Genomic DNA, 54,334 nt, shown 5'->3' with positions numbered 1-54,334 from the left:
GTTGTCGGCGTCGAACATGCCGGGCTGGTCGGCGACTACCTCGGCGTTTGCGGGCAGGGCTTCGGTGAAGCCGCCGACGAGCAGGTCTGAGGCGGCGCCGGGCGCTCCCGAGATGACACCGACTTGCACGTCCCGGCCCGCCGCGTCGTCGGCGACCCACTGGGCGTCCAGCTGCCCGACGGCCTCCAGATCGACGATGACCGCGCCCAGGATGTCATCCGGGTTCGTACTCACGGAGGTCAGGAAGACGGGGATGTCCGCGCTCCTGGCTTTCTCGATGTCGTGCTTCAGTGCATCCGTGTCCACGGTCTGCAGGATGATCGCGTCGACCTCTCGCTTGATCATCTCCTCGATGTTGGCCAGCTCGGTGGCGGCGTCCTGATTGGAGTTGGCGGTGACCAGCCTCGCGAAGTTGTTCTTGGCGGTGACCTCCACGGACCGCTGGAGGCAGGTGTGGAACTGGCTGTCGCCGCCATTAACGAATCCGAGGGTGAGCGGGCCGTCGTCCGCGGAATCGGAGTCGTCCGGGTACAGGCCGCAACCGCTGAGCAGCAGGCCGATGCCGAGGAGCAGAACTCGCGTGGCTCTTCGGCGGCGCGAGGGCGTAGGCATGGCTGGGCCGCCTTTCCTGGGCGATATGGAGGAGCGTCCATGTGGGTCCGTTCACGCCCGCGTTCCGGAAGCGGTGTACGCGCGCGGTGGCCGCGGCTGCTGCAGCAACGCGACGGCGCAGACGGTATAGCCGTATGAAGGGTATGCACCCTCCCGAAAACGCAAGGTAATCGTGCACGGTTCCACCTGGCGCGTGACAGCTCCCAGACGTTCACGGGCAGTCCAGGAGTCGCCGACGGCCGAGTCGACGGGATTGCCGGCATGTGAACGGCGCTCGTCACCTCCCGCCATTGAGAGGTGGCGGGATGCGGCTGCCGCCGGCGAACGGAGACGTCAGCCGATGGGAGATCACGCTCGGTCGCGGTCCGGGCTCAGTCTCGGCCCATCTGGTCCTCGTCCGACAGATGCTCCACCGTTCTGCCGGTCTCGGTGAACGTCCGGGTCACGTGGCCCGAGGAGTACACCCACAGGATGCGCAGGGGCGTCTCGCCGACGTTGCGGAACAGGTGGGGGATCGGGGCGGGGATGTACGTCGTGTCGAACCGCTCCAGCCGCGTCACCTCGCCATCGACCCACACCTCCGCCTCGCCGTCGAGGACCGTCACGTGCTCGTCGCAGTTGTGCGAGTGCATCGGCGCCCCGGAGCCCACCGGATACACGCTCATGCCGCTGGTGATGCGGTTCTCCCCGCCCGCGGACGGCGTGGTGATCAACGGCGTCGTCACGACCGAGCCGCCCCGGTCGAGCAGGGGCACGGACGCGGCCTTGATGATGGTGGTCATCCGGGGTTTCCTCTCCGTTGCGACGTGTTGCGTCGAGCGACGTTAGGTCTCGCCGTCGTGAAGCGGTGCCCTCTGGCGTGCAGGTTTACGTTGCACTCCGGGAGGGGTGAGCATCTTCCGCCCGGCTGTACCGTCACCTGTCACCGCACGGCTTTCGACCCGTTGCGGCAACGCGCCGGAAAGAAAAGGCAGGTATCGGCCAGATGAGGCTCCCCGTTCTCACCGAAGAGGAAATGGACCAGCGGCAGCAGGAGCTGGCCGCCCGTATCGCCGGCCGCCGTGGCGCGGTCCGCGGCCCCTTCCGGGTGTGGCTGCACAGCGCGGAGATGTGCGAGCGGGCCGAGTCCCTCGGCGCCTTCGCCCGCTTCGACTGCAGCCTGCCGAAGCACCTGCGAGAGCTGACGCTCCTGATAGCGGCCCGCAACTGGGACGCCCAGTACTCGTGGAACGCGCACGTGCACCAGGCGATCGAGGCCGGGATCCCGGAGGCCGCCGTCAAGGCCATAGCGGAGAAGCGCGAGGCGGTCTTCGACAACGAGGCCGACCAGGCGTTCTACCGGTTCTGCCGGGAGATCTTGGAGGAGCACTTCGTCTCGGACGAGACCTTCGCCGCCGCGCTGGAGCACTTCGGGCCCAAGGGGCTGGTGGACGCTATCGGCGCGCTCGGCAACTTCACCATGCTCGGCATGTGTCTGAACACCTTCCAGGTGGACCTCCAGGCCGACAAGAAGCCCCCGTTTCCGGACGTCCGCGGCTACGGCCGTGTCGCCACCGACGCCGACGGGGCACGACCGTGAGCAGCCTGACGGACCCGGGTGCCGAGGGAGGCACGACGGTGAGTCCCCGGACCCCGACGGCGCCGGCCGGGGCGACGCCCGAGGCCGTGGTCCGCGTACGCGGTGTCACCAAGAGCTTCGGCGGGGCGGCCGCGCTGCAAGGCGTCGACCTCGACCTGTACCCCGGTGAAATCCATGCCCTGATGGGCATGAACGGAGCCGGCAAGTCCACGCTGGTGCAGGTCCTGTGCGGCGTCCATCAGCCCGACGGAGGCAGCATCGAGGTCGGCGGGCATCGGCACCCTGGGCTGACCGTGCGCAAGGCCCGCAGGCTCGGCATCTCCTCGGTACCGCAGCGTCGCGAACTGGCCATGGGCCTCACCGTCGCCGAGAACGTCATGCTGGGTGACCTGCCGACCCGCGGTGGCGCCGTGAGCTGGAAGGCGGTCCGCTCCGAGGCCCACGGCGCACTGAGCGGGCTCGGTATCTGCATCGACGTGGACCGGATCGCGGGCTCGCTCACGGTCGCCGAGCAGACCATGGTCGAGGTGGCCCGCGAGGTCCGCCGGGGCGGGAAGGTGCTGATTCTCGACGAGCCGACGGCCTGTCTGAGCGCCAAGGACGCTGGCCAGGTCCGCGCCCTGGTGCGGACCCTGCGGGACGACGGCGTCGCCGTCGTCTACATCTCGCACTACATCGACGAGGTCATGTCCATCGCCGACCGGGTCACGGTCCTGCGCGACGGCGGCCTGGTGCGCAGCGCACCGGCCACCGACCTGGACCCCGCCTCCCTGGTGCGGAACATGGTCGGCCGGGACGTTGTCTCCACCCGCCCCGAACGGCCCGCCCCCAAGAGCGACCACGGGCTCGTCGTCCGCGGACTGAGCCAGGGCCGCGCCATCCGCGACTTCACCGTCGAGGTGCGCAAGGGCGAGATCGTCGCCGTGCTCGGACCCGCCGGCGACGCACAGTCCCGGCTGTTCGACCTGCTGTCGGGACGGCGGCGCCCCGACGCCGGAGAGGTCCACGTCGACGGCAGGCGCGTGCCCTTCGGGCGCATCCCCGCCTCCCTCGCCAGCGGCCTGCGCTGCGTCACCGGGGACCGCCGCTCGCTCGGCCTCGTCCAGGGCATGACCGTGGACGAGAACCTGATGTTGGCCGGCGACCGCTTCGCCCGGCGCCGGCTGCACCGCGCCGCCCACCTCGCCCGCCGCGCCGCGCCCGTGCGCGACACCTACGGCGTCGTCGCCCTCACCGGCAACCCGCCCGTCGGCTCGCTGTCCGGCGGCAACCAGCAGAAGGTCCTCCTCGGCAAGTGGCTGGAGACCGAACCCGTCGCTTGCTTCCTGGAGGACCCGACCAACGGTGTGGACGTCGCCGCCATGGCCGACATCCACACCCTGGTCGACGACCTCGCCGCACGGGGCGTGGCCGTCCTGCTGGCCTCCTCGTCCGCCGAGGAGGTCATGCGTCTGGCCGACCGGGTCGTCGTCGTGAGCGCCGGCCGCACCGTCGCCGAACACGACATCAAAGCCATCACCCGCGACGAGCTCGTCGCGACCGCACTCGGAGGTCAACCGCAGTGAGTCTCAAGACCCCCTCCGCCTCTCCGGACCTTGCGGCCGGCCCGCCCGAGCGCACCGGCGCCTCCCGGCTGGGGTCCCGGAAACTGCTGAACGTCCCGCACGGCGGACTGATCCTCGTACTGATCCTGGTCTGCGTGTTCACCGCCGTGCAGGCGGACACGTTCACCACCTCGCAGAACCTGCTCAACGTGCTGCGCCAGGTCAGCGTGAACGCCGTCATAGCGGCCGGACTGACCCTGCTGATGACCGCCGGCGGCATGGACTTCTCCATGGGCAGCAACGCGGCCGTCACCCTGTGCGTGGGTGCCCAACTGGTCGACGGCGGCTGGTCCACGCCCGCCGTGGTGATCATCTGCCTCGCACTGGCCACCCTGATAGGCCTGGTCAACGGGCTGGTGGTGACCTACACCAGGGTCGCCCCGTTCGTCGCCACGCTCGCCTCGGCGATGCTTCTCGACGGCGTCGCGCTGCTCGTCCTCGACGGCATGAGCGTCACCATCGGCGACAAGATGTCCTCCCTCGGCAACGACGAGATCGTCGGCGTGCCCTATCTGACGATCGTCGCGGTGCTGATCCTCGCGCTGATCGGCGTCACCATGCGCTTCACCACCTTCGGCCGCGACGCCTTCGCCATGGGCGGCAACGAGCACGTCGCCCGGCTCAGCGGCATCAATGTGAACGGCCGCAAACTCGCCCTGTACGCGCTCGCCGGCGTGCTGGCGGGCCTGGCCGGCCTGATGCTGCTCTCCCGGTTGGGCGCCGCCGCCCCCAACACGGCCGGCCTGCAGACTCAGCTGACCGCCGTCGCCGCCGTGGTCATCGGCGGCACGTCCCTGGCCGGCGGCCACGGCACCATCGTCGGCACGGTCTTCGGCGTCGTCCTGCTGGGCGTGGTCGGCAATGCCCTGAACCTGCTCCAGGTCAACAGCAACTACCAGCTCGTCGTCACCGGCGGCGTGCTGCTGGTCGCGGCGGTCATCAACGAGTTCCAGTGCAAGTCCTCACCAGGTCATTAGCGGGAGCTGCGCACGTTGGCTGCCATTGCGCATCCCCCTCTCGGCGCGTCCCCTACGCAAGCACCTTCTCTTCGACGATGCAGGAAAGGCCCAACCCCATGAAGCCCATTGCCCGCTCCCGTAACTGCGCCGCCGCAGTCTCCCTGACCGGCGTCGCAGCCCTGATCCTCGCCGGATGCGGATCGGGAGGCGACAGCGGAGGCGCCTCCGACGGCTCCGTCTCCCTCGGGTTCGTCAATGGCTCCAACACCCACTTCCACACCTGTCTGCTCAAGGCGGTCGAGCAGGAGGCCGAGGCGCAGGACGCCAAGGTGTACTCGGCCAACTCCAAGCAGGACGCCGGCACCGAACTGTCCAACATCGAGGACATGATCGCCCGCAATGTGGACGCCCTGATCGTCCAGACGGTCAACGTGGACGCCCTCGAGGGTGACATCGCCAAGGCGAAGAGCGCGGGTATCCCGATCTACCTCACCTCCGTGTCCACCTCCGACATGTCCGACGTGCTCGGCGCAGCGGTGGTCGACCTGAAGAAGGTCGGCGCCCTGGACGCCGGGTGGATCGGCAAGGACGCCGCTGGTAAGGACGTGACGGTCGGCGTGGTCGCCGGAGCCCCGGGCGCCGCCTCCGACCTGCTGGTGGGCGGCTTCAAGGACGCGCTGCCGAAGAACGCGAAGGTGGTCGCCAACCAGCCCGGTATGTTCAATCCGGCCAAGGCGCAGGACGTCGCCGAGAACATGATTCAGTCCCACGCTGACCTGGACTACGCCTTCGTCGCCAACGAGGAGATGGCCTTCGCCGTCCGCAAGGCGTTCGACGCGGCCGGCGCCAAGAACGTCAAGATCGTTTCTGTGAACGGCACGGAGGAGGGTATCGCCGCGGTGAAGGACGGCCGTCTCGCCGGGACCGTGGCGAACTCGGCGATGACCATCGGCCAGACCGCGGTCAAGAACACGGTGGGCTTGCTCGACAAGGAAGAAGGTGTTGACAAGATCTCCGACATTCCTCTTGTCTTGGTCACCAAGGACAACCTGAGCGAGGCTCCCCAGTACTGCCCGAAGTAGGGCCCCCACCGGGAACCGGCGCCCGTCTCACCCGTGTCTGAGCCGCACCATCCCGCCGTACCGCCGGCCCGACCCCGCACCTCCACTGCCGGGACGGGCCCGTGTCCCACGGCGGGCCCTTGCTCCCCGTCCCGACGCCGGTTGGGCGGGAAGCGGCCTTGGGAGGAAGAACATGGACCGCCTGCTCCTCATGCACAGCTTCGTCACCGTCGCCCAGGTCGGCAGTTTCAGCGGGGCCGCCAAGAAGCTGGGATCATCGGGTTCCCTGGTGTCCCGGCATGTCGCCGAACTGGAACGCCAGATCGGCGTCCGCCTGGTGAACCGCACCGCCCGCTCGGTGAGTCTGACCGAACCCGGCCAGCGGTACGCGGACTTCGCCGCCCGCATCCTGGACGAGATCGAGGCCGAGGACGCCGGCATCGCCCAGCTCCACGACCGCGCCGAAGGCACGCTCAGCGTCATCTGCCCCAAATGGATAGGCAGCCTCGACCTCGGCGACGCCATCGCCGCCTTTTCCGCGGCCCATCCCAAAATCCAGATCCGTTTCGAACTGGGCGGCATGTCCGACCGCACCTACGACTTCCTGGACAGCGGATTCGACGTCGCCTTCCATACGCGCGATCTGCGCGACTCCAGCGTCCGGCTGAAGAAGATCTCCTCCCTGCCGTTCGTCCTGTGCGCATCGGAGGACTACATCAAGCGGCACGGCCTCCTCTCGCACCCCAATGATCTTGCCGCCCACGACTGCCTGGTACACGTCAACGACCCGGTCTGGCGCATCGGCCACGGACACGCGAGCACCCTGCACAAGATCCGCAACATCGCCTTCTCGTCGAACTCCTACATTGCCCTGCAGAAGGCGGCCGTACATGGCCGCGGTATCGCGTTGCTGCCCCAGCGGCCGGTCCACGACGACCTCGCCTCGGGGGCCCTGCAGGTGCTGCTTCCCGAGCTGGCGGTGCCCGACCGTCCCTTGTACGCGATTTACGGCCCCGGCCAGGACACCCCGCGCAAGGTGAGCGTGTTCCTGGACTTCCTCGCCGACTGGTTCTCCCAGAATCCGATTCCCGCCATGCGCGCGTAAGCGAGCGACGCGGGCGCAAGAAACGATTGCGCACTGGGGAAGCTCGGGCCATTGAGGCGCGGGCTCTCTCAAACCTACGCTCACCAGCCGAGACGGAAACGAGGAATCCATGGGAATCCAGAGAATCGAATCGGTCACCTACAGCATCGACGACCTCGACGAATGCGTCCGGTTCTTCGAGGACTTCGGGCTGTTCCTGGTGGAGCGGACCGACGAGCACGCGGTGTTCGAGACCCTCACCGGACAGACCCTCCACCTCGACACCGACCCCGGTCCGCTGCTGCCGGCCCCCGTGGAGAGCGGCCCCACGCTGCGAGAGGTCGTGTGGGGCGCCGACACCCGGGAGGAGTTGGCCCGCCTGGCGGCCGCGGTCAACCGGGACCACGAGGTCCGGACGAGCGCCGACGGAGTCCACCACACGGTCGACCGCAGCGGCTTCGGGGTGGGTCTCACCCTCGCCCGGCCGAAGAAGGTGACCGTCGAACCCCGCCGTGCCAACACGCTGGGCAGCGTGAACCGCTGGAACGAGGCGCTGGAACCGATCATCCGCGCCCATCCGCTGCGCATGTGCCACGTGGCGCTCAACATCGCCAAGGAGGGCAAGGACGAGGCCGTCGCCTTCTACACCGACCTTCTCGGTTTCCGCCCGACCGACGTGGTCGAGCCCATGGGCGTCTTCATGCAGGCCCCCGGTGACGACGACCAGCACACCATGCTGCTGTGCCACCGCCCCGACCGCGTGAGCATGAACCACATCGCCTACGAGGTGCCTGGCTTCGACGATGTGATCGAGGGCGGCAACTTCATGATCGAGCGGGGCTGGCGGGAAGCCCGCAAGCTGGGCCGCCACACCGTCGGCTCCAATGTCTTCCGCTTCCTGCACGCCCCCTGCGGCGGCCGGGTCGAGTACGCCGCCGACATGGACCGGGTCGACGACACCTACGAGACCCGCGTGCACGCCACCACCCCGCCCCATCACATCTGGGCCCTTCGCACCAACCGCGACCAGGACGCCCCCACTTCCTGACTTCCCGGACCACCACCCCGCCGGCCTGAGAGGGCACCCATCCATGACCACCGACCACGGTTACCCCACCGTCCGCATGTACATCGCGGGCGAGTGGTGCCAGGGCGGCACCGGACGTACCGCCCCGATCGTGAACCCCGCCACCGAGAAGGTGATCGGAGACGTCCCCCTGGCCACCACGGCCGACCTGGACCGCGCCCTCGACGCCGCCGCGGAGGGCTTCAAGGTGTGGCGCGCGATGCCCGTCGCCGAGCGCACCCGCATCCTGCACGCCGCCGCCGCCCTGATCAGCGAGCGCGCCGCCGAGATCGGCCGCGTCTCCACCCAGGAGCAGGGCAAGCCGCTCAGGGAGTCGACCGGCGAGGCTCGCCGCACCGCCGAGACCCTGCGCTGGCACGCCGACGACGCCCTTCGCGCCTACGGCCGCATCATCCCCTCGGCCCCCGGCACCGTGCTGACCGTACGGCGCCAACCCATCGGGCCCGTCGCCGCCTTCGTTCCCTGGAACTTCCCGGTGGGCGGCCCCAACCGGAAGATCTCCTCGGCGCTGTCGGCAGGCTGCTCCATCGTCATCAAGGGCTCGGAGGAGACCCCCGCCACGGCGATGGAACTGGTCCGCTGCTACGCCGACGCCGGACTTCCGGCCGGTGTCCTCAACCTTGTCTTCGGCGAACCCGCCGAGGTCTCCGGGCACCTGATCGACTCTCCGGTCGTCCGCCTGGTCGCCTTCACCGGCTCCGTCCCGGTCGGCAAGCTGCTCGCCGCCAAGGCCGGCGAGGTCATGAAGCCCTCCCTGATGGAACTGGGCGGCCACGCCCCCGTGATCGTCTGCGCCGACGCCGACCCGGTGAAGGCCGCCCGCAAGGCCGCCCAGGCCAAGTGGGCCAACGCCGGCCAGGTCTGCACCTCCCCGAGCCGCTTCCTCGTCCACGAGTCGATCGTGGAGGAGTTCACCGCCGAGTTCGTCAGAGCTGCCGAGGCGGTCACCGTCGGCGACGGCCTGGCCGACGGCACCGGCATGGGGCCGCTCGCCAACGAGCGCCGTCTGGCGGCCATGGAGCGCCTCACCGCCGACGCCGTCGCCCGCGGCGCCAGGGTCCTCACCGGTGGTGAGCGACTGGACCGCCCCGGCTACTTCTTCGCGCCGACCGTCCTCACCGACGTGCCCAAGGACGCGCAGCTGATGAGCGAGGAGCCGTTCGGGCCACTGGCCCCCGTCGTTCCCTTCGACGACCTCGACGAGGCGCTCGCGACCGCGAACGCGCTGCCGTACGGACTGGCCGCCTACGGCTTCACCGACTCCGCCGCGACCGCCGAGAAGCTCTCGGACGAGCTGGAGGCCGGCATCCTCTCCATCAACCACTGCGGCGGCTCCGTCCACGAAGCCCCCTCCGGCGGCGTCAAGGACAGCGGCTACGGCCGTGAGGGCGGGCCCGAGGCACTCGACGCCTACCTGATCACCAAGCGCGTCTCCCACCTGCTGGCGCCATGAGGTACGCGCGCATCTCGGCCGGCGGACGCCCGGTGTGGGGCCGCGTGGGGGAGCGGGACATCGAGCTGCTGTCCGGCTCGCCCCTGGATGAGGACGACATCGACGTCATCGGCACCGTGCCGTGCGAGGGCGCGCACTGGCTGCCGCCCGTCGTCCCGCCCGTCTTCTACGCCGTCGGCATGAACTACCCCCGGCACATCGCCCACGCCGGGGTGCCCATGCCCGAGCGGCCCGAGGTCGGCTACCGGGCCAACAACGCCCTTACCGGCCACGGCACGCCGATCGTCAGACCGGCCGAGGTGACGGGGCGGTTCGAGGCCGAACCCGAACTCGTCGCCGTCATCGGCCGCACCCTCAGACACGCCACCCACGACGAAGCCCGCAAGGCGGTCTTCGGCTGGACCGTCGGCAACGACATCAGTGCCCGCACCTGGCAGCACCAGGACCGTTCCTTCTGGCGCAGCAAGAACAGCGACACCTTCAAGCCGATGGGCCCCTGGATCGAAACCGACGTGGACGCCCTCGCGCAGACCACCACCCTGCGCGTCAACGGCGTCACCCGTGCCGAGTTCGCCACCGGCGACATGGTCTTCGACCCCTTCGACCACATCGTCGAGATCACCAAGCACATCACCATGCGCCCCGGCGACGTGCTCTGGATGGGCGCCGAGTCCGTCTGCCAGCTCGAACCCGGCGACACCGTCGAGGTCGACATCAGCGGCATCGGCACGCTCTCCAACCCCGTACACCTGGAAGGGAACGACTCATGAGCGCAGCACCCCGCTACATCCACCACGTCAACTTCCCCACCACCGACCCCGACCGGACCGCCGAGTGGTACACCAAGGTCTTCGGGATGAAGCGAATCATGCCCAAGTCCAACACCCGCGTGGTGCTGATGACCCGGGGCAACTTCGACCTGCACTTCACCCCGGTCGAGGAGATGGAGCGCATGGCGCCCTACCACTTCGCCGTCGAGGTCGACGACTGGGACGAGTTCCTCGCTCACCTCAAGGAGCTGGGGATCCGGCACACCCGGCCCATCCAGCGCCCCGAGAACCAGTCCAAGTTCTGCTACATCCACGACCCCGACCACACCATGATCGAGCTGGTCTACCACGCCAAGCGCCCCAACTGATCGCCCCCGCTGAGGAGTTCCATCCCATGCCCTACGTCGACTCCGACGGCACCTCCATCTACTACGAGCGTCACGGCAGCGGCCCGGCGATCATGTTCGTGCACGGCAGCGGCGGCCACCACGCCATCTGGTGGCAACAGGTCGCAGCCCTGCGCGACGAGTTCACCGTGGTCACCTTCGACCTGCGCGGCTTCGGCAAGTCCGACAGCTCGATGCCCGAGTTCGACGGCCAGGACTTCCCCGGCGACGTGCTCGCGGTCCTCGACAAGGAGAACCTGAACGACGTCATGCTGGTCGGCCAGTCCATCGGCTCCGTCGCCGCTCTGCGCGCCGGCCTCATGCGCCCCGAGCGGGTCTCCTCCGTAGTCCTCGGCCACTCCCTCGGCGGCATCAGCCACCCCGAGCTGAAGGAGCTGGCCGCCGCCGACCGCGCCGAGGCCGTCAAGCTGCCGGTCATCGACCGCCTGCTGACCAAGCCGTTCCAGACCGAGCGCGCCGACCTCACCTTCCTGTTCCAGCAGATGGGCACCTTCAACGTGGCCAAGATGCAGGACCTGCGCAACCTGGACACCAACGGCCCGTCCCTGGACGAGATCCAGTCCTCCGGAGTCAAGGTCGCCTTCCTGGCCGGTGAGAAGGACGCCGTGCTCAGCGTCAAGACCGTCACCCGCGCCCACGAACTGCTGCCCGGCTCGCATCTGGAGATCGTCCCCGGCGCCCCGCACTCCATGTACTGGGAGACACCCGAGCCGTACAACGCGGCCGTCGCCCGCCTGCGCCGCACCCTGACCGCACCGAAGGAAGCCGCATGAGCAACATCAGCCTCGACGCCGCCGAGGAGATCATCGCCGCCGCGCACAAGCGGGCCCAGGTCATCGGCAAGGCGGTCAGTGTCGCCGTCGTGGACGCCGGCGGCTTCGTCGTCGCCATCCGCCGCCCGGACGGCGCCCGCCCGCTCACCCCGGACATCGCCCGCGCCAAGGCGTACACCGCGGCCGTGATGCAGCGCCCCGGCAAGATGCTCAAGAAGTGGCAGGAGAGCCAGCCCGTCTTCTTCTCACAGCTCTCCCAGCTGCCCGGCACCGCCATGCCCATCATGGCCACCGACGGCAGCGTCACCATCAAGAAGGACGGCGAGATCATCGGCGGCCTCGGCATCGCCGGCGGCACCGCGGACGAGGACCAGGTCATCGCCGACGAGGTGCTCGCAGCCCTCGGCTACGAGCTGGAGTTCGCCGCCTGGGGCGTCGCGGGCACGCCGGCTCCGTCCGCTTCCGACTCCTCGAAGGGCTGACCCATGGCGGACACGTTCAACTACCGCATCGACCACCACGGCAGCCTGGTCCGCCCCGCCGAACTCACCGCCGCACGCGCGGCCGGTGACCCGGAGGCCCTCCGGGCGGCCGAAGCCAAGGCGGTCGACGAGGCGGTCGCCCTTCAGCGCAAGCTGCGCTCCACCGTCGTCACCGACGGCGACTACCCCCGCGAGGACTTCCGCGGCGCCGTCCTCGACGGCGTCTCCGGCTTCCGCCGCTCCGACGAGACCGGCTCCGACGGCCTGGTGCGCTGGGTCGCCGAGTCCCTGCCGAAGGCCAACGGGCCACTGCTCGCCGACTGGGCCGCCAAGCTCGCCGAGCTGACGGTCATCGCCCCGAAGGTGTCACTGCCGTCCCCGGCGTATCTCGCGGCCACCACCTACGAGCCCGGACTCGGCGTGTCCTCCGCCCGCGAACTCGGCGAGGCACTCGCGGAGATCGTCCGAGCGGAGATCGCCCTGCTGGTCTCCCGGGGCGTGCGCCTGTTCCAGCTCAACAACCCGCTCCTGCTGGACCAGGTCGCCACCGACCCGCCCGGCCCGGGCGCGCTGTCCTTCGAGGACGCGCTCGCGGTGGACGCGGCGGCGATCCGGCTGGACGAGCGCCCCGAGGGCGTGCGCATCGGCGTGGCGCCTGGCTGGGCCGCGCCGGCCGCCGTGGACAGGGCCCGCGCCGAGCGGCTGTTCACCGAGGTCCCGGCGGGCCGCTGGGTACTGCCGTTCGACCAGGGCACCGAGGCGGAGGTGGAGCTGGTCCGGGCGCTGCCCGAGGAACGGGACTTCTGCCTGGGCGTCGTGGACGCCACCCGGCCCGAGCCGGAGGACATCGACACGGTGATGTCCCGGATCGACCCGCTCGACGCGTTCAAGGACCTGGAGGACGCCGCCGTCGCCCCGTCCCGCGGCTTCGCCGACGTGGCGAGCCGGCCGCTGCTGAGCACCGAGGACCAGCGAAGGAAGCTCGTCCTGGTCGAGACGATCGCCCGCTACTGCTGGGGCAACGAGTTCTGACCGACCCGAGGGCCGGGAAACGTGCGCTTCCCGGCCCTCGCCGTCCGCTCAGAGCACCTCGGCGAAGGTGACCGACCGGTCCGTCAGCAGCGGCCACACGGTCTCGGTGATCTGCTCCTTGAAGTGCGGCTCCGCCTTGTGCGCCTCCAACCCGGTGGCGTCGTCGTAGCGCTCGTACAGCAGGAAGCCGCCGGGCTGGTCCGCCACGGCGTGCACCTCGTACAGCTGGTTCGCCGGTTCCGCGCGGGTCGCCTCCCGCGCCTTCAGCAGCGCGGCACGCACCGCGGCCTCGTCGGCGGGCGCACAGCGGTAGTGGGCGACGACTGCGTAGGCCATGTTCTGTCTCTCCTCGGCTGTTTCTCGGCTCCCGGCGGTGTCGTGCACACCGTCCGGCCAGCCGATTCCAGCATGGATCAATCTCCGGCCGACCTGCGCGCGATGCAACCAATGCCTGCCTCCGCGGGGCTGGTGCACCCGTCCCGACATGGTGTGTTGTCACATCCGGCCCGCACGGCCGACCTGCTGGGACCACGGTCATCCGCACCGCGGTCGACGAAGGAAGTGATCTGATGCGCACTCTGGAAACGCTCCTGGGCGGAGAGTGGGTGACGACCGGCGAATGGATCGACGTCCACGATCCGGCCGATGTCCGCACCCCCGTAGCCCGTATCCCGGCACTGTCCGCCAAGGACGTCACCCGGGCCTACGACCACGCCGAGCAGGGTTTCGCCGTCTGGAAGCGCACCAGCCCCTTCGAGCGGGCCCGGATTTTCACCGACGCCGCCCGGCTGATCCGCGATCGGCTCTACGAGATCGCCGCCGACGTGACCGCCGAGAACGGCAAAACGCTGGCCGAGGCCCGTGGCGAGGCGGGCAAGGCCGCCGACTTCCTCGACTACTACGCCGGCCTCGCCCGCCAGGGCTACGGCACCCTCCTGCACGACGCCCGCCCCGGCACCCGTACGCACACCCAGCGCGAGCCCATCGGCGTCATCCTGGTCATCAGCCCCTGGAACGACCCGCTGATCACCCCGGCCCGCAAGCTCGCCCCACTGCTCGCGACCGGCAACGCGGCCGTGTTCAAGCCCGCCACCGACACCCCGATGTCCGGGCTGCACTTCGCGCGCGCCCTGCACGACGCGGGCCTGCCCGCCGGCGTGCTGAACGTGGTGACCGGCCGCACCCGGGAGGTCGAGGGGGCACTGCTCGACGACCCGCGGATCACCGGCATCACCTTCACCGGATCCAACGAAGTCGGGAACTCCATCCGCCGCCGCCTCGGCGACCGCAACGTCCGCTTCCAGGGTGAGCTGGGCGGCAAGAACGCCTCCGTCGTGCTGCGCGACGCCGACCTCCCCGCCGCCGCGAAGGCCATCGTCGCCGCCTCCTTCGGCCAGGCCGGCCAGCGCTGCACCGCGACCAGCCGCGTCGTCGTCGAACGTCCGGTGTACGAGAAGTTCACCCGGCTGCTGGTCGCCGAGGTCGAGAAGCTCACCGTCGGCCCGGGCAGCGACCCGGCCACCACGATGTGCCCGCTGTCCAGCCCCAAGCAGCGCGACAGTGTCCTCGCCGACCTGGCCAAGGCGGTCGAGCAGGGGGCCGACGTCCTCACCGGCGGCGGCGCCGACACCGAGGGCGACCACGCGCACGGTTGCTACGTGCGGCCCACCGTGCTCGGCGACGTCACCCCCGAGATGGCCGTCTGGCGGGACGAGGTCTTCGGCCCGGTCCTCGCCGTCCGCGCCGTCGACGACTTCGCCGCGGCCGTCGCCGCGGTGAACGACTCCGTGTACGGCCTGGCCGCGGCCGTCTTCACCCGCAACATCGGCGCGGCCTACCGCTTCGTCGACGAGGCCGAGTGCGGCCAGATCGCGGTCAACCACCCCACGCCCGGCTGGGACGTGCACCTGCCCTTCGGCGGCTTCCACGACTCCGGCACCGGCTACAAGGAGCAGGGCGAAGACGTCCTGCGCTTCTCCACCCGCGTCAAGACGGTCGCCGTGCACTTCGGCGCCTGACGGTGGGGGAGCGGCACGAACAGAGAGGAGGACGCCGATGGCTGACGAGACGATCGGCATCGTCGGCGCCGGCATCGTGGGTCTGGCCACGGGCCGCGAGATCGCGCTCAGGCGCCCTGGTACCCGTGTCGTGGTGTTCGAGAAGGAGCAGCAGGTCTCGCTGCACCAGACCGGCCACAACTCGGGCGTCGTGCACGCGGGCATCTACTACACGCCGGGCAGCCTCAAGGCGAACCTGACCGTGCGCGGCGTGGCGTTGCTGCGCGAGTACTGCCAGGACCGCGAGCTGCCCTACCGGGAGATCGGCAAGCTCGTGATGGCGGTCCGCCAGGACGAGCTGGGCCGCATGGAGAACCTCTACGAGCGGGCCAAGAACAACCACGTGCCCGACCTGCGGCAGGTCTCCAAGGACGAGATCAAGGAGCTGGAGCCGAACGCCGGCGGCATCGCGGCTCTGCACTCCCCGCGAACCGCGATCACCGACTACCCGGCGGTCGCCCGGGAGTTCGCCAAGGATGTCGCCGACGCGGGCGGCGAGGTCAGATTGGGCTTCCCTGTCACCGGCATCACCACCGTGCCGGGCGGCATCGAGGTGGCGTCCGGGCAGGAGAGGGTCCGCGTGGACCGGCTGATCCTGTGCGCCGGTCTCCAGTCGGACTCCGTGGCGAAGCTCGCCCAGGACAAGCAGGAACCGAAGATCATCCCCTTCCGCGGCGAGTACATGCTGCTCAAGCCGGAGCGCACCCACTTGGTGCGCGGCCTTGTTTACCCGGTGCCGGACCCCCGCTACCCGTTCCTCGGAGTGCACTTCACGCCCCGGGTCGACGGAACGGTCGAGGTGGGCCCCAACGCCGTCCTGGCCCTGGCCAGGGAGGGCTACACGCTCGCCAAAATCTCCCCGCGGGATTTGCTGGGCCTCGCCGTCTACCCCGGATCCTGGAGGATGGCGGCTCAGCACTGGCGTACCGGCATCAAGGAGTACCGCGGTGCGCTGTCGGTGAGGGCGTTCATGAGGGACGCGGGGCTCTACGTCCCCGGCGTCGGCGCGGGGGACGTGGTGCGCGGCGGAGCGGGCGTCCGCGCCCAGGCCCTGGACCGCGACGGCACCCTCGTGGACGACTTCCGCATTCACCAGACCGACCGGATCACCGCCGTGCGCAACGCGCCCTCGCCGGCCGCCACGGCCTCCATGGCGATCGCCGAGCACATCGTCGACGCCGTCTTCGGCGGCGCGTGACACAGCCGCGCACGACGCCGGGCGCAACCTGAAAATGCCCTGCGTGCAGCGCACTTTCGCGCAACAACAGCTTGCACCCCGGGCTCTCGGCAAGGCCCCGGTACCCGCCTAGCGTTCCCACCGCACCCTGCACCAGCCCCTCCGAGGAAGAGAGTTCACGACATGTTCGTCGTCGACACCCAGATCCACATCTGGAAGGAAGAGACCCCGGACCGCCCCTGGGTCCCGGGCGCCCGCGAGCGCATCCGCCTCAACGGCCACCGGGAGGACCCCTTCTCCTACGAGGAGGCCCTGGAACTGATGGACGAAGCCGGCGTCAACCGGGCGCTGATCCTCCCGCCGTCGTGGGAGGGCAACCGCATCGACTACGCCCTGGAGGCGTGCGAGGCCCACCCGGACCGCTTCGGCATCATGGCCCGTGTCTCGCAGGACAACGAGGCCGAGGGCACGGCGATGCTGAAGGACTTCGCCCAGAACCCGCACATCAAGGGCACCCGGCTCACCTTCCACCGCCCGCAGGACCGCAACTGGATGATCGACGGCACCAACGACTGGTACTGGCCGATCGCTGAACAGCTCGGCATCCCCACCATGGTCCACGCGCCCATCTGGAAGCGCGAGCTGGGCGAGATCGCCGCCAAGCACCCCGAGCTGAAGATCATCATCGACCACATGGGCATCATGGCTCGCTGCGTCGACGACGCGATCGGCTACTGGGTCCAGGAGACCGCCGACCTCGCCGCCCACCCCAACATCTATGTGAAGGTCTCGGCGCTGCCCGGCTACTCCACACAGCCCTTCCCGAACAACAACATCCAGAAGTACGTCCGCGAGATGGTCGACAAGATGGGCCCGCAGCGCTGCTTCTACGGCACCGACATCACCCGCCTGCTCGGCCACGGCATCACCTACACCGACACGATCGAGCAGTTCACCAAGCACTGGGACTTCACGCCCGAAGAGCTTGAATGGATCATGGGCCGCGGTATCTCCGAGGTCCTGAACTGGCCGTACGAGGGCTGAGGAACCACACGACATGACGGACAGCAACAACAAGCCGGGCGCCGACGGCGGTGACGCCGTCGTCTCCGCCTTCAACGCCGTCGGCGCCGACTACATCTTCTGCTCATCGGGGTCCGAGTGGGCCCCGGTGTGGGAGTCTCTGGCCCGGCGTCACCGCGACGGTGAACCGGCCCCGCGGTACCTCGACCTGACCCACGAGACGGTGGCGGTCGGCATGGCCACCGGGTACGGCCTGGTCAAGCGCCGCCCGCAGGGTGTGCTCCTGCACGCCGCCCCCGGCCTGCTCCAGGGCTCGATGGCGGTGCACGGCGCCCTCCTCGCCGGAGTCCCGATGCTGGTCACCTCCTCGGAGTCGACCACGTACGGCGACGGCCCCGGCCAGGACCCCGGCGGCCAGTGGTACCGCAACCTGTCCATCGTGGGCGGCCCGCACCACGTGGCGCAGCCGTTCACCAAGTGGGCCAACGAGGCCGCCGACATCTCCACCCTGCCCACCATGATCACGCGGGCGGCGGAACTGTCGTGGCGGGCTCCGGCGGGCCCCGCCTACCTCAACATCCCGCTGGAGATCCTGCTGGAGGACTGGGACGGCCGCGAGGCCAAGCCCATTGTGCCGCCGGGCTCCATGCACTCCTCGCCGGAAGAGGTCGACCCGGTCGCGGGGATGATCCGCGAGGCGAAGAATCCCGTGATCGTCACCGAGACGGCCGGCCGCGAGGCGGGGGGCTTCGAGGCACTGGTCGCCTTCGCCGAGGCGTGGGGCATCCCGGTCGTCGAGCCCGACTCGGCGGTGTGCGGCAACTTCCCGCGCACCCACGTGCTGCACGCCGGCAGCGACATCGGACCGTGGATGGACGAGGCCGACCTGATCCTCCTGGTCAACTGCCGCGCCCCCTTCTACCCGCCGAGCCGCAAACCGTCCAAGGCGAAGATCGTCGTCATCGACCAGGTGCCGCAGCGCCCGCACATCGTCTACCAGGTGCTCTTCGCGGACGTGTACCTGGAGGGCAACGTCGCCAACACCCTGCGCCAGCTGGCCAAGCGGGCGAAGGACCTGGACGGCACGGCGGTCGCCGCCCGACGGTCGGCACAGGAGGAGCGGCACGCCGCCGAGCGTGCCGCCATCGCCGCCGCCGAGACCAGGGCGGAGCAGTCCGAGGGCGTCGACCCGGTCCTGGTCGCCGCTACCCTGCGCCGTCTGCTGGACGGCAAGGACGGCGTCGTCGTCGACGAGACGATCACGCACAGCCGCGTCGTCAAACGACACCTGAAAACCGCCGATCCGGACTCGTACTTCTACGTGCAGGGCGGGCTCGGCCAGGGCATCGCGGTCGCGCTCGGCGTCAAACTCGCCGTCGAGGAGCGCCCGGTGGTCCTCACCATCGGCGACGGCGCGTTCACCTACAACCCGATGATCCAGTCGTACGACGCCGCCAAGGCCTACGAGTTGCCGGTGCTGATCGTGGTCTTCAACAACCGCGTCTACAAGTCGATGAATCTCAACCACCGCCGCTTCTACCCCAAGGGCGCGGCGGCCGACACCGGCGAGTGGCTCGGCACCGACCTGCACCGGCTGCCCCGGCTCGCCGCCTTTGCCGAACCGTTCGGCATGCACACCGAGACCGTCGACTCCACCGATGCCCTCGCGCCCGCCCTGGAGCGCGCGCTGAAGGCCGTGGCGGAGGGCACCAGCGCCGTCGTCGACGTCCTCGTCACCCGCTGACCCAGGAGACCCCGCACCATGACCGATACTCCCACCCCCAAGCCGGGGAAGGTCCGCGTCGCTGCTGACGACCTGCGCACCTTCGCTGCTGCCCTCCTGGAGAAAGGGGGACTGAGCCCCGAGCACGCTCGCACCACCGCCGACGTCTTCGTCTGGGCGGCCCAGCGCGGCGTCGAGTCCCACGGTATCGCCCGCGTTCCCGCTTACCTGGAGCTGCTCACCAAGGGCGTGGCCAACGCCCAGGCCGACCTCAAGGTCGAGTCGACCACCCCGGCCGCCGCCGTGATCGACGCCGACCGCGCCCCCGGCCCCGTGGCCCTGAGCGCCGCTGCCGACGAGGCGGTCGAGCGGGCCAGGGCGTTCGGCATCGCCTCCGTGGGCGTACGCCGCACCGTCCACACCGGCGCCATCGGCTACTACGTCTCGAAGATCGCCGAGCAGGGCCTGGTCGGTCTCGGTTTCGTCGCCGGCATGCCCAACATGGGCTACACGGGCGTCAAGGGCCCGGCCGTCGCCACCAGCCCCCTCGCCATCGCGGTCCCGGCCGCCGACCACACCCCGCTGCTGCTGGACATGGCCACCGCCACCATCGCCCTCGGTAAGATCCGCCAGGCCAGGGCGAACGGCACCCCGTTGCCGGAGAACGCCGCCGCCACTGAGGACGGCACCCCCACCACCGACCCCGAGAAGGCGGTCATGCCGCTGCCGCTGGGCGGTGCCAAGGGCTCCGGCATGTCTCTCGCCTTCGAGCTGCTGACCAGCGTCCTGGTCGGCGCGCCGATCTTCTCGTCCTTCCACTCCGACGACCCGGCCGGCCGCAAGCACCGCCAGAACGCCCTGCTCATCGCCCTCGACCCGGCCGCCTTCGGCGGTGGCGCGGCGGACTTCACCGCGGCTGTGGACGACACCCTCGGCACCCTGAAGGGCCTGCCGGCCGCGGACGGAGCCGACGGCGTGTACTACCCGGGCGAGCGCAGTGCCGCGGTGGCCGTGGAGCGCGGCGCGAACGGCCTGCCGGTGGCGCCGAAGGTGTGGCGCGAACTCACGGAACACGCGGCCAAGCACGGTATTGCTCCGCCGCTGCCCCTGTAGTGCACCCGTACGCCGCCGCCTGTCTCCAGCAGACGGGCGGCGGCTTCTCCCGTGTGTGAGCCGGTCCGGGGCGGAGGCGCCGCTGGAGCACCGGGACGGAGTCCCGACCGAGCACCACCAGACGTGGACCGTCTCCCGGCAGAAGGCCGTCGCCGCAGTGCTCGGCTGGGTGAAGGGCGAGTCCGTCTGGAAGGCCGCCTTCATGTGGAACAACATTGGATCCTGCTTCGAGGACAGCGGCGACAGCTGGGGCATCTCTGCCTGCCCCCGGCAACGAGCCCGGCGACCCGCCGGGCTCGTTGCCGGGCCCCGTGTCCGCCGACGTCTGCGAGGAAGCCGACGTAACGGGCCAGGGCGCCCTTGATCCTCTCGCATGCACGGTTGATGGCCCGCCCGCAGGCCTGAGTTGCACTGGCTGGCCCTCTTCCCTGATCAGGCGGAGGCGGTCGCCCTTCCACATCGCGGGCACCAGGTCGGAGTCGACCTCGCAGCGCCCGCACCACGGTCCCTGAGCCGGGCGCGAGCCCCCGCTCGGTCTGCTTGAGACCCTGCATTGCGCCGCTAACCGTACGCCTCACGGGCAAGATGGCAACGGATGGCGCGCGTCCGATGCCCGTAGTGAAAGAGGGCTCGGGTGAGCAGTGAACCAGCCCTCCACAGACATTGGCGATGAACGATCACCGATAGGCCGTGTTTGACGGAAACGCCGCGGTGGACGAGGGCCGCTTGTGAGCCAGTCGTGGGAAGAGTGTCTCTGCGTTGCCACGGTTGATGCCGTGGCGCTGGTCATCGGGGAGCGGGAAGTCGTCGAGCATGCGGGTGAAGTGAGCTGACTTGGTGCTGGGGGCGTAGGGCCAGGCGCTGCCGTAGGTGATGTGGCTGGGGTCGGCGAAGGCAAGGAGGCTGGGCAGAGCGTAGGGGGAGGAGGACAGGGCGGTGTCGTGATAGAAGCGGCGCAGGCGGTCCAGGCCGTCCTGAGGTGTGCCGTCGGGGGCGCAGTGGTGGGAGAGACGTTCGGCGGCGTACGGGACGAAGCCGCCGGCGTGGGAGAGGATGATCTTCAGGTCGGGACAGCGCTCCAGGCACCCGGAGCGCGCGAGGTTGACCGCGGCGCGTGTGGTGTCGAGCAGGAAGTCGGCTGCGTAAGCGGGCAGTCCGGGGCCGGGTCGGCGGGCAGGGCCGAGGGGTGGACGAAGACGACGGCCGAGCGGCGGTTCAGCGCGTCCATCAGGGGGTCGAAGGCGCTGTCGCCCAGGTAGACGCCTTTGCTGTTGGCGAGGAGGACGACTCCGTCGGCGCCCAGTTCGTCGAGGGCGTGGCCAGCCTCGGCGACGGCGCCCTCGACGTCGGGGAGGGTGAGGGTGGCGAAGAAGCCGAACCGGTCGGGCCTGATCATCGGGTCCGGGGGTCGGATGCCCTCTGCGGCCGGGCGCGGCCGGCGCTCGGCAGGTGGCCGCGCGCGACAGACGACGGGAGGGAGCGCAGCTGATGGCGGGGAAGCGTGAGGAGAACCCGACGAGGTCGTCGAACAACCTGCGCGGCGACGTGCTGCGCGTGCTCGGAGTGCTGAAGGTCGCCACGGTCGAACGGACCATGGAGGAGCTACCCCCGTAGGTGCGGGGACGACGAAGTGCCGTACAACGGAGCGGTCATGGCAGATGAACAGGTAGCCGAGGCCCAGTTCGTCCTGGAGGTCGGAGAGCAGGTTGAGCACACCGGCCCGCACGGAGGCGTCGAGCGCCGACACCGGTTCGTCGAGGACGAGCAGCCGCCCGAGCGAAGGCGCCCGTCGGGGACCCGGACGGCGAGGTCGCCCAGGCGGCGTTGCGGAAGAGACCGGACGCCTTCCCGCAGGTGCGCAGCACGGCGACCGCGCCCGCCTGCGCGTCGCCGGTTCTGGGCAGGCGGGGTGTGAGCGACTGCCGTGAACGGTCGAGTGGAAGACCGGGCGGGAGCGGGTGCCACGAGGAATCGCGGGGCCGGGCGCCGACCGGGAACGGTGCCGTCCCTATGCGTGGCGGCGCGCCGCCACACGTCGGGCGTCGCGCCGCCGCCGCACGCGGTCACCGGCTTCCCCGATCACGATCACCAGCACCGCGGAGGCGGCGCACGCCGCCAACCCCGCCTGCTCGCCCACGAGTTCACCGATTACCCAGAGGACAGCGGTGACAAATGCCCACCACGCCGCATAGGCGAGGACGACGTACGGACGGACTCTCTTCACGGTGACCACGATACGCCGACGCCGCGCCCGGACCGCACGGCCGGTGCACGACGAGCGGGGGCGGGCACCGCGCACTCGGCGCGGCACCCGCCCCCGGCGGTTCGACGACCGTCCGTCACCCGCTGGTGTAGACGATCCGGTAACTGGAGACGTACGTCCGGGACGTGCGCGTCCAGCTCCAGCAACCGGTCCGGGTCCACTTGATGCCGGTGAAGGCGATCCGGTACGTGGTGCGGTCCCGGTAGGAGTACTGGTAGCGGGTCTCGTGCGTCGCCAGGATCTTCTGCTTGCCCCAGCCGTACCAGGCCACGACCTTGCACTTGAAGACGTACTGCTTGCGGTAGCGGTACTGGCGCTTCCAGGCGGTGATCGGCACGGGGCCCTTGTCACCGCTCACGACGTCCCACACCCAGTGGTGGTTGTAGTTCTGCCAACTGCCGTAGGTCCACCGGGTGGTGCGCAGCACCGTGGTGAAACTGCGGCCCGTCCAGGCTTGCTTGGGCACCCGGCATGTGGCGCAGCCGGTTACGTCGTCGCTGTTGACCGGATCGGCGCAAGCGTAGTCGTAGGCGTTGCAGCTGCCGCCCGGAACCGGGTCGGCCGACAGGAACCGGCCGGTGGCGGGACTGTACAGCCGCACGCCCATGAGCAGCAGGTTGCTGCGCGTCTCGCCCGAGCGGTGCTGACTGCCGTGCCAGCCGTACCGGACCGGGGCAGAGCCCTCGGCGCGGTTGCCGTACTCGTCCGTGGCCAGCACCGTGGGGGCCTGCCCGGCGGTGGTGGGAAGCTCCAGCACCACGTCGCCGTGGAGGTTGACCAGGTGGTGCACCGTGCCGCCGGTCTTGGCGGTGGTGGCCACCAGGTTCCCGTCGAAGCCGTTGACGTTGCGGGTGACCTCTCCGGTCGCGGTGTCCTCGACGATCCAGCGCGGGCTGTCGGCGTCCGAGCTGTAGTGGTTCAGCTTGGACGCCCGGAAGACGTTTTCGGCCACGGGGCCGGCGTGGTTGGCACGGCCGTCGGCGACCAGGACCACCACGCCGTCCTTGCGTAGCAGCGCGTGCGCCAGAGGCGGAGGGAGGCCGGGGACGCCGTTCCAGGCGACCGTCGCCAGCGATTCGATCCCCGCCGTGTGGTGGTTCAAGACGCCGTGGACCGGGCCGAAGACCCGCCCGGTAGCCGCGTCACGGCCGCGGGTTGTCCAGCCGGGGAGCTCGATGAACGGGACACCCTCAGCTCGCAGGGCGCCCCGCCACTCTTCTGGGGTTGCCGGGTCCGACAAGGCGATCACTCCCCCCGCGGAGATCTCGCCCGGCCCAGAACCAGCGGCTACACTCGAATTGTAGTGCCGCGTCAGCAGATTCCCCGCTGCATCTCGAACGGATCAGCACCGCTCACCATCGGCCTGAACGTCGCTTCTGCGGTCGAGCAATACTGGCGCGAGAGCAGCTCGGATCGACCCACCATATCGACGGCCGGCCAGCGCCCTGCACCGATTCACCTGAACGGGTGCATCCAGATGTCTCTCACCCGAGACGGCTCCATAGTGCGAGTAATGAACCCTACGCGAGACCCCTAAACGCGCAGAGTTTTTTGCGGGGCACCACGGACATAGACGCAGACTTGTTCGGAACATCAAAGGTGTACTCATGTGGCGGAACTGCTCGGCCTGTCAAGGGCTCTTCTACGCCGGCTTCTACGGCGACGGTCCGGATTGGGACATGGGGAAGTGCCCGAAGGGCGGGATGCATCAACCCGCAGGGGCGCAGTTCACCCTGGGCGAGGCATCGCTGCCGTTTCTTTCCGACCAGTCGGATTGGCGGCGATGCACGTACTGTTACGTTCTCTACTTTGCTGGCCATCCGGATGTTCCACCGAACTACGGGGAGGATGGCGTCTGCCCGGCTCGCCCCGGCCACGGCCACGTGCACGGTGACCCCGCGTTCAACTACAGACTGGTTTACGGTCTAGGTGACGGCGATCACCTTCAGAGCAATTGGCGCAATTGCTGGAAATGTCAGGTGCTATTCTTTGGCGGTTTCATGTCCAACTCGTTCTGTCCGGCGGACGGAGGAAATCACTATAGCCCCATCGGCATCGAAAGCACACTCAATTTCTGCCTCCCCTATCCGATGAAGCCACGCATCACTGGAGAGAACATCGGCAGCTCTAACGTGCGAACCCATGGAATGGATTTCACCATGGGAGGTGGCGTGGCCATTTCCTGGGCAATCTTCAGAAACCCTAACGATCCAGTGGTGTACCGAAATGATAACTTTCGGCTTGAGCGTGCCATGTCCTACTTCGAATACACGTTTCACATACCGGAAGCGGGCTGGAATTTCGTCAATATCGGCGCCTGGGACTCGAACAGCGGTGACACGCCGGCCAACCCGCTGTCGATCAATCACTGAGCAGGTCATTCCGTGAGGACCTCCTTACTGATCGTTTGCAGAATGAGTTGAGCCGTGGGTCTTGCGCTCGACGATCTTGGTCGGCAGGGTGTCCGGCGTGCGTGCTGATCTTGTTCCTGACGACCTGTGGGAGCGGGTGGCCCCGCTGCTGCCGCCCCCCCCGAACGGCGCCATCGCCAAGCGGGGCGGCTGCGTGTTCCCGATCGAGTGGCGCTCGCCGGCGTCATGTACGTCGGTCCCTGCCAGGCGCAGCCACTGACCAGCACGTAGATGTTCGCTGCGAACAGCCTCTCATCAGGCGTGTCCTGCGTCCCGCCGCCCTGTGGCCGCACCTTCGACGGTGGGATCAACAGCTTGGCGGTCTCCCACAACCCGTCCGGAACAATCCAGCACCGCCCAGCCGTGGGCGCGGCGCAGGGTCGCGGTGTCCGCAGCCGTACGCCTGCCCACACCCCGATGGCAGGGTGCAGAGGACACCGCAAGAAATACGACAGAAGATGTCGGGTTTTATGGAGACAGTGGGGACGCCGGTCGGTGCCGTGGTGGCGCGGGCCGGGACGACGGACAGAAAAGGACCCTCATGCGTGAGACACCCGACGATCTCCACCGGCTCCAAGCCCTCCTCGACGCCTCGCTCGCCCGCTCCACGGCGCACCTGCGGTCGATCATCAGCAGCGAGCGCACGCTCACCGCCGAGCAGCTCACCGGTGTGCTCACTGGAATGTGCACGCTTGCGCTGTCCACCGTGACGGCGAAGGGCGAGCCGCGGGTCAGCGGCGTGGACGGGCACTTCTTGCACGGCAAATGGCACTTCGGCACCGCGCGCGGCGCCGCCAAGGCTCGGCACCTCGCCGCCCGGCCCGCCGTCAGCGCCGCGCACATGCGCGGGGAGGACTTGGGCGTGTTCACACACGGCACCGCGGAGGTCCTCAACCCCCGAGACGGCAAGCCGGCCGCCGACTGGCCGGACCTGCTCGCGTACTTCCGGGACTTCTATGGCGACGACGCCTTCGACTGGGACAACGACGTGGTCTTCTACCGACTGCACCCGCAGTGGATGGCCGTGTTCGCCCCCGACCTCGCAAAGCTCGGCGGGAAGGCGGACGAGGCGTGACCCCGCCCGTACCGGACACGCGCATGCCGGCCCCACCCGCTGCCGGGGTCGGCAAGACGCGTGACACCATCGACGTCGTGGGCGCCCGCACCAACAACCTGCGCGACGTGTCCGTCAGCATCCCCAAAGGCCGCCTCGTCGCCTTCACCGGCGTCAGCGGCAGCGGCAAGACCTCACTCGCCATCGACACCCTGCACAGCGAGGCCCAACTGCGGTACCTCGAGGGCCTTTCACCGTTCGTACGCCAGTACATCACCCAGCGTAACCGCCCCAAGGTCGACCGCATCCTCGGCCTCAGCGCCACACTCGCGGTCGACCAGCGCCGCCTGAACCGCAACCCCCGCTCCACCATCGCCACCATCACCGGGATCGATGGGCACCTCGGCCTGCTCTACTCGCGCCTCCCACGGATCGGCACGGACACGGACCCGGCCGCGGACGCCGCCCTGACCACTGCGCACTTCGACCGCCATACCCCCGAAGGCAGCTGCCCGGACTGCCACGGCGCCGGCGGACGCTGGCAGGCCCAGGAAGACCTCGTCATCACCCGCCCGGACCTCCCCCTCTTCGAAGGCGCCTCCCCCTGGTACGCCAAATGGCGTTCCGGAGAGCACATGTTCGTCCCCGCACTCGCCGCCAAACGCGGCGTGGACCTCGACCGCCCCTGGCAGTCGCTGCCCGCGGCTTTCCAACACGAGGTCCTGTACGGCACCGGCGAGGAGGCGGTCGAGGCCACCATCGACATCCCGAACAAGAACGAGACAGCTCGTATGACCTACACCTCCAGCCAACCGCTGCGCGGCGCGCTCGCCGAGGTGGAACGGGTGTTCGTCAACGCCCAGACGGCCGACGCCAAGCAGCGCTACCTCCCGTACATGCGTAAGCAGCCATGCGACACCTGCCACGGCAGCGGATTCGACCGGGTCGCCCGGTCCGTACGTCTCGGCGGCCTGACCTACCCCGAGCTGCTGGACGTGGATGTACGCGAGGTCCGCCGCTGGGCCGGGCACGTCGCCGACTCCCTCGACACCCGGCAGCGCACCGTCGGCGAGCCCCTGCTGCAAGACCTCGGACGCCGGATCCGCCTCCTGGACCGGCTTGGCCTGGCCCACCTGCAGCTGTCCCGCAGCGCCGCCACACTGTCCGGCGGCGAGTTGCAGCGCACCCGGCTCGTCGCTCAGCTCGGCACCGAGCTGAGCGACGTCATCTTCATCCTGGACGAACCCGGCGCCGGGCTGCACCCGGCGGACAAGAATCACCTCCTCGGCATCGCGCTGGAGTTGCGCGAAGCCGGCAACACCGTCCTCCTCGTCGAACACGACCCCGAACTGATCGCCCGCGCCGACTGGATCGTCGATATGGGCCCCGGCGCGGGCCGCCTCGGCGGCGAGGTCCTGGTCTCTGGCTCACCCGCCCTGGCCGCCGCCAACCCCACCTCGGCCACTGGCCGCTACCTGGCTGGCAACGGGCCGCGGCTGCGCCGTACCCCCCGCCCGGTCCGCGATGACGCTGACTGGGTGGAACTGCACGGCCTGCGCGCCCACAACACGGCCGCGGAGCTGCTGCGCCTCCCTTCCGGGCGGCTCACCTGCCTGACCGGGGTCAGCGGCAGCGGCAAGAGCAGCGTCCTGGGCGCACTCGCCGCGGGCGCGGCGGCCGCCCTCAAAGGCACGGCCGCCGACACCGTGCGCGAGGTGACCGGACTCGACGGATTCGGCTGGGTGGCCGTGGTCGACCAGGAACCCCTCGGGCGCACGCCGCGATCCAACCCGGCCACGTACAGCAAGGCGTTCGACATCGTCCGCAAACTGTTCGCCGCCACCGATACGGCACGCGCGCGCGGCATCGACGCCTCCTGGTTCAGCTTCAACACCACCGGCGGCCGCTGCGAGACCTGCACCGGCTACGGCCGCAGGCTCGTCGACATGCACTTCCTCCCCGACATGTGGGTGGTGTGCGACACGTGCAACGGCCGGCGCTACGGACCCGAGGCCCTGGAGGTCACCTACCGGGGGCTGTCCGTCGACCAGGTGCTGGACCTGACCGTCGCCGAGGCCGGGGAGGTCTTCACCGAACCCCGGCAGCTCGCGGAGACCCTCACTGCGCTCGACCGGGTCGGGCTCGGCTACCTCCGACTCGGCCAGAGCGCCACCGAGCTGTCCGGCGGCGAGGCCCAGCGCCTCAAACTCGCGTCCGCGATCCAGCGCGGCGCGGCGAGCCGCAAGGCCGGCCTCGTCATCCTCGATGAACCCGTCTCGGGCCTGCACCCGTCCGACATCCAGCGGGTCGTCGACGCGCTCGACATGCTGCTCGACTCCGGCAACACCGTCGTCGTGGCCGAACACGACATCCCCGTCGCCGCGTCCGCGGATTGGCTGATCGACCTCGGACCGGGAGCCGGCCCCAACGGAGGCGCAGTGGTCGCGCAGGGCACCCCCGACACCGTCGCCGGCGCGGACACTCCCACCGCGGGATACCTGCGCCGGTACGCGGCCGGCCTGCCACTCCTGGACGCCTCGGAGGATGCACGGCGCTGACGTGCGGCGTGCCGGCGCGACCAGCAGGGTCGCATGCGTGGTCCGCGGCGGCTGTCCGTTCGCCACGGGCCACGCATGGCTTGCCCCGGTCCCGGTGCAAGCCCGAGCCGCCGCGTATCTCCGTACACGACCACAACTCACAGTCGCCAGACCATGGCTCGCCAACTACCGATCAAATCCGCCAGCTACCGATCAACGTCACACTTCAGACGGTGCTTTTCTCCCTCCTCACTGTGGTGCTCGCCGGCGGCACAGTCCTGGTCCTCGTGTGGTCTCCGGCGGGCCGGATACCTCTGGCTGCAGGCGGGTTCGGCTTCACCCTCGCCGCACTGAACGGCCTGCTGCACGCGAACGTCCTCGGATTCACGTTCCGCATCATGCTGGGCCTCCCGGCGGTCGCGGCCGTTGTCACCCTGGTCCGCGCTGCCCTTCCGCCCGGCCACGCCCGCCGCCGGCCGTCCACCCAGGGACTTTCGTTTGGATCACCGAAGGGAACCGCCCGAGGGTCGGCTTCGCGTTCCCCAGTCCAAGGCCGTCAAGCGGTACGACAACCCGTCCTTCCTGCGAGGTGGTTGACCACCTCATTCGGGTACCGGGCCGCGACAACTTATCACCTAGCGTTAGCGATCGTGCTTCTCTGTGTCGGCTCCTTCTGCTGTCCGGCGTCGCCGGAGCGGTGGAGGAGCATCGAAAGGAGCAGAAGTGAATCGTGCGAAGGTAGGCCGTGCGAAGTCGGCAGTGCTGACTCTTGGCGGTGCGTGTGCCCTGTCGCTGTCGCTGATGGTGCCGACTCCCGCGATGGCCGCAGGATCGCGCGGCTACCTGAACCTGCACCAGTGCGTCTACCACAACGGCAGCATCCTCTACACGAACCTGCTGCCCAACACGGCGAACAGGCCGTTCAACACCGGCACCAACGTCTCCGCAGACGACGACTCGACGGTGGCATGCGGTTCAGGCGCCGGCGGATGGGCCCTCAGCTCCGTGAACTCCGCCGTCTACAACGGAGACCGGTTCGGCAACGGTCGCAAGTACCTCAACCTGCACCAGTGCGTCTACCACAACGGCTCGACCCACTACACGAACCTGCTGCCGAACACGAAGAACGAAACCTTCAACACCGGCACCAGCATCTCCACCACCAAGGACACTGCCCTGGAATGTGGCCGCCCCAGCGGCTGGCCCCTGAACTCCGTGAACTCCGCGCTGTACACGGCGGACGTGACCGGCGCCAGCGGCAGATACCTGAACCTGCACCAGTGCGTCTACAACAACGGCACCAGTCTCTACACGAACCTGCTGCCCAACACGGGAAATACGCCGTTTAACACCGGCACCAACGTATCCAATACCGCCGACAGCAGTGTGGTCTGCGCGCCGGGAGTCGGTGGCTGGCGACTCGACACTGCCAACTCCTCCGTATACGCCGTTGACCTGCTGGCCTAGCTGATCAACGCCCCTCCGTGACCGGACAGCGGTCCGGCCCGCATACCAGCGAGTCGGGCCGCTGTGCCCATGAGATCAGATGATCCGAACGAAACGGCCTAGTAGTCCAAGCGCTCCACCGTCGACACTTTCGCGTCGACGATGTCGCTGATCTCGCCCTTGTCGATCTCGACGTCCAGCGACGCCGAGTCGCCCCGCGCCGTCTTGCCCGGCCCGACCTTGTCCGCTGTGATCCCCGTGGACCCCAGCACGTCGCCGTCCTTGTCGAGGAAGTCCAAACCGGCGAAGAAGTTGCCCTGCTCCTTACCGGTGTTGGTCAGCTCCCAGTGCACGACGTACGAGTGGGGCCCCCACACGTCGTGGTCCTCCCAGCCCTTCTTGACCAGCTTTACGTCAGCCGGCGACGTCGACTTCTTCGGCGCCGGTGCGGACGCCGCGGCGCCGCCCCCGGCCTTGCCGTCGCCGGCCGTGTCCTCGGTGTCCCCGCACCCGACCGCCAGCGGCACCAGCAGCGCCACCGCCGCGAGTACCTGCCCGAACCTACGCACGTTCTTCACCCTCCGTTTACGAGCGGAAGCCGAACGTAGCGGTCAGACCTGACGGGACACCAAACGAGGCCACTCGCGCGGGGTACTCATCGACCACCAGACCGGAACCTGCGGACTCGCCACCCCGGCCGCGACTCCTCCACCCACCACACATCAGGGCCGCCACCCCGCCACTCGATCAGCTCCGATGTCTCCACGTCCACGTCGTCCAGGCCCGCCCGTCGCAGGAACTCGGCGACGTCCCGTAGCCCGTACGCCAGCCCCAGAATCTCGCCGTGCGCGCGGACCCGCCGACCGCCGCTCGGCGACGGCCGGCCGACGATTATCGGGCGGCCGGGCATGCCCCCGGCATCAGCCCGCACCCGGGCGACTGCATCCGGAGGGGCCTCACCGCAGCCGCGTCACCACCGCATGACGCGTCGTACCCGCCAGCACCTCCACGAGCAACCCCGTCCGCGCCGCGGTGAACGACTCGCCCCCGGCCGCCCGCCCCCGCCCGGACTGGGCGACGTCGACCAACGCCACCGCCGCCTGCGCAGCCACCTGCGCCTCCAGCCGCTGCGACAATGCGACGCGACCGTCCGGCAGCAGCACCGCGAGCGCCCGCGGTCGCACCGCCGAACCCGTCCACCCGACGACCTCGGCATCCACCGTCTCGGCATGCCGCACCTTCCGCCACGAAGACGACCGGCCAGCCCGGTACGGGGCGCTCCCCAGCATCGCCACGACACCCTCAACACCCGAGGCCGTCTGCGACGGGCGGCTTGGGGATGTCGGCGGTGGTGCTCATGTTTCCGAGCGTAGACGTGCGCGGGTCACAAGCTGCTCGCGTGGTCCACCCTCCCGCGGATTCGTTCCCGAGGAGGAAGGCCACCCCATGTCCGACCGTCCGTCCCGCCGTCGTCTCGGTGCTCTGCTCGCCGGTGTCGCCCTGATCGTCGTCGGTGCCGTCCTGGCCGCGTTCGCCGTGTTCGGTGGCGACCCGGACGCCCCGGCACCGGGCCCGGCGCCATCGCCGTCCGCGAGCTGCGCCGTGTTCGACTGGGACTGCCAGGAGCCCACGGCGGCCCCGGAGCCGTCCGACCCGCCCACGACCGCTGTGCCGACCGGCTCACCCGTGATCCCGACGTCGCCCACCCCGAGGGCCGAGCCGACGTCGCCCGGCGACGGCACCGGCGGCAGCACCGGCGGGATCGGCGCCGGCTGACCCGACCGCAGCAACACGGCGCCCCGTACGACGGACCTCCGCGTACGGGGCGCCGTGCGTTGTCAGTGCCGGGTGCGACCGTGGGCCTCATGACGCCCACCACCCTGGAAGCTTCCCCCGACAGCTTGGTCGCGGTGCTGCGCGTACCGGTGTGGAACACGCTCGCCAAGCGGGCCGACAGCATCCGCCGGGCGCTCCCCCCACGCCCTGGTGAGCTGCCCCATGAGCGGTACTGGTGGCTGCGGTCGCTGAACCCTGAGCAGGCGCGCGACGCGGCGCTCCTAGACCGCCTGGACGCCCTGTGCGGGCACCTCGTGGGCCGTCCCGCGCTCGGCTACCCGGACGACGAGCCGATCCCGGCCGCCGCGCTGGAGGAAGCCGAGGGGTTCAACCCACAGCTCACGGCACTCATCGCTGCCTACCGTGCCGCGCGGATCACGGCGGCCTGACGCCTCTGGCGGACGAGACCGGTGCGTCACTCGACCTTGTACTCAAGGTCGTAGTGCGAATCGTCGCCCGTCAGTGCCACTGTCTGCACGCCCGGCTCGTTGTCGGAAACCCAGAAGGAGCCGATGATCTCATCACTGTCAAATGAGTCGTGTTCCTTCACCCATACTTTTTCAGAGCCCGTGAATTCCCTCGTGTCATTTCGCTCCCATTCATCCCCCTCTTCCATTTCCCCATCGAAGAAAATCGTCTCGCCGCCGAACAGGATTGCTACCTGGTCGGCCCCTGCTCCGTCCGTCGTTTCCCAGCACTTCAGCCTCAAAAGTTGGAACGTAGCCATGCTTCAGCTCCTCTTCCGTGAGAGTTTTCAGATCGAAGACCCCTGACGGATTCGCCAGAGTCCACTGCCATCGGGGCGATCGGAGCGCTCGCGGAAAAGTCCTAATTTCATGGTTCTGCCGAGGCGCCTGTCATGCAACTCGGGGGAAAGAGGTGGAAGTCGAGATTGGACGGATCAGATCGACACCCCTGCCGCTGCGCGGGCACCTGTTCACTGACTGTCGCAGGGGCGTGGGATGATCCCCCGTCATGGGGAGACGCATGTGGGGGAAGACGGCCGGCGCGCTGGTTCTGGCCGCGGTCATGGTCGCGGCGAGCGGTTGCAGTAGCTCAAGCGGCGAGGACTCCGCGAAGGCGGAGACGACGGCAGCGGCGAAGGCGCAGACCGTGAGCCTGGCGGAGGCGTCCACCGCCTTTCAGAACGCGGTGATCGACTGGGACGCCGTCGTCGCGGCGTTCCTCGTCCTGCGCTGCGTCTGCGTCTACCGCCCGTAAGGGAGCGCGGTACGACGGCAGGCCCCGGGGCCAGGCCGGCCACCGCCCTCCTGAGGCGCCGGCACTGATCCCGCCAACCGCCCACGCGCCCCCACCGCCCGTGGCGGCCTTATCCCGCCGTCGGCAGATTCCCCCCGCACGTGGGGATGTCCCGGATGCTCACGACGACATGGGCACCCGTTCCCCGCTCACGCAGGGATGGCCCTGGCGCGGCACGAGGCATCCCGTTACGCCTTGACTGCTCCCCGGGCACCCGGGGGACGACACGACGGCACGGCATGTGCGAGGCCCCCGCACCAATCGATGCGGGGCCTCGCGCGTGCCCTGCCTAGTACTGCAGCCGCAGTTGCCGTGGTCCGCGACTACCCGGCCAATCGGGCAAGCCTGTTAACCCGCCGGAGCAGATTGTTGCTGCACACGCTCGAACCTGACCGGCGCCGCAGATGGTACGGAGATTGTGTCGCCTTCAGCGAGCCCTTGAGGGTCCTCGTAATCGGCGGGTAGCACGATCAGCATCGTGTGAGGAGGCGGCAGCCACCCAACCTCTTGAGGTGGATCGCAGTGCTCGATGTCGATTACCCGTACCAACTGCTCGGGAATACCCACGCCGCAGTCATCACCCGCAGATGGCGTCCAGGGGGAAGGATCAGTCTGGAAGAGGCTGAGCCGAGACTCGGAGGAGCCTTGCCTGCGCGGGATGGCGTACTGGCCGTTCCACCGGATTTCAGAGTCAGGATCGATCTGCTCCCATGGCCAGGCGACGGACACGTGCCAGTCTGACATCTCGACTACCCGTGTGGGGGTGAAGGCACAGCTGACACGCAGGATGTCGCCCACCTTGATCGTCTCGTCGTTCATGATCACCCTGTCGCTCCTTGCCACGCGTGAACTGCACGGTAGCGCGCGATTGGCGTGAAGCGGCTGCGGGCGGAGATCACGGGCCCCATCCTGTAGACGTAGTTATGGGGGTTGGTGGCCGCGGCGGCGGTAGTGGCTGAGGCGGGCTCGGTACTGGTGGCGGCGGCGCCAGCGGGACCAGTGCAGGATGTGTCCGGGCTCGTGCCGGACGGTGTGGACGACCTTGGCCAGCAGGCGGCGGATTTCGTTGGGGAGGCAACCGCGACTTCAACAGTCGCTGCATGCCGTCCGGGCACCGCTCACCGGCCTGCTCGGCCAGCGTCCAGCCGTTCTTCCGCTCCAGCGGCGCCAGCAGTCCCCGCAGATACTCGCCCGCCCGACGACGAGGCTCCGATCTACGGAAATGCTGACCTATCCGGCCTTGCAGTACCTCCAGCCCCGCCGCCCAGCCCCGCACATCGTCAACCGTGACGTCCCCACCCATGTCCGGCTCAACGAGTGCCCGGCCCAACGGTCACAACAACTGCGGCTGCAGTACTAGGCCGTTTCCTTCGGATCATCTGGCCAGCCGGCTGGTCAGAGAGTCGATCTATTCGCTGCGCCGAGAACTGTCACGGCTCTTTTCGGGCTTTTTTGCACCTCCGGTATCTTGAGGCCGCTTCACGACAAAGCAGGACGGAAATTAGTCATAGTCCCGCGATGTGAAGCCTTCATGTGAACAAACTGCGTAGGTTCTGGGCTCGGCTCGGGATGTCCTGTGACGCCCGGCTGCGACGTTCGTCCACTGCAACCGGAGGGGAAATCGCATGGCTGACATCGACCTCGGCGTGGCATCCGACTGGGACGAGGGGGACACCCACGGCCGCGTCAAGCTGCGGCAGAACCAGGTCTACCCGAACTCGCCGAAGAAGGATGTGCTCATCAGCTCCCTGCCTAGGTCACGCGGGCACGAGTACCTGGCGGAACGAACCGTTCCGGCTGGGGGAGTGGTCTTCAACCCAGGAACCACCCCGCCCATCCTTCAGGGCTGCGCGGCCTGACGGGGCGGATTCGAGGCGAATCCCACCCGAGCGTGTCCCAATGGTCCCCGGCCGTCGGCGCACGGGGGTCAGTGCGAGTCGCTGCCCGGGTGCCAGGGGCCGCACTTGGCGGCGTCCGCCCACAGCGGCAGGTCGACTTCCCAGCCGTCGGCGGCGATCAGGTCCGCCGTCCGCAGCACCGAGCCGTCGTCCTCCGACCTCGGGGGACGTGGTGGAGGAAGAGCCCGCTGTGGACACCGATGTCGACGAGCGCGCTCAGCGCGAGACCGAGGCGCTCGCCCCGGTGCCGCATGGCGGTCAGCAGGAGGCGTAGCCCTGGCCCAAAACCCGGGCCGCCATGATCGAGTCGTAGGGGTAGTCCAGCATGAGGAGCCCGACCTGCTTGTCACAGGGCGGCCAGCACCCCTTTGCAGCTGCTCGCCGGCGCAGCCGCGCACGGGCTGACGGCATAGCCAACGCGGTAGCGGAAAGACCGGCACCCCTCAGTCCGCCGAAGCGGGTGGCACGCGGATGTCGTCATCGGACGAGCCCTCGCCCACGGGCGCCGGACGGTACTGGGCAACGCACTTGGTGGATACGCATTGTCATCGCCGTCGCCCTGGGAATCGGCGCCTTGGTGAGTCCCCGGTCCTCGTCCTCAACACGATCAGGCTGGCCGGAGCCGCGAGAGGCAGTCTCCGGGGTCGCGGGGGAGTGGCGCTAACCGGTTGGCGGGCGGTGGCACTCTGGCCGGTTCACGCCTCTTGTGGTGAACAGTTGCCTTGGTGACGGTAGACGCGTTGTGTTCCGTAGGGGGCGCGGTCCGTGCCCCCTACGAGTCCTTCGGGAAAGGAAGGTGGACGCATGACCTATCTCGGTGCGGTTGTCTGGCGAGGAGTACGAGGTCGGACCGTCACAATGCTGGGTCTGCTGGCCTTGCTTGCGAGCGTGCTCGTCGTGTCGGCCGCCTCGCCCACGCCGGCCGCCCCGTACTGCGCCAACAGGCCAGAGGTCGGAGGGGCCATTGAGCAGCGGTACCTCAGCATGGGCGGCCCGGTCGGAGCGCTCGGCTGCCCCGTCACGGGTGAACTGGTCAACCCCGACGGGTTCGGTCGCCGTCAGCAGTTCGACCACGGGACGGTCTACTGGTCTCCGCGCAGTGGCGCGTGGCCGGTCTGGGGATACATCGGCGACTACTGGTGCATGAACGGCTGCGAGAGGGGCTTCGCGGGCTACCCCACGTCCTACGAGTACAAGGTCGGCGCCGAGATCCGACAGAACTTCCAGTGCACGGTGATCCACTTCCAGGACCTCGGTGGTGGAAGCACGCGCACCTGGTCAGAGGAAAACATCTGCGCCTGACCATCGGCCCTTGCCTGTGGACCACACGGGCAGCAGATGCCTTTGCCCGAAGGCAAAGTGTCTTCCACGAAGTCTCGAACGCCGGAGCACCGCCGGCCTGACTTGCGGTGACGTAGAGAGTCAGGGGTCGTGCACGACTGTCGCTGGCGAGATGGACTTTCGAGCTCCGCCGCCGCGGGAGCGTCCGAGCGCGTGATCGTCGGGTTCGGCCCGGCTCGGTACCCCTTCGACCCGTCGGACCAACCGCTCCCCGAGCAGTGCGCCCGCTGCCGCCAGGAGGCGGCGGCCGAGCAGCAGGAGGCTGAACACCACGAAGGGCCCGCCGGTCTCGAAGGCCGGCGGGCCCTTCCGCGTTCCCAGAGGCCCCTGGCACCGCAATGTCGGTGGCCGTGAGGAGCGTCGTCGTCACCGATCGAATCACCCACTGGCGGACACGGGCTCACTCCTCGTGAGTTCTCTTTCGCTACCCCGGACGATCTTGGCGGGAAGGTCCTGTACCGCTGGTTCTGCCGCGTCGCCGGGCTCAACCTTGTCCCGGACGGCTTCGGCCTGCTGCACTGCGTTGCATGGCTGCCCGATGGGTGCCGAACCGTGCCGAGGTGGCGCGCCCATGCCCGTTGCAGGTGCGCCACCCCGTCCACCATCAGGTTGCTACTTGGTGTCGATCCAGTAGTGCGTGAGGGTGCCGCCGGCGCACGTCAGGCGGGTGGTGGTGGAGTAGTTGTACCAGGTCGTCCACTGATAGTTGCCCGTGGAGCACCGGATGCCGAGGCGCCAGGTGGTGCCGCCGCCGCACCATCCCTGCGCCGTGTAGCTGCTGATCTTCGACGTGGAGCAGGCCGCGGCCACAGCGGGGGCCTGGCTGGCAGCCGAGGCCGTGCCACTTAAGCCGATCACCAACAGGCCCGTAGCGGCGGTTCCTGCCAGTGCCTTTGCAACCTTCATGGGCTACTTCCTTCCGCCGGGTGCTGAGGCCGCCGGGAGCCGAACCTGTAGGGCCAGTTCGCGACGGCCACCATGACGAACGGGAGGTTACGACGCGACGGTCCACAGCCGCGTCAATCCGCAGGTGTAGGTCCGCCGTAAACCTGCGCAGTACCAACCGCCGACTCACCCCTGCGTGGTAGCTCGATTCGGCCATGCGTCAGCGCGCCCTGAGGATCACGGGACTGCCTCCGGCCGCTGGGAGAGAGAGCAGCCAGTCCACACTGCGTACGCGCGGGTGGGTGTCCTGACGCAGCGAAGGTTGAGTGTCCTCATCGAAAAGTGAGTGGTGTCGCCATCAGGAGGCCACGGCCAAGGCCAGCGAGGCGACCGCGGTGGCGAGGTAGAAGCCGGGAAACGCGACGTTGTAGAGCACGCGAGCGTGCAGGTGGAAGGCGAGCGCGCCCAGGTAGAGCAGGACGAGGCCGCAGGCCGCGGCGACGCCGAGGGGGCGTAGTGCGGCGTCGAAGAGGCCGAGGAGGAGGCCCGTCGCACCAGCGAGCTTGAGGGTGGCCAGCCTGGGGAGCCAGCATCGGGGGACACCCACCTGCGCTGAGTTGGCGAGCACGAAGCGTGCCCCGGTGAGGTCAGCGGCGGCGATACCGACGTTGACAGCGGCGGTGAGCAGGGTGACGACGAGGAGCGCGAGCTGGGTACCGGTCATGCTTCCAGGGTTCGCAGGCACCTTGGCACCGTCCAATACCTGCTTTTATAACCTGGTGGCATGGACGTGGACACGCGCCTGCTTCGGTACTTCGCCGCAGTGGCGGAGGAGGGCAGCCTGACGGGGGCCGCGAAGAGGCTGTTCGTCTCGCAGCCTGCGCTGACCAAGCAGATCCGGCGCCTGGAGGACGATCTCGGGGTGCGGCTCTTCGCGCGTTCGCGGTCGGGGATGGCGCTGACCGAGGCCGGCCGTGAGTTTGCCTCGCGGGTGCCCGCACTGCTGGACGGATGGGACGAGGCGGTGCAGGCGACCGGCCGGGCGGCGCGGGTGCTGCGCCTGGGCTTCCTGGACGCGGGCGCGGTGGGGGCCGTCCCCGAGGTCATCGCCGAGTTCCGACGCGCATGGCCGGAGTGGCGGGTGGAACTGCGGCAGTTCGACTGGTCGGACCCGAGCGCCGGGCTGGCCCGCGGGGAGGTGGATGCCGCAGTGGTGCGTTTGCCGTTTCCTGGGCAGGAGAGCTTCGCGGTGCGGGAATTGTTCGCTGAGGACCGTGGAGTGCTGCTGCCGGCTCGGCATCCGCTGGCGAACTACGAGACGGTGGAGTTCTGCGAGCTGTGGGACGAGCCTTTCGTCGCGGCCGGAGCCGAGACCGGAGCCTGGAGGGAACACTGGCTGGCGGCGGAGGAGCGAGACGACGAGCACCCCATTCGGGTCGGCGCCGTGACCAGCCGTCCCGACGAGTGGCTGGGAGCGGTGGCCGGCGGGTGCGTGGCACTGGCCCCGGCGTCGGCGGCCCGTTTCTACTCCCACCCGGACGTGGTGTTCCGTCCGGTCCGCGGGCTCTCACCGACCCGGGTAGGGCTGGCCCGGCCTCGGCGGCGGATGCACGAGACGGTGCTGAATGAACTGCTCCAGGCCATCACGCGGCGGCTGAGTCGGAGATGAGGACGGGGCCGAGAGACCAACGGCATGCTGCCCGGCCGGATCGGCACTACTACCGGTGGCGGCCGCGTTGAACGCCCAGGACCGGATGGCACTCAATGTTCGATGAGAACGCTCAACCTTCGCTGCGACGGATCAGTGGGCGAACGGAGACGCCATGGAGCCCACCGACCTGGTCACCCAGCACGGCATCGACCCCACGCGCCCGGCCCCGGCCCCGCCCGCCCGAGCGCAGACCTCGCCCGCGTCCAGGCGGCGCCGCCCCCACCTCTCCACGGTGCGCGGCGAGCAGGCAGCTACCGCCCGTGCCGTCGTCTTCCCGGATGCCGGGCCGCGCTGGGTTGACCTGTGCTGGGACCACGGCATGGCGGCACGGCGGCGCTCCCGCCTCCCGGCGACGCTGGACGGCATCGGCGAGGACCTGCGGGCTGCGGCCCGCGAGGCCGGGCTCGCTCCGAGACCGTCGTTGGAACGGTGGTGCGACGTCTGGCCCAGTCGCTACGCCTGATCGGTGACTCCTCACTCCGAGCCGTAGTACAGCCGGAGGCACTCCTCCATCGCCGCGTCGACGCCGGCGCGGTCACCGGTGGCGAGCAGGTCCAGCAGCAGGCCGCGGACAGTGGCGAGTCCCAGCCTGGCCCGGTTCCGGGCCAGGGCAGGGTCCGCCCCCGCCCCGACCTCGGCGGCCGCGAGCGGCTCCAACCAGTCCGTCACCAGCCCTTCGAGGACCGGGGCGGCCTCGGGGCGGCCGCGCAGCGCGTGCCCGCAGATTTCGAAGAAGAGCCGCTCCTGACCCGCCAGCCGGGGGGCCGTGAGCTGCTGCCACAGCAGCCGCGCGACATCGGCGGGCGAGAGACCGGGCTCCAGGCGGAGCCGGGACAGCACGTCGCGCTGGCGTCGCTCCGACGTCCGGACGATCTCAACGAGCAGCTGTTCCTTGGAGCCGAAGTAGTGGATCAGCATGCGGTGGCTGACGCCGATCGCGGCGCCCAGCCTGCGCAGACTCAGGTCCGCGATGCCGTGTGCCGCGACGTGGTCGACAGCCGCGTCCACCAGTTGTGCGCGCCGATCCCCGTGCGCGCCTTGCTCGGCCTCGCCGTCGGGATGCGAGTCGTCCATGGTCACCATGTCACGACTGTACCAATCGGTACATGGCGCATGTACCGTGTGGTACATGAAGTCTGTCACCGTGTCGATCGACGTACCTCAGACTCCCGAGCAGGCCTACGGCTTCCTCGACGTCATGGCGAACCACGAGCGGTTCACCGACCACTACCTGACCAACTGGCGCTACACCGGCCCCGCCAGGGGCATCGGATCGTGCGCCACGGTCACCGCCGCGCTGGGCGGCACGAAGACCGACGTCACCATCGATGTCGTCGAGGCCGAGGCCCCTCGGTGCATCGTCGAACGCAACGTCAGCGCGGCCGGCCGGCGGCAGGGCCGCGGCACCTACACCATCGAACCGCTGCCCACCGGCGGGGCCCGCGTCTCGTTCACGTACACGTGGGTACGCGCCCCGCTCGCCGACCGGCTGCTGGCCCCCGTCGTACGGGCCACGATGCGGCACGCCAACCGCACGGTCATGCGACGCCTGGCCACCGAGTTGGCTTGCCACGTGTCCACCGCCGAATCCTGACGGCGGTAGGTGCCGCCCCTTCTCCCCGGCGCAGGCCCGACACCCACCGGGGCCCTGCCCTCGGGCACGAACTCCTCTAGCCGGCGCTGCGTCCCAACCAAGTGCACACGCCTGTTCTTGGCGCAGGCCGCGCACATACCTCCCCGCCCCGAGGAGACACCCCACCGGTACGCCGAAGGCCCGAGCCAAGGGCAGAACGAATTCGGCAGAAGCTGCGCGCAGATGCGCCGTTGCCCGGTGCCGAGCGGTCGGAAGACCGCCCGGCAGCAGCTCAGTACCAGGCGGTGCAGGTGATCGCCGTGTTGTAGCCGGAGTCGCCGCAGGCGCGCATCAGCTTGCCGTTGCTGTCGCGCCACGCCTCGGTCCAGACGCTGCCCCCGCTGCTGATCTCCCTCCAGCCGAGCTGCGGCTCCCAGGTCCGGCCGCCGTCACTGCTGCGGTCCACCCAGACGTGCATGCCCGGCGCTCCGCCGACGATGCGCCCCCAGGCGCAGGTGCTGTTCCCCGAGCCGTTCACCCGCAGCTCGATGCCCTGCCCCCGGCCGCCGAACGCGGTCCGGACGGTTCGGCCGTTGTCGTTGTTGCAGCCGTCGGCGGCACCGGCCGTCGTGGCGCCGGCCAGGGTCAGCAGGCCGGAGAGCAGTGCCGCGGCGGACAGCGCTGCCGCCGCCTTCTTCGTCGTACGCATCATTCGTTCCCCTCGTTCACGGCCGGGAGGCCGTCACAGTCGGTGCTCGTAGTCTGCGCACGCGGAGAAGCGGTTCCCACCTCGGACACCACAGGTTGACCACCCGGCCCGGCCTCCTGCCGCCACCGTCACCGTGTCCGCGCCGCGGGCGGGTCAGGGCCGCACCAGACGCCTGAGGGCCAGTCGCGCGAGCGGGGCGTAACCGGCCAGGACGGGCATCGGGCCGTGCAGGACGAGGCCGGTGGAGCTGCCCCGCGCATCGGGCCGCACGACGTGGTGGAGGCGCAGTCGAACCGGCCCCAGGCGGACCCTCCACGACCAGGTCCGGTGCTGGTGATCGACGCTTTCGATGACGAAGGGAATCCGCAGACCCCCGAACGATTCGACCGTCCCTGCGAGCGCTGGGACGATGCACGGGGAGTCGGTGTGGACGGCCCTGATCTGCGGTGACCAGGACGCCCACCGGTCCACGCGCACATAGCGCTCCCAGACGGTGGCGGGCGCTGCCGGGCCGGTGGCGTGGAGCGTCAGACGCGCCATGAACCGCTCGGGAGGAGTCCGCCCTGCGCGGTGACGCGCAGGGCGCTCACGCGACCTCGTCCCGCAGATACTGGCTCAGCGCCTTGCCCGGCCGGAAGGAGGCCGCGCCGTCCTCCTGCGCCAGGCTGCCGAAGCTGCCCAGGGTGACCGTCCCCTTGGACTTCAGCGCTTCGGCGATCGTTCCGGGATGCTCGACGGTGCCGAAGAGGGCGTCGAAGACGCGCCGGACGTCCTCGCTGCCCGGTCCTTCCGCGCCCGAGGCCCGGGCGACACGGCGTGCCGTCAACTCGAGGAGCTCGGTCTTGTCCATCGGCGCATCCGCCCATCGTGTCGTGTCGGTGTGGCCCAGCCGCAGCTTTTCCACCATCACCGCGTTCCGGCTCGGCCGCATCCCTAAGGGGCCTGCACGTCGCCGCTGCGACACCGGCGCACCCCGGACGTCGTGAGGCCGCCCACCGCACCACCGGCCCTGCTCCGGGCGGCGGTGCGGCGGGCGCGCCCCGGCTCGGCGCCGTGAGCGTGGTGCCGGCCGGCGGACGGCGCTCAGTCGCCCCGGGCGGGCGGCCGGTCGGGGCTCACCAGGGCAGGACGCGGCGCACGAACACGTCGTCGTGCCCGTTCGTGTCTCCCGGGTAACCGAAGACGCCGTCCGGGCCCGCTACGAGCACCGAGGTGCCGTGGGCGTCGGCAGCGATGAGGGTGCCGGACTGGTCCGTGGTGCTCTGCCCGAGGTCGAACAGCGTCTCGGTGCGTCCGGTCAGCAGATCGCGGCGGAAGAGGTCACGTCGGCCGTCGGTGTCGCCGGGGACGAGGCCGTCCGAGGTGGAGTCGAAGTAGACCCAGCGGCTGTCACCGCTGGTGACGATCTCTGTCTCGTCACCGTTGCCGTCCTCACCGGCGGTGGTCCGGGCCACCTGGACGGTCTTCCCGGTCTCCAGCTCGTGGACGTAGGCGATGTAGCGGTGCGGGAGCAGTCCGCCGGAGGGGGCCTCGGGGCGCCTGTCGATCTCCCAGCCGATGAAGGCGATGTGCCGTCCGTCCGGGGTGATCCGGCCGGAGGGGGTCCCCAGCAGCCGGTCCGGTCCCATGCTGCCGCCCTGGACACGGCCGGTGCGCAGGTCGTAGACGTACATCGGATAGAGCCTCGGCTTGCGGATCGAGGCACCGTCGTCCTGACCGGGCCCCTCGGCGCCGGAAACGGAGTCGTCGCCGGCGGGCCACTTCGCGTCCGCGGTGCCCGCAGCCCCCGTTTCCTCGGGCTCCTGGTCCCCGCCACCTGAGTCGCCGGAATCCTCCGCCAGGCTGAAGGTCCGGGAGATGAAGGCGACGCGCTGCCCGTCGGCGCTGATACTGGCCGAGCGGGAGGGCTGATCGGGAACGCCACCCTCACGGGTGACGCTGGCCAGCCGCGTGACGCCGGTCCTGCGGTCGAGGACGTAGATGTTCTGGCCGCCCCGCTCACCACCGGGAAGGTCCGGCGTGCGGGTGGAGGAGAAGGCCAGGTACCGCCCGTCCCGGCTGATCGACGGGTCGAAACCGCCCCCCTCGCCCTCCGCCGTCGCCCGCACCGTGCGGCCCGTGACCCGGTCGACGACGAACACGTCGCTCCGGTCGTCCGTGTCGTCCTCCACCAGCCCGGGCTCGTCCGACGCGAAGGCCACGTAGCGGCCGTTGCCGCTGAGCGACATCCCGCGGAACGGGACGGTGAGCTGCTTGCCGTGGTCCCCCAGGGAGACCCGCTCGACGCGTCCGGTCCAGGTGTCCCGGACGAAGGCGTCCTCGATGCCGTTGGTGTCTCCCGGCACGAGGTCGTCCGCCGCGGAGGAGAACAGCACGAACCGCCCGTTCTCACTCACGCCGCCGCCCTGCGACGGGGCCGTGAGCTGCCCGCCGCCCGGCCCGTAGCTCACCCGCTGGGTGAGCCCCGGCACCGCCGCCGGCCCGGCCCCCACCGGCGCGGCCGCCGCGGGCACGGCCATACCGGCGCCCAACAGCGCGACGGCGGCAAGGACTCCACCGCCCCGCACTGCCTGCCGGGCGGTCGGCCGCCCTCTTCCCCTGCCCCCGCCCGTCCCGCGTACCGCTCTTTCGGCCATGACCGTGCCCTCCGTCGTCTCCCCTGACGCATGCGGGCGCGGCCGGAGCCTCCGATGCCGGCGGCGGCCGCGCGCAGCAGAGCAAACCGCCCCCGCCCGCCCCGGTCAACGGCGTCCACCCGGCAGCGACGACAACGCGCCACCAGCAGCCCAAGAGCAAGGCGACCCTCCGCTTGCTCGCCCGCGCCCCGAGCCGCCGCCCCCGCCGCGCTCCGCAGACCGGTGAAGGACACCGACGATGCCGTGCGGAGTCGGCCTCCGGCAGAAGGCGAGGCCGCCCCGCCCGCCGCAGGACGCGAGGTGCGACCACGCGGCCAACTCACCTGTGGCAGGGGAGAGGATGCCCATATGACACTGCTGCCGATCACCGCACCCGCGTCCCTGCTGGACACCCACCGTCTCGATCCGGAAACCGGAGGATGGGGCCTCAGGACCGACCACGCCGTGGCGACGGCGGCCGGCGACACGTACGTGCTGACCGGCTTGCGCCGCTACCGCGGACATGCGGCCGGCTCGGCCGACCCCGCCGAGCAGAATTTCGGCTACCAGCTGATCACCCGCTACGGCACCGACGGAAAGCCCACCGCCACCGCCGTGTTCGGCCAGGCGGTGCCGGGCGGCTCCCCGTCGGCCGTGCCGGAGGGCGACGACGCGACCCTGGCCGTCATGCCGGACGGCGCGCTCGCCGTCAGCTCCGGGCCCGGCAGCACCCACCTGCTGTCCCCGGACCTCGACGAGGTCCTCGCCTCCTGGCCGATGTCATCGGGCTGGAAGAGGAAGGAGGGCCCCGGGGAGAAACCGTTCGCCGCGTCGGTCACCGTCACTCCCGCGGGCCGGCTGCTGTGCATGACCTCCGAGTACGGGATCAGCAACTGGGCCGGCGCCCTGCCCAACATCGTCGCCGTCTCCGAGCCCGGCGCCACCCTCGGCCCGGGCCGCACACCCGTGCTGCGCGCCGTCGCGACCCTGGACGCGCGCACCGACCGCCAGAGCGACGCCGACTCCTACCCGCACGTGCGGTACCGGGACGAGCCGGTGGGGCGCGGCAACCGGCCCTCGCCCTCGTTGACCGAGGCCCTGTCCGAGCTGACCGGGACGATCGGGAACCTCCACGGCTACCTCGACTCCACGATGACCCGCCCGGCAGCGCTCGGCGACGATCTGTTCGTCGTCCCGGTCTTCGGAAAGACCTACCGTTCGAGCAACCGGGGCCAGCAGTTCAGCTTCGCCCTCGTCGACGACCGCGGGGTGCTGCGGGGCCGCCTGCAAGGCCTGGACCTGCGCGAGGACAGCCCGTTCACCGGCTTCGACTTCACCGTCGTCGCCGACCCGCACCGCGCCCGCGCCTTCCACCTCAACCGCTACGGCCTGTACGCGTGGAGCGCCGACGGCGTGCTGCGCGCCCGGATACCGACCCTGGACAAGCCGTTCAAGCCCCTCGTCCACTTCGCCCTGCTGGAGTGCACCCCCGCAGGGGAGCTGCTCCTCGCCCACCGCAAGCAGCATCTGCTGCTGCGGGTGCCGGTGCCGCAGGGCCTGGACGGCCTGGCGGATGCGGTGCAGAGCGCGCTGCAGGGCTACGGCCGCGAACGCGCAGCGCTGAAGAAGCATTACGCGCCCGTCAATTGGCTCTGGCCGGACACCGCGGCCGCCGTGCACCCTCTCTGACGACCCATGCCGCAGGGCTTCTGTGAAGCGGAAAGCACTTGACCTTGTCGCAGCGACAACGTCTCTCCCCGCCCTCAAGACCACCATCGGCACCGCCCTCCACATCACGGACGGCGGACCGTTCTCCCACGGCTACAACCACTTCCTGTTCGCCACGCTCCCCGACGGAACCCCCATCGCCGCCGTCCACGTCGGCCCCCGCCCGCTGGATGCTCAACCCCCCGCCTCCCCGCCCGCGTCCGCCGCACCCTGATCGACCGGGCCAGCAACACCGACACCCTCGCAGCCCACTTCACCTGCCAGCGCGGCTACACCACCCTCACCGGCATCCTCGACTGCCCCGCCCCCAGCCGCGCACGGCCCGTGCCACGCCGCGCCTGCGCGCCCGAGCCCCGCCGCACCTGCCTGTCCGCCGCCCGGCACCGGCCGCGCCCGTCGCATCACCGCACCCTGACCGGCGGCCCATCAGATCCCAGCGCGGACCGCACCTCTCCGCCCGTCGGGGGCCCAAGATCACCAACGCTCTGACCGAGCTGTGACGGCCAGCCGGGACGGAAACGTGCCATAAAGTCTGGGAAGTCGTTCCGCAGGTACCGAGCATCCGACGGCTTCAGCCGGATCTGCTGACGGCTGTCGGCCCACCAGACCTCGAAACCGGCCACCGTGCCTTCCACCGGCCACTCATCGCCGCGTTCCGGAAGCAGCAGGACGTCGACGAAGCCCCCGACGCTCAAACCGATGTCCACGAAGATCCCGATCGCCCCGGGCCGGGGAACCTTCACGACGGTCCCTTCGAAGACCTGCCCGAAGCGCAGCCCTTGCCGGATCCGAGCCCACTCGGCATCTGTCACCACAGGCGCATCCTCGCACCCCTCACCGATCGGCTCAGCAGCAACACAGCCCACGGGCCCCGGCCTGGCCTGCCCCGGCGGCCCTCAGCTCCGAAAGGCCACCGCCGCGCGCCCCTCCAGCGTCCGACCCCCAGGGATCCCCGGGCCTGGCCCCGAACCTTCCGCCGCGCGCCTTCCACGCCGCACCCAGGCCGGGCCCCCGGCCGCACCGCGAGGCCGGACCCCTGCGGACCGCCACGCACCCGGCAGTCACACACCTCGAACCCGCCCCCTACGCCGTCCCGCCGACCCTCCTCTACCGGCACGCCGCCCTGGTCCTCATCGGCGACGCTCTCGGCGTCCTCAACGACGAGGTCCTGACCCGCCTGATCCTCACTCTGCGGCTGCCGCGCGTGCCGGACACGGCTCGAAGCACGCGCCACACACCCCGCCGACGCACCCGAGTAAACCCTGCCCTGGCTTTGTTCACCGGTCGCGGCAGCAGTGGTTCATCTCGTCGGGAGGCAGACCCGGCCGGCCGAGGCCGGTGTTCTTGAGGAGGCGAGGCACTCGCCGGGCCGGTGCTCCACGGCCCAGGCGACGCATCCTCGATGCTGGGGTCGCCGACGAAGACAGGGGCCTGATGGACTCACGGCATGACGACACTGCCGCGCCGCTTCCTGCATGCCCTCGACCGGTTCAACGCCGGCCACCCCTGGGACCACAATGCCCACTACCACCGGTGGATCATGCGGCAGCTCCCCAGAAGCTTTCCCAGGGCCCTGGACGTCGGCTCCGGCACCGGTGATCTGGCCAGGCTCCTGGCCACGCGCGCAGCGGCAGTGGACGCCATCGACTCCGATCCGGCCATCGTCGCCCGGGCACAGGAACTGACCCCTGTGCACGCTCCGGTGACCTTCACCACCGCGGACGCGCTCACTGGGGTCCCTGCTGCTTCCTACGACGTCATCACCTGCGTCGCCGTCCTTCACCACCTTTCGTTCACCGACGCCCTCGCTCATTTCCGCCGGCACCTGGCACCCGGAGGTACTTTGGTGGTCGTCGGACTCTGGCATGCACGAACTCCTGGCGACCATCTGCTCGGTGCCGCCGCCATGCCACTGAATGCCGCCCTGGGCTGGATCAAGAACAAGGGCGGCACGGCATGCCCACCGGCCTCGATGACGGCACCCGTCTGACCAGCGACCATGAGCTTTCCCGAGATCACCCGCGAAGCCCGACGCATACTGCCCGGTGCACGACTGCGCCGCCGACTGTTCTGGCGGTACACGCTGGTGTGGCGCCAGGACTGAGCCCAAAGGCCATCAGAGCCACCGCCCGCCCTTCATCCCCGGCCCCGCGCGCGGCCCGAGCACCCCGGCACCACCCGCCAGCCACGCGCCTCCACGCTCCGACCGTCCCGGCCGACGGGCCGCGCCTGGCTACACCCTGCCCTGCACACCTCCCGGCCCGGGGAGGCTGCCCGCACGCCCACAGGTCCGGCACCAGGTCCCCCTCCTCGCGCACAAAGGCGACCCTCGGCTCATACGACCTCGTCCGGGCTCTCCTGCACCGGCAGGCAACGACGCGCCACCTGCGCACGTGTGTCTGAGACTCGGCCCTGCGCCGACGCGCGCGCCCTCGAAGAGGAGCGGCGCGCCCTCGAACAGCGCCGGGACCGCTTGCGTACCCGACTCGACCTGCTCGGCGAACTCGCTGCGGATCTGCTGCGGGAGATCGGCGAGGGAGCCGGCGCCGGGGAGTTCGAGGGGCAGCGGTGGGACCGCGAACTGGACCGGGTGAACGGCGAGCGGGACGCCTACGGCGGGGAGCTGCGCGTCGTGAAGGCTCGGCGCCGTCGGCGTGAGCTCGGGCGGCCATGGAGCTGGCCGAGGAGGAGCCCTCCGAGCTGGTCGGCCACGTCGAGGTGACCGTGGAGGCGGCCGCGGGCCCGGCCACCCTGCGGCTGACCCATCTGATCCCGTGCGCGCTGTGGCGACCGACCTAGCGGGCCGTGCTGGACGGGGACGCCCTGACGCTGGAGACCGATGCCGTGGTCTGGCAGCACACCGGGGAGGACTGGTCGAACGTCCGGCTGACGCTGTCCACGGCCCGTTCCTCGCGGGCCGGCGAGCCGCCCCGGCTGGTCGAGGACCGGCTGACGCTCACGGACCGTTCGGCGGCCGAGCGCCGCACGGTCGACGTGGGGCTGCGCCAGGAGGAGATCGGCAGCCTCGGCCCGGCCTCCGTGCTCGCGTGCGAGCTGTCGGCGAAGGCGAGGTCACCGGCCTCTGAGCGGACCGTCGGCTGGGGACACCTCCGGTCGACCGGTCCGGAACTGAGCGAGGTGAGGGATAAGTCGGCTTTTTCTACCTAAATCGCCGAGTAGGGGCTCTGCGTGTTCTCACGGTGGCGCGGTCCTCCGTACGCGACCATACGGACGCCGAAACAGTCACGATCGAGCGGAAGAAGGAGCGACGTGCCCGGCAGCGAAAGTGAAAACCCGGCGATTCCCTCCCCGACCCCCACGGAGAAGCGGCCCCAGCGGAACCAGGACTGGTGGCCGAATCAGCTGGACCTGCAGGTTCTCCATCAGCATTCGCCCCTGTCCGATCCGATGGACGCGGACTTCGACTACGCGAAGGAGTTCGCGAGCCTCGACGTCGAAGCGATGAAGCGGGACGTCTTCGCGGTGATGACGGACTCCCAGGACTGGTGGCCGGCCGACTACGGCCACTACGGGCCGCTGTTCATCAGGATGAGCTGGCATGCCGCGGGGACGTACCGCGTCGCCGACGGCCGGGGCGGTGGCGGCCAGGGCGCCCAGCGGTTCGCCCCGCTCAACAGCTGGCCGGACAACGCCAGCCTCGACAAGGCGCGCCGGCTGCTCTGGCCGGTCAAGCAGAAGTACGGGCGGAAGATCTCCTGGGCCGATCTGCTGGTCTTCGCCGGCAACTGCGCCATGGAGTCCATGGGCTTCCGTACCTTCGGCTTCGGTTTCGGACGCGAGGACATCTGGGAGCCCGAGGAGATCTTCTGGGGCCCGGAGGACACCTGGCTCGGGGACGAGCGCTACAGCGGCGACCGGGAGCTCACCGGCCCCTTCGCCGCCGTACAGATGGGACTGATCTACGTCAACCCGGAGGGCCCCAACGGCAATCCGGATCCGCTGGCCGCCGCCCGGGACATCCGCGAGACATTCGGACGGATGGCGATGAACGACGAGGAGACGGTCGCGCTCATCGTCGGCGGGCACACGTTCGGCAAGTGTCACGGCGCGGTCGACCCGCAGTACATCGGGCCGGAGCCGGAGGCCGCGCCCATCGAGCAGCAGGGCATGGGCTGGCACAACACGTACGGCAGCGGCAAGGGCCCGGACACGCTCACGAGCGGACTCGAAGGCGCGTGGACCACCGCGCCGGCGAGGTGGGACAACGGCTTTCTGGAGAACCTCTTCCAATACGAGTGGGAGCTGACGACGAGCCCCGCCGGCGCGCACCAGTGGAAGCCCACCGAGCCGGGAGCCCAGGACACCGTGCCCGACGCGCACGACCCGTCGAAGCGGCACGCGCCGATGATGCTGACCACCGACCTGGCGCTGAAGGCGGACCCGGTCTACGCGCCGATCGCCAAACGCTTCCACGAGAACCCGGACGAGCTCGCGGACGCGTTCGCCAAGGCCTGGTACAAGCTGTTGCACCGTGACATGGGTCCGCTGGCGCGCTATCTCGGTCCGTGGGTGCCCGAACCGCAGCTGTGGCAGGACCCCGTTCCCGAGGTCGACCACCCGCTGGTCGGCGCCGACGACATCGCGACGCTGAAGGCCCGGATTCTGGACTCGGGTCTTTCCGTCCCGCAGCTGGTCACCACCGCCTGGGCGTCGGCGGCGAGCTTCCGCGGCACCGACAAGCGCGGCGGGGCCAACGGGGCGCGGATCCGGCTGGCGCCGCAGAAGGACTGGGAGGTCAACGACCTGCCCGAGGTGCGCCGGACGGTGGAGACCCTCGACCGGATCCGCGAGGACTTCAACGGCTCGGACGGCGGGACGAAGATCTCGCTCGCCGACCTGATCGTCCTGGGCGGCTGCGCGGCCGTCGAGCGGGCCGCGAGGAACGCCGGTCACGACATCACGGTGCCGTTCGCGCCGGGGCGTACGGACGCCTCGCAGGATCAGACGGACGTGGACACGTTCGCTGTGCTCGAACCCAGGGCGGACGGCTTCCGCAACTACCTGCGGGCGGGCGCGAAGCTGTCACCGGAGACACTGCTCCTGGACCGGGCCAACATGCTGACGCTGACCGCTCCGGAGCTGACGGTGCTGATCGGCGGCATGAGGGTGCTGAACACCGGTTTCAACGGTTCCCGGCACGGTCTGTTCACTGACCGGCCGGAGGCGCTGACCACCGACTTCTTCGTCCGGCTCCTGGACATGGGCACGGAGTGGAAGGCGTCGGAGTCGCAGGAGAACGTCTTCGAGGGCCGGGACCGGGCGACCGGCGAGGTGCGGTGGACGGCGACCGCCGTCGACCTCGTCTTCGGTTCGCACTCGCAGCTGCGGGCCCTCGCGGAGGTGTACGCGACGACGGACGCGGAGGAGAAGTTCGTCCGTGACTTTGTGGCCGCGTGGGACAAGGTGATGAACCTGGACCGCTTCGACCTGCGCCGGGCCGGCTGACACCCGGCCCTCATCCGTACCGACGGCGCGTGACGCACACGCCGTGGGTACGGGGGCAGAAGTACGTGGCCGAGCAGATCCCCTGCGGCGACGACGTCGACGAGAGCATCGGAGTTTCGGCCAACTCACCTCCGCACCCGTGCTCTTACACGGCAGGGATCGGCGCACTGCGCACCTTCGACCGGAAGACGCCTACCTCTTCGTCGTTCACCGCGATCACGCCCAGGTCCTCGAAGATGTCGAGGCCGGCGATGTAGGCGGTGGTGTGGACGCGGTGGGTTTCGGTGCCCTGGAGTCCTGAGGCGAGGAAGTCGGGGGCCGGGGTGGAGGCGGCGGCTGTCGCGTTGGTCCAGTAGTGTGCGCCGGGCTCGTACCGGTCGAGCAGCAACCGGGCGTCCGCCAGCAGGGCGTCCCGGTCCGGGCGGGAGCGGACGGGGGCCTGCTCCGACTGCCATTCCTCCGCCATGACGGCCAGCGCGGCCACTGCCGCCTGGGCGTCCAGGGGGTGCAGGTGGGCGGGCATGTCGGCCGGGGCCGGCGGGTCGAAGGGGTAGGCGGGCACGGTCTGGCGGGCGGGGTCGGGGCAGTCCATGTCCAGCCGGAGCCAGCCGCGGGGATCGGTGACCGTCCGGTGCAACACGGCATGGACATCGTGCGTCCAGTCCTCGTGCCGTCGCGGGCCGGTGGCGACGAAGATGCACTGGTCGTCCAGCAGCCGCAGCGCCGCCGCGTTCCAGGGGCTGCGGCGGGAGCGTAATTCCATGAGCAGGCCGCCGATCTCACGGGCGAAGGCGTCCTTGGGCTCGCGCGGGATGCTCCGGAGCCGGCCGAGGGCCCAGTGGACGAGCTCGCCTGCTCCTTCCGCCGCGAGTCCAGACGGCTCGCCCGGAAGCACGTCCGACGGCTCCCACGTCCCCCACAGCGCCTCGAGGTGGGCGTCCAGCAGGTCCAGGGCCCTCCGTTCGGCAGGCAGAAGCATTCCGCCACCCTAGGCCGCAGCCGTCACAGGTGCCGGTCCGACGTGAACGGCGGGGAGGACCAGCCGTGTCAGCAGCTCCACGACCCCCCGGCGCAGCGTCACTCGACCGAATCCAGGCGGTCGTATGGTGGCTCGCCGAGCGCGTGATGGAGACGGTTGACTACGTCACCGACAGTGATCACCATCACCTTTTCCGGGCGCATCATGGGCTTCACGGCCCGCCCTGTCCCAGACCCCGCTCTGCCTCGACAGGGATGACGTCGAAGACCTGGTGCTTCAGCGTACGAAAGAGACCCCCACAGCCGCGGTCCTCCTCGCGCAGCAGGTCAACGGCGAATGGCGTCCGGTGTGGATGCTCTGAATGCCCGAGGGATCCAGGGAGCCGGACCTGTTCCTGGACGCCGTAAGCGGGAAAACCGTGACACCAGACCCTCTGTAGCGAGGAAGACCAAGCAGACAGAGCTGATCAAGCAGATCGGCGCCGAGTCTCAGCACAGGCTCGCCAGCACACAACCCGGCAGCGGCGGTCGGTTGCAGCCGGGCTGCGTGCGGGGGCTACGAGAGTGTCGAGATCAGGCCCAGGCGCTGCACTTGACCACCTTGTTGCTGCTGTCCACGGTGCAGGCGCGGACCTTGAGGTCCTTGACGTTCACCCCGGTCTTGGAGTGGGCGCTGCTGGACTTGGAGTCGCCGTTTCCGCCCTCGGCCTTGCCGAAGATGCGGGTGGTCCACTCCCAGGTCGAGCCGTTCTGCCAGTTGTAGCCGACCTCCATGCGGACGGAGTAACCGTCGGCGGCACGGTCCCAGACGGTGCCGGAGAGGCTGACCTTGTAGCCCGTCCATTCGACTCCCACGGCGGCAAAGGCGCCAAGGGTCGAGTCGGTCTGGGCGTAGCGGGTGTTGGCGTAGGCGATGTAGCCGTTGTCCCAGTGGTCGGGGCGTACCTCTGCCGATGCGGAGGCAGGGGACAGTCCCAGGCAGAGTGCTGCGCCAGCGGCTGCGATCGTGGTGGTTCTGGCCAGGCGAGAGGTCACTTCGTTGCCTTCCGTTTGCTCGTGGGGATGTGGGCGGAAGCGGTCAGATGTCGAGGAGGCGGGCCTTGTAGAGAATGGGTTTGGTCGCGGTGCCTGACTTGGCCTCGACCTTCTGGTGGGTGGAGTCCCAGATGAAGCGGACGAACTCGTCGCCGTAGGAGTTGCCGAGGGAGTCAGAGGTCCAGATCCCGACGCCGGAACGGTCGCGGGAGAAGGACTTCGGGGACTTGGCCGGTATGTGCCACTGGATCGTGGGGATGCCGCCGGCCTTGTTGATTTGGATGATCTCGTCGGAGCTCGTCGCCCACAGGTACTGCGGCTCCAAGAGGTCGGGCTGCAGGTCGTGTCCGTTCTCGAAGACCGGATCGCGCACTTCCAGGGTCTGCTTCGGGTCGCTCGGGTGCGGGATCTTGTGCAGGCGGGTGGTTTCCCGGTAGCCGCTCACCGTGTACGGCCGCAGCTTGTCGCCGCCGTAGATCCAGACCCACTTCCTGGAGGCGTCCCAGACGACCCCGTGCGCCTGACGGAAAGCCCGGTCGGCATCGGGGATGCCGGTGACCTTCTGGAGGGTGCCGGACCCTACCTTGTTGGGTGCGAGGAACAACTCGTACTGCCCGCCTGCCCGCTTTCCTGCCGGCGGCTTGTCCAGGTCGTCCAGTCCCCTGGTGCCCACGACGATGACGACATCCTGGTTGGGGAGGTACTCCAGGGAGTGCGGAAAGAACGTCAGATCGTTCTTCCAGCCGAGCGCTGCGGCGTCGCTCTGCCGGTGAATCGTCACGGCCCCCTTATCCGGAGCGCCACCGCAGACCAGGAAGGCTGGTTCGCTGGAACCCTTGAACGTGCGGACCTTGATCTCCAGCGGATCCCAGCCACCCGTCTCGAACTTGGCCCAGGGCTTGGTGAAGACATTGTTCTGGATGTCTGCGGTGTGATAGTTCACAATGACCTGATTCGCCTTGTCGAGCAGAGCGACATTGAAGCCAGCACGGGACGCACGGGTTGCCTGCGGTCTGAGAATCGCTCCCCGCGCCGGTGCGGCCAACAAGCCCAGCGAGAGGGCCGACGCCCCGGCCGCCACGCTTCCACGCAGTAACTGCCGACGGTCCAAGCTCATACTTCCCCTTCCTCACAGCGCGCCGCGCTGGCGCACCTACGCCATCACACACGCAGGACCGTTGCCCTGAACCAGCCTCACGGCCACAGTTCATGAGCTGCCGTCCCCCGCTCGAGGGCCTGCGCGGTGGTTCTGATCAGTTGCCTTGCAGAGGCGGGTACGTCCAGGGGACGGCTGCCCTACATGCCCGCCCCGACATCACCCGGTACCGCACCACGCTACGAAGGGTGCGGGTGGCTGTCGTCCCACCAAGAGTTGATGCGTGTACCGCAGAAGGTTGACATCGCGGCTTCGTGTGCGGCCCGCGGCGCGCTTCCCACACAGCCCGCTGCGGAAAGGAAGGGAATCTCGCCTACAGGAAGCCGGCATGCGGGCCCCGACGGCCCCCGTCCCCACGTAGACAGGTACGGGTGGGTTGGCGCGGACGATCACCTCAGGCGCACGGCCTGGCGGTCCTCTACAGCGGCAACCCCGG

At 69.6% G+C, this 54,334-nt stretch carries 56 protein-coding genes and 7 pseudogenes (1 of these 63 cut by a window edge); 35 read left to right on the top strand and 28 right to left on the bottom strand.

Annotated features, from left to right (window positions below; all coding sequences use genetic code 11):
- Positions 1–612: the 5' portion of a sugar ABC transporter substrate-binding protein gene (locus ACIRG6_RS25975; RefSeq protein WP_403324713.1), read on the bottom strand. It extends 351 nt beyond the left edge of the window; only the first 612 of its 963 coding nucleotides appear in the window; the start codon lies at positions 610–612; its stop codon lies beyond the left edge, outside the window.
- Positions 613–983: 371 nt separating this feature from the next.
- On the bottom strand, positions 984–1,394 hold the full coding sequence (locus tag ACIRG6_RS25970; RefSeq protein ID WP_364683115.1) for a cupin domain-containing protein: 411 nt from the start codon (positions 1,392–1,394) through the stop codon (positions 984–986).
- Between the two features lie 233 nt (positions 1,395–1,627).
- Here ACIRG6_RS25970 and ACIRG6_RS25965 point away from each other — a divergent pair, with 233 nt between their 5' ends.
- From ACIRG6_RS25965 to ACIRG6_RS25910, 12 genes are all read left to right on the top strand, one after another.
- Positions 1,628–2,191: a carboxymuconolactone decarboxylase family protein gene (locus ACIRG6_RS25965; protein WP_403324861.1), complete on the top strand. Its 564-nt coding sequence runs from the start codon at positions 1,628–1,630 to the stop codon at positions 2,189–2,191.
- A 38-nt stretch (positions 2,192–2,229) separates the two neighbouring features.
- Positions 2,230–3,756: a sugar ABC transporter ATP-binding protein gene (locus ACIRG6_RS25960; RefSeq protein WP_364683117.1), complete on the top strand. Its 1,527-nt coding sequence runs from the start codon at positions 2,230–2,232 to the stop codon at positions 3,754–3,756.
- Positions 3,753–4,772, top strand: coding sequence for an ABC transporter permease (locus tag ACIRG6_RS25955; protein WP_403324712.1), 1,020 nt, complete (start codon positions 3,753–3,755; stop codon positions 4,770–4,772). The genes ACIRG6_RS25960 and ACIRG6_RS25955 overlap by 4 nt, the downstream gene beginning before the upstream one ends.
- A gap of 98 nt (positions 4,773–4,870) precedes the next feature.
- Positions 4,871–5,836 carry a sugar ABC transporter substrate-binding protein gene (locus tag ACIRG6_RS25950; protein WP_403324711.1) on the top strand — a complete coding sequence of 322 codons (966 nt, stop codon included), beginning with the start codon at positions 4,871–4,873 and terminating at the stop codon, positions 5,834–5,836.
- A 172-nt stretch (positions 5,837–6,008) separates the two neighbouring features.
- On the top strand, positions 6,009–6,920 hold the full coding sequence (locus ACIRG6_RS25945) for a LysR family transcriptional regulator (protein WP_403324710.1): 912 nt from the start codon (positions 6,009–6,011) through the stop codon (positions 6,918–6,920).
- Between the two features lie 109 nt (positions 6,921–7,029).
- Positions 7,030–7,947, top strand: coding sequence for a VOC family protein (locus ACIRG6_RS25940; RefSeq protein WP_403324709.1), 918 nt, complete (start codon positions 7,030–7,032; stop codon positions 7,945–7,947).
- 43 nt (positions 7,948–7,990) lie between these two features.
- Entirely contained in the window at positions 7,991–9,439 is a 1,449-nt protein-coding gene (locus tag ACIRG6_RS25935; protein ID WP_364683127.1) for an NAD-dependent succinate-semialdehyde dehydrogenase, read from the top strand.
- Positions 9,436–10,209: a fumarylacetoacetate hydrolase family protein gene (locus ACIRG6_RS25930; protein ID WP_364683129.1), complete on the top strand. Its 774-nt coding sequence runs from the start codon at positions 9,436–9,438 to the stop codon at positions 10,207–10,209. The genes ACIRG6_RS25935 and ACIRG6_RS25930 overlap by 4 nt, the downstream gene beginning before the upstream one ends.
- The gene (locus ACIRG6_RS25925; protein ID WP_364683131.1) at positions 10,206–10,577 is read left to right on the top strand and encodes a VOC family protein; all 372 of its coding nucleotides are present in this window, start codon (positions 10,206–10,208) and stop codon (positions 10,575–10,577) included. The genes ACIRG6_RS25930 and ACIRG6_RS25925 overlap by 4 nt, the downstream gene beginning before the upstream one ends.
- A 26-nt stretch (positions 10,578–10,603) precedes the next feature.
- Positions 10,604–11,389 carry an alpha/beta fold hydrolase gene (locus tag ACIRG6_RS25920; RefSeq protein WP_364683133.1) on the top strand — a complete coding sequence of 262 codons (786 nt, stop codon included), beginning with the start codon at positions 10,604–10,606 and terminating at the stop codon, positions 11,387–11,389.
- Positions 11,386–11,871 carry a GlcG/HbpS family heme-binding protein gene (locus ACIRG6_RS25915; protein ID WP_403324708.1) on the top strand — a complete coding sequence of 162 codons (486 nt, stop codon included), beginning with the start codon at positions 11,386–11,388 and terminating at the stop codon, positions 11,869–11,871. Before ACIRG6_RS25920 ends, ACIRG6_RS25915 begins: the two co-directional genes overlap by 4 nt.
- Positions 11,872–11,874: 3 nt before the next feature.
- On the top strand, positions 11,875–12,903 hold the full coding sequence (locus tag ACIRG6_RS25910; protein ID WP_364683137.1) for a methionine synthase II (cobalamin-independent)-like protein: 1,029 nt from the start codon (positions 11,875–11,877) through the stop codon (positions 12,901–12,903).
- 48 nt (positions 12,904–12,951) lie between these two features.
- On the opposite strand, the gene ACIRG6_RS25905 is transcribed toward ACIRG6_RS25910, so the two are convergent.
- Positions 12,952–13,239 (bottom strand): putative quinol monooxygenase, encoded by a 288-nt coding sequence (locus ACIRG6_RS25905; RefSeq protein WP_403324707.1) that lies wholly within the window; start codon positions 13,237–13,239, stop codon positions 12,952–12,954.
- A gap of 233 nt (positions 13,240–13,472) precedes the next feature.
- Here ACIRG6_RS25905 and ACIRG6_RS25900 point away from each other — a divergent pair, with 233 nt between their 5' ends.
- The 5 genes from ACIRG6_RS25900 to ACIRG6_RS25880 all read left to right on the top strand — a co-directional run bounded on the left by ACIRG6_RS25900 (position 13,473) and on the right by ACIRG6_RS25880 (position 19,996).
- On the top strand, positions 13,473–14,921 hold the full coding sequence (locus tag ACIRG6_RS25900; protein WP_403324706.1) for an aldehyde dehydrogenase family protein: 1,449 nt from the start codon (positions 13,473–13,475) through the stop codon (positions 14,919–14,921).
- A 37-nt stretch (positions 14,922–14,958) separates the two neighbouring features.
- On the top strand, positions 14,959–16,158 hold the full coding sequence (gene lhgO / locus ACIRG6_RS25895) for an L-2-hydroxyglutarate oxidase (RefSeq protein WP_364683143.1): 1,200 nt from the start codon (positions 14,959–14,961) through the stop codon (positions 16,156–16,158).
- Positions 16,159–16,320: 162 nt separating this feature from the next.
- Positions 16,321–17,181, top strand: coding sequence for an amidohydrolase family protein (locus ACIRG6_RS25890; RefSeq protein ID WP_364683145.1), 861 nt, complete (start codon positions 16,321–16,323; stop codon positions 17,179–17,181).
- A gap of 13 nt (positions 17,182–17,194) precedes the next feature.
- Complete coding sequence (locus ACIRG6_RS25885; RefSeq protein WP_364683147.1) at positions 17,195–18,904, top strand: thiamine pyrophosphate-dependent enzyme; 1,710 nt, start codon at positions 17,195–17,197, stop codon at positions 18,902–18,904.
- An 18-nt stretch (positions 18,905–18,922) separates the two neighbouring features.
- Complete coding sequence (locus tag ACIRG6_RS25880; protein WP_364683149.1) at positions 18,923–19,996, top strand: Ldh family oxidoreductase; 1,074 nt, start codon at positions 18,923–18,925, stop codon at positions 19,994–19,996.
- Between the two features lie 677 nt (positions 19,997–20,673).
- Here ACIRG6_RS25880 and ACIRG6_RS25875 read toward each other — a convergent pair.
- Both ACIRG6_RS25875 and ACIRG6_RS25870 read right to left on the bottom strand, forming a co-directional pair.
- Positions 20,674–21,060, bottom strand: coding sequence for an amidohydrolase family protein (locus tag ACIRG6_RS25875; RefSeq protein ID WP_364822354.1), 387 nt, complete (start codon positions 21,058–21,060; stop codon positions 20,674–20,676).
- Positions 21,057–21,392 (bottom strand): amidohydrolase family protein, encoded by a 336-nt coding sequence (locus tag ACIRG6_RS25870; RefSeq protein WP_364684722.1) that lies wholly within the window; start codon positions 21,390–21,392, stop codon positions 21,057–21,059. Before ACIRG6_RS25870 ends, ACIRG6_RS25875 begins: the two co-directional genes overlap by 4 nt.
- 92 nt (positions 21,393–21,484) lie before the next feature.
- Here ACIRG6_RS25870 and ACIRG6_RS25865 point away from each other — a divergent pair, with 92 nt between their 5' ends.
- Positions 21,485–21,610 carry a hypothetical protein gene (locus ACIRG6_RS25865; protein ID WP_364684724.1) on the top strand — a complete coding sequence of 42 codons (126 nt, stop codon included), beginning with the start codon at positions 21,485–21,487 and terminating at the stop codon, positions 21,608–21,610.
- A gap of 13 nt (positions 21,611–21,623) precedes the next feature.
- Here the strand turns inward: ACIRG6_RS25865 and ACIRG6_RS25860 are convergent.
- From ACIRG6_RS25860 to ACIRG6_RS25850, 3 genes and pseudogenes are all read right to left on the bottom strand, one after another.
- Positions 21,624–21,794 (bottom strand): annotated as a pseudogene (locus ACIRG6_RS25860) (ATP-binding cassette domain-containing protein); the annotation flags it as partial.
- Between the two features lie 210 nt (positions 21,795–22,004).
- Positions 22,005–22,220, bottom strand: a complete 216-nt coding sequence (locus tag ACIRG6_RS25855; RefSeq protein ID WP_364684726.1) for a hypothetical protein — start codon at positions 22,218–22,220, stop codon at positions 22,005–22,007.
- A gap of 115 nt (positions 22,221–22,335) precedes the next feature.
- On the bottom strand, positions 22,336–23,361 hold the full coding sequence (locus tag ACIRG6_RS25850; protein ID WP_403324705.1) for an RHS repeat-associated core domain-containing protein: 1,026 nt from the start codon (positions 23,359–23,361) through the stop codon (positions 22,336–22,338).
- A gap of 505 nt (positions 23,362–23,866) precedes the next feature.
- Between ACIRG6_RS25850 and ACIRG6_RS25845 the strand changes: the two genes are divergently transcribed.
- Positions 23,867–24,631, top strand: a complete 765-nt coding sequence (locus ACIRG6_RS25845; RefSeq protein WP_364684730.1) for a hypothetical protein — start codon at positions 23,867–23,869, stop codon at positions 24,629–24,631.
- Between the two features lie 238 nt (positions 24,632–24,869).
- Here the strand turns inward: ACIRG6_RS25845 and ACIRG6_RS25840 are convergent.
- Positions 24,870–25,065 (bottom strand): annotated as a pseudogene (locus ACIRG6_RS25840) (hypothetical protein); the annotation flags it as partial.
- Between the two features lie 146 nt (positions 25,066–25,211).
- Here ACIRG6_RS25840 and ACIRG6_RS25835 point away from each other — a divergent pair.
- The 3 genes from ACIRG6_RS25835 to ACIRG6_RS25825 all read left to right on the top strand — a co-directional run bounded on the left by ACIRG6_RS25835 (position 25,212) and on the right by ACIRG6_RS25825 (position 29,728).
- The gene (locus ACIRG6_RS25835) at positions 25,212–25,745 is read left to right on the top strand and encodes a pyridoxamine 5'-phosphate oxidase family protein (RefSeq protein WP_365024103.1); all 534 of its coding nucleotides are present in this window, start codon (positions 25,212–25,214) and stop codon (positions 25,743–25,745) included.
- Positions 25,746–25,768: 23 nt separating this feature from the next.
- Positions 25,769–28,282 carry an excinuclease ABC subunit UvrA gene (locus tag ACIRG6_RS25830; protein ID WP_403324704.1) on the top strand — a complete coding sequence of 838 codons (2,514 nt, stop codon included), beginning with the start codon at positions 25,769–25,771 and terminating at the stop codon, positions 28,280–28,282.
- 702 nt (positions 28,283–28,984) lie between these two features.
- The gene (locus ACIRG6_RS25825) at positions 28,985–29,728 is read left to right on the top strand and encodes a hypothetical protein (RefSeq protein WP_403324703.1); all 744 of its coding nucleotides are present in this window, start codon (positions 28,985–28,987) and stop codon (positions 29,726–29,728) included.
- Between the two features lie 98 nt (positions 29,729–29,826).
- Here the strand turns inward: ACIRG6_RS25825 and ACIRG6_RS25820 are convergent, their stop codons facing one another.
- The 3 genes from ACIRG6_RS25820 to ACIRG6_RS25810 all read right to left on the bottom strand — a co-directional run bounded on the left by ACIRG6_RS25820 (position 29,827) and on the right by ACIRG6_RS25810 (position 31,002).
- Positions 29,827–30,276, bottom strand: a complete 450-nt coding sequence (locus ACIRG6_RS25820; protein ID WP_403324702.1) for a hypothetical protein — start codon at positions 30,274–30,276, stop codon at positions 29,827–29,829.
- A gap of 86 nt (positions 30,277–30,362) precedes the next feature.
- Positions 30,363–30,617, bottom strand: coding sequence for a hypothetical protein (locus ACIRG6_RS25815; RefSeq protein WP_364684740.1), 255 nt, complete (start codon positions 30,615–30,617; stop codon positions 30,363–30,365).
- Positions 30,618–30,663: 46 nt separating this feature from the next.
- A complete protein-coding gene (locus tag ACIRG6_RS25810) occupies positions 30,664–31,002 on the bottom strand; it encodes a hypothetical protein (RefSeq protein WP_364684742.1) in 339 nt (112 codons plus the stop codon).
- Positions 31,003–31,153: 151 nt separating this feature from the next.
- Between ACIRG6_RS25810 and ACIRG6_RS25805 the strand changes: the two genes are divergently transcribed.
- Complete coding sequence (locus tag ACIRG6_RS25805; protein WP_364822190.1) at positions 31,154–31,483, top strand: hypothetical protein; 330 nt, start codon at positions 31,154–31,156, stop codon at positions 31,481–31,483.
- Positions 31,484–31,572: 89 nt separating this feature from the next.
- Positions 31,573–31,932, top strand: coding sequence for a hypothetical protein (locus ACIRG6_RS25800; RefSeq protein ID WP_403324701.1), 360 nt, complete (start codon positions 31,573–31,575; stop codon positions 31,930–31,932).
- Positions 31,933–31,958: 26 nt separating this feature from the next.
- Here the strand turns inward: ACIRG6_RS25800 and ACIRG6_RS25795 are convergent, their stop codons facing one another.
- Complete coding sequence (locus ACIRG6_RS25795; RefSeq protein ID WP_403324700.1) at positions 31,959–32,270, bottom strand: hypothetical protein; 312 nt, start codon at positions 32,268–32,270, stop codon at positions 31,959–31,961.
- Between the two features lie 248 nt (positions 32,271–32,518).
- On the opposite strand from ACIRG6_RS25795, the gene ACIRG6_RS25790 reads away from it, so the two are divergent.
- On the top strand, positions 32,519–32,764 hold the full coding sequence (locus ACIRG6_RS25790) for a hypothetical protein (protein WP_403324699.1): 246 nt from the start codon (positions 32,519–32,521) through the stop codon (positions 32,762–32,764).
- Positions 32,765–33,151: 387 nt separating this feature from the next.
- Here ACIRG6_RS25790 and ACIRG6_RS25785 read toward each other — a convergent pair whose 3' ends face one another.
- Together ACIRG6_RS25785 and ACIRG6_RS25780 are read right to left on the bottom strand one after the other, a co-directional pair.
- Positions 33,152–33,622: a hypothetical protein gene (locus tag ACIRG6_RS25785; RefSeq protein WP_403324698.1), complete on the bottom strand. Its 471-nt coding sequence runs from the start codon at positions 33,620–33,622 to the stop codon at positions 33,152–33,154.
- Positions 33,623–33,887: 265 nt separating this feature from the next.
- Positions 33,888–34,106 (bottom strand): annotated as a pseudogene (locus tag ACIRG6_RS25780) (IS701 family transposase); the annotation flags it as partial.
- Between the two features lie 322 nt (positions 34,107–34,428).
- Here ACIRG6_RS25780 and ACIRG6_RS25775 point away from each other — a divergent pair.
- Positions 34,429–34,662: a DUF6342 family protein gene (locus ACIRG6_RS25775; RefSeq protein WP_403324697.1), complete on the top strand. Its 234-nt coding sequence runs from the start codon at positions 34,429–34,431 to the stop codon at positions 34,660–34,662.
- Between the two features lie 297 nt (positions 34,663–34,959).
- Here ACIRG6_RS25775 and ACIRG6_RS25770 read toward each other — a convergent pair whose 3' ends face one another.
- Entirely contained in the window at positions 34,960–35,112 is a 153-nt protein-coding gene (locus ACIRG6_RS25770; protein ID WP_403324696.1) for a hypothetical protein, read from the bottom strand.
- Positions 35,113–35,177: 65 nt separating this feature from the next.
- Between ACIRG6_RS25770 and ACIRG6_RS25765 the strand changes: the two are divergent.
- A pseudogene (locus ACIRG6_RS25765) lies at positions 35,178–35,328 on the top strand (LysE family translocator); the annotation flags it as partial.
- 177 nt (positions 35,329–35,505) lie between these two features.
- The gene (locus ACIRG6_RS25760; protein ID WP_403324695.1) at positions 35,506–36,003 is read left to right on the top strand and encodes an LGFP repeat-containing protein; all 498 of its coding nucleotides are present in this window, start codon (positions 35,506–35,508) and stop codon (positions 36,001–36,003) included.
- Positions 36,004–36,073: 70 nt separating this feature from the next.
- Here ACIRG6_RS25760 and ACIRG6_RS25755 read toward each other — a convergent pair.
- From ACIRG6_RS25755 to ACIRG6_RS25745, 3 genes and pseudogenes are all read right to left on the bottom strand, one after another.
- A pseudogene (locus ACIRG6_RS25755) lies at positions 36,074–36,210 on the bottom strand (IS5/IS1182 family transposase); the annotation flags it as partial.
- Positions 36,211–36,654: 444 nt separating this feature from the next.
- Positions 36,655–36,852, bottom strand: coding sequence for a hypothetical protein (locus ACIRG6_RS25750; protein WP_364684756.1), 198 nt, complete (start codon positions 36,850–36,852; stop codon positions 36,655–36,657).
- Between the two features lie 433 nt (positions 36,853–37,285).
- Positions 37,286–37,651: a DoxX family protein gene (locus tag ACIRG6_RS25745; protein WP_403324694.1), complete on the bottom strand. Its 366-nt coding sequence runs from the start codon at positions 37,649–37,651 to the stop codon at positions 37,286–37,288.
- 60 nt (positions 37,652–37,711) lie between these two features.
- On the opposite strand from ACIRG6_RS25745, the gene ACIRG6_RS25740 reads away from it, so the two are divergent.
- Positions 37,712–38,596, top strand: coding sequence for a LysR family transcriptional regulator (locus ACIRG6_RS25740; RefSeq protein ID WP_403324693.1), 885 nt, complete (start codon positions 37,712–37,714; stop codon positions 38,594–38,596).
- A gap of 154 nt (positions 38,597–38,750) precedes the next feature.
- A complete protein-coding gene (locus ACIRG6_RS25735; protein WP_403324692.1) occupies positions 38,751–39,101 on the top strand; it encodes a hypothetical protein in 351 nt (116 codons plus the stop codon).
- Between the two features lie 11 nt (positions 39,102–39,112).
- Here ACIRG6_RS25735 and ACIRG6_RS25730 read toward each other — a convergent pair whose 3' ends face one another.
- Positions 39,113–39,721 carry a TetR/AcrR family transcriptional regulator gene (locus ACIRG6_RS25730; protein ID WP_403324691.1) on the bottom strand — a complete coding sequence of 203 codons (609 nt, stop codon included), beginning with the start codon at positions 39,719–39,721 and terminating at the stop codon, positions 39,113–39,115.
- Between the two features lie 46 nt (positions 39,722–39,767).
- Between ACIRG6_RS25730 and ACIRG6_RS25725 the strand changes: the two genes are divergently transcribed.
- Positions 39,768–40,232: an SRPBCC family protein gene (locus ACIRG6_RS25725; RefSeq protein ID WP_364684764.1), complete on the top strand. Its 465-nt coding sequence runs from the start codon at positions 39,768–39,770 to the stop codon at positions 40,230–40,232.
- Positions 40,233–40,503: 271 nt separating this feature from the next.
- Here ACIRG6_RS25725 and ACIRG6_RS25720 read toward each other — a convergent pair whose 3' ends face one another.
- The 4 genes from ACIRG6_RS25720 to ACIRG6_RS25705 all read right to left on the bottom strand — a co-directional run bounded on the left by ACIRG6_RS25720 (position 40,504) and on the right by ACIRG6_RS25705 (position 43,439).
- Positions 40,504–40,923, bottom strand: coding sequence for a glycosyl hydrolase (locus ACIRG6_RS25720; protein ID WP_364684766.1), 420 nt, complete (start codon positions 40,921–40,923; stop codon positions 40,504–40,506).
- Positions 40,924–41,073: 150 nt separating this feature from the next.
- A complete protein-coding gene (locus tag ACIRG6_RS25715) occupies positions 41,074–41,460 on the bottom strand; it encodes an SRPBCC family protein (protein WP_364684768.1) in 387 nt (128 codons plus the stop codon).
- Between the two features lie 46 nt (positions 41,461–41,506).
- Positions 41,507–41,770, bottom strand: coding sequence for a hypothetical protein (locus ACIRG6_RS25710; protein WP_364684770.1), 264 nt, complete (start codon positions 41,768–41,770; stop codon positions 41,507–41,509).
- 265 nt (positions 41,771–42,035) lie between these two features.
- Positions 42,036–43,439, bottom strand: coding sequence for a TolB-like translocation protein (locus ACIRG6_RS25705; protein WP_403324690.1), 1,404 nt, complete (start codon positions 43,437–43,439; stop codon positions 42,036–42,038).
- 465 nt (positions 43,440–43,904) lie between these two features.
- Here ACIRG6_RS25705 and ACIRG6_RS25700 point away from each other — a divergent pair, with 465 nt between their 5' ends.
- Positions 43,905–45,224 carry a hypothetical protein gene (locus ACIRG6_RS25700; RefSeq protein ID WP_403324689.1) on the top strand — a complete coding sequence of 440 codons (1,320 nt, stop codon included), beginning with the start codon at positions 43,905–43,907 and terminating at the stop codon, positions 45,222–45,224.
- 440 nt (positions 45,225–45,664) lie between these two features.
- On the opposite strand, the gene ACIRG6_RS25695 is transcribed toward ACIRG6_RS25700, so the two are convergent.
- Complete coding sequence (locus ACIRG6_RS25695; protein WP_403324688.1) at positions 45,665–46,075, bottom strand: hypothetical protein; 411 nt, start codon at positions 46,073–46,075, stop codon at positions 45,665–45,667.
- 635 nt (positions 46,076–46,710) lie between these two features.
- Between ACIRG6_RS25695 and ACIRG6_RS25690 the strand changes: the two are divergent.
- From ACIRG6_RS25690 to katG, 3 genes and pseudogenes are all read left to right on the top strand, one after another.
- Positions 46,711–47,367 (top strand): annotated as a pseudogene (locus tag ACIRG6_RS25690) (class I SAM-dependent methyltransferase).
- Positions 47,368–47,666: 299 nt separating this feature from the next.
- Positions 47,667–48,308 (top strand): annotated as a pseudogene (locus ACIRG6_RS25685) (DUF4139 domain-containing protein); the annotation flags it as partial.
- A gap of 225 nt (positions 48,309–48,533) precedes the next feature.
- Positions 48,534–50,729, top strand: a complete 2,196-nt coding sequence (gene katG, locus ACIRG6_RS25680; protein WP_403324687.1) for a catalase/peroxidase HPI — start codon at positions 48,534–48,536, stop codon at positions 50,727–50,729.
- A 145-nt stretch (positions 50,730–50,874) separates the two neighbouring features.
- On the opposite strand, the gene ACIRG6_RS25675 is transcribed toward katG, so the two are convergent.
- The 3 genes from ACIRG6_RS25675 to ACIRG6_RS25665 all read right to left on the bottom strand — a co-directional run bounded on the left by ACIRG6_RS25675 (position 50,875) and on the right by ACIRG6_RS25665 (position 53,859).
- Positions 50,875–51,708, bottom strand: coding sequence for a hypothetical protein (locus tag ACIRG6_RS25675; protein WP_403324686.1), 834 nt, complete (start codon positions 51,706–51,708; stop codon positions 50,875–50,877).
- 572 nt (positions 51,709–52,280) lie between these two features.
- Positions 52,281–52,742, bottom strand: coding sequence for a hypothetical protein (locus ACIRG6_RS25670; protein WP_392136059.1), 462 nt, complete (start codon positions 52,740–52,742; stop codon positions 52,281–52,283).
- Between the two features lie 43 nt (positions 52,743–52,785).
- Positions 52,786–53,859: a hypothetical protein gene (locus ACIRG6_RS25665; RefSeq protein WP_403324685.1), complete on the bottom strand. Its 1,074-nt coding sequence runs from the start codon at positions 53,857–53,859 to the stop codon at positions 52,786–52,788.
- Positions 53,860–54,334: the final 475 nt, after the last annotated feature.

It is taken from the genome of Streptomyces flaveolus (assembly GCF_044765825.1).
GTDB classification, from domain to species: domain Bacteria; phylum Actinomycetota; class Actinomycetes; order Streptomycetales; family Streptomycetaceae; genus Streptomyces; species Streptomyces flaveolus.
This window is presented reverse-complemented; position numbering and strand designations above follow the sequence as displayed.

Bases quoted from the DNA above. Each gene is read 5' to 3' on its own strand.
- ACIRG6_RS25945 (WP_403324710.1), top strand. From the start codon at position 6,009: ATGGACCGCCTGCTCCTCATGCACAGCTTCGTCACCGTCGCCCAGGTC.
- ACIRG6_RS25940 (WP_403324709.1), top strand. From the start codon at position 7,030: ATGGGAATCCAGAGAATCGAATCGGTCACCTACAGCATCGACGACCTC.
- lhgO (WP_364683143.1), top strand. From the start codon at position 14,959: ATGGCTGACGAGACGATCGGCATCGTCGGCGCCGGCATCGTGGGTCTG.
- ACIRG6_RS25915 (WP_403324708.1), top strand. From the start codon at position 11,386: ATGAGCAACATCAGCCTCGACGCCGCCGAGGAGATCATCGCCGCCGCG.
- ACIRG6_RS25705 (WP_403324690.1), bottom strand. From the start codon at position 43,439: ATGGCCGTGCCCGCGGCGGCCGCGCCGGTGGGGGCCGGGCCGGCGGCG.
- ACIRG6_RS25760 (WP_403324695.1), top strand. From the start codon at position 35,506: ATGACCTATCTCGGTGCGGTTGTCTGGCGAGGAGTACGAGGTCGGACC.
- ACIRG6_RS25775 (WP_403324697.1), top strand. From the start codon at position 34,429: ATGGCTGACATCGACCTCGGCGTGGCATCCGACTGGGACGAGGGGGAC.
- ACIRG6_RS25865 (WP_364684724.1), top strand. From the start codon at position 21,485: ATGGCGGGGAAGCGTGAGGAGAACCCGACGAGGTCGTCGAACAACCTG.
- ACIRG6_RS25700 (WP_403324689.1), top strand. From the start codon at position 43,905: ATGACACTGCTGCCGATCACCGCACCCGCGTCCCTGCTGGACACCCAC.
- ACIRG6_RS25725 (WP_364684764.1), top strand. From the start codon at position 39,768: ATGAAGTCTGTCACCGTGTCGATCGACGTACCTCAGACTCCCGAGCAG.
- ACIRG6_RS25845 (WP_364684730.1), top strand. From the start codon at position 23,867: ATGTGGCGGAACTGCTCGGCCTGTCAAGGGCTCTTCTACGCCGGCTTC.
- ACIRG6_RS25720 (WP_364684766.1), bottom strand. From the start codon at position 40,923: ATGATGCGTACGACGAAGAAGGCGGCGGCAGCGCTGTCCGCCGCGGCA.
- ACIRG6_RS25970 (WP_364683115.1), bottom strand. From the start codon at position 1,394: ATGACCACCATCATCAAGGCCGCGTCCGTGCCCCTGCTCGACCGGGGC.
- ACIRG6_RS25735 (WP_403324692.1), top strand. From the start codon at position 38,751: ATGGAGCCCACCGACCTGGTCACCCAGCACGGCATCGACCCCACGCGC.
- ACIRG6_RS25950 (WP_403324711.1), top strand. From the start codon at position 4,871: ATGAAGCCCATTGCCCGCTCCCGTAACTGCGCCGCCGCAGTCTCCCTG.
- ACIRG6_RS25885 (WP_364683147.1), top strand. From the start codon at position 17,195: ATGACGGACAGCAACAACAAGCCGGGCGCCGACGGCGGTGACGCCGTC.
- ACIRG6_RS25905 (WP_403324707.1), bottom strand. From the start codon at position 13,239: ATGGCCTACGCAGTCGTCGCCCACTACCGCTGTGCGCCCGCCGACGAG.
- ACIRG6_RS25795 (WP_403324700.1), bottom strand. From the start codon at position 32,270: ATGGCTACGTTCCAACTTTTGAGGCTGAAGTGCTGGGAAACGACGGAC.
- ACIRG6_RS25880 (WP_364683149.1), top strand. From the start codon at position 18,923: ATGACCGATACTCCCACCCCCAAGCCGGGGAAGGTCCGCGTCGCTGCT.
- ACIRG6_RS25965 (WP_403324861.1), top strand. From the start codon at position 1,628: ATGGACCAGCGGCAGCAGGAGCTGGCCGCCCGTATCGCCGGCCGCCGT.
- ACIRG6_RS25785 (WP_403324698.1), bottom strand. From the start codon at position 33,622: ATGAACGACGAGACGATCAAGGTGGGCGACATCCTGCGTGTCAGCTGT.
- ACIRG6_RS25815 (WP_364684740.1), bottom strand. From the start codon at position 30,617: ATGCCCGGCCGCCCGATAATCGTCGGCCGGCCGTCGCCGAGCGGCGGT.
- ACIRG6_RS25805 (WP_364822190.1), top strand. From the start codon at position 31,154: ATGTCCGACCGTCCGTCCCGCCGTCGTCTCGGTGCTCTGCTCGCCGGT.
- ACIRG6_RS25730 (WP_403324691.1), bottom strand. From the start codon at position 39,721: ATGGTGACCATGGACGACTCGCATCCCGACGGCGAGGCCGAGCAAGGC.
- ACIRG6_RS25790 (WP_403324699.1), top strand. From the start codon at position 32,519: ATGGGGAGACGCATGTGGGGGAAGACGGCCGGCGCGCTGGTTCTGGCC.
- ACIRG6_RS25740 (WP_403324693.1), top strand. From the start codon at position 37,712: ATGGACGTGGACACGCGCCTGCTTCGGTACTTCGCCGCAGTGGCGGAG.
- ACIRG6_RS25675 (WP_403324686.1), bottom strand. From the start codon at position 51,708: ATGCTTCTGCCTGCCGAACGGAGGGCCCTGGACCTGCTGGACGCCCAC.
- ACIRG6_RS25830 (WP_403324704.1), top strand. From the start codon at position 25,769: ATGCCGGCCCCACCCGCTGCCGGGGTCGGCAAGACGCGTGACACCATC.
- ACIRG6_RS25935 (WP_364683127.1), top strand. From the start codon at position 7,991: ATGACCACCGACCACGGTTACCCCACCGTCCGCATGTACATCGCGGGC.
- ACIRG6_RS25870 (WP_364684722.1), bottom strand. From the start codon at position 21,392: ATGATCAGGCCCGACCGGTTCGGCTTCTTCGCCACCCTCACCCTCCCC.
- ACIRG6_RS25800 (WP_403324701.1), top strand. From the start codon at position 31,573: ATGACGCCCACCACCCTGGAAGCTTCCCCCGACAGCTTGGTCGCGGTG.
- ACIRG6_RS25665 (WP_403324685.1), bottom strand. From the start codon at position 53,859: ATGAGCTTGGACCGTCGGCAGTTACTGCGTGGAAGCGTGGCGGCCGGG.
- ACIRG6_RS25710 (WP_364684770.1), bottom strand. From the start codon at position 41,770: ATGGACAAGACCGAGCTCCTCGAGTTGACGGCACGCCGTGTCGCCCGG.
- ACIRG6_RS25835 (WP_365024103.1), top strand. From the start codon at position 25,212: ATGCGTGAGACACCCGACGATCTCCACCGGCTCCAAGCCCTCCTCGAC.
- ACIRG6_RS25910 (WP_364683137.1), top strand. From the start codon at position 11,875: ATGGCGGACACGTTCAACTACCGCATCGACCACCACGGCAGCCTGGTC.
- ACIRG6_RS25900 (WP_403324706.1), top strand. From the start codon at position 13,473: ATGCGCACTCTGGAAACGCTCCTGGGCGGAGAGTGGGTGACGACCGGC.
- ACIRG6_RS25715 (WP_364684768.1), bottom strand. From the start codon at position 41,460: ATGGCGCGTCTGACGCTCCACGCCACCGGCCCGGCAGCGCCCGCCACC.
- ACIRG6_RS25930 (WP_364683129.1), top strand. From the start codon at position 9,436: ATGAGGTACGCGCGCATCTCGGCCGGCGGACGCCCGGTGTGGGGCCGC.
- ACIRG6_RS25920 (WP_364683133.1), top strand. From the start codon at position 10,604: ATGCCCTACGTCGACTCCGACGGCACCTCCATCTACTACGAGCGTCAC.
- ACIRG6_RS25925 (WP_364683131.1), top strand. From the start codon at position 10,206: ATGAGCGCAGCACCCCGCTACATCCACCACGTCAACTTCCCCACCACC.
- ACIRG6_RS25770 (WP_403324696.1), bottom strand. From the start codon at position 35,112: ATGCCGTCAGCCCGTGCGCGGCTGCGCCGGCGAGCAGCTGCAAAGGGG.
- ACIRG6_RS25890 (WP_364683145.1), top strand. From the start codon at position 16,321: ATGTTCGTCGTCGACACCCAGATCCACATCTGGAAGGAAGAGACCCCG.
- ACIRG6_RS25745 (WP_403324694.1), bottom strand. From the start codon at position 37,651: ATGACCGGTACCCAGCTCGCGCTCCTCGTCGTCACCCTGCTCACCGCC.